Genomic DNA, 57,671 nt, shown 5'->3' on the forward strand with positions numbered 1-57,671 from the left:
GGCCAAGGGGAGGGCTGGGGAGGGGTTGGCTGTTGAGGCTTTACCGGGAAGGCCTCTGCCGAGCATGGCTCGGCACTACGCTTGGCTCCCTCCCTTTGGCCGCAGGCCAAGGGGAGGGCTGGGGAGGGGTTGGCTGTTGGGGCTTTACCGGGAAGGCCTCTGCCGAGCATGGCTCGGCACTACGCTTGGCTCCCTCCCTTTGGCCGCAGGCCAAGGGGAGGGCTGGGGAGGGGGGGGCTGTTGGGGCTTTACCGGGAAGGCCTCTGCCGAGCATGGCTCGGCACTACAAGCCCCTCTCCCGTTTACGGGAGAGGGGTTGGGGTGAGGGCGGCTTTCGGGCTTTGCCGGGAAAGCCCCTGCCGAGCATGGCTCGGCACTACAGGTGGGGATTTTCGCTCCGATGTTGCGCCGCAGAATGCGCTGGGCGAAATGCTCATGCTTTACTTGGATCGATCTAAATTTTCGGCAATGTGATGCGGGGGAAGCAGAAGGGGCTGCGCAGGGCGCGCCTTTGTCTGCCGCAACTCACTGAAAACATTGCTGCAAGCACGCTTTGCATGGCCCGTTGTTCGGTACTCGCACCCACCAGCCGCTGTCGTGACGGCTGTCGGGGCAGGTGCCGGGGCCGCCCGTTTTTGCTGATGCCTGGCATCTCTCCCCATCCCGTTCCCGGATGGGCTGGACATCAGCGGCCCGGCTGGTCCGGGCCACCCTTTGCCGCAATGCCATCCACGCCACACCGACCGACCCAAGGATCCAACGCATGAGCCGATCGCCGACCTTCGCACCTCCCCGCCGCCTGCTGGCAACGGCAGCCTGCCTGCTGGCGCTGGGCGTCGCACCGCTGCTGCAGGCCGCACCCTCGGCTGCGCTGGAACGCGAGGTCAATACCTTCATCGGCAGCAAGGACGACGGCAACACCTTCCCGGGCGCATCGGCGCCGTTCGGCCTGATCCAGGTCAGCCCGATCGGCAGCCACTACTCCGGCTGGCGCTATGACGACGAGAAGATCCGCGGCTTCGGTCATTCCTTCATCTCCGGCGCAGGTTGCTGGGAGCAGGGCGGGCAGGTCTCGGTGTTGCCGGTCACCGGCAGCATCGGTCCCGGTGGTGATTTCGATACCAAGGACCCCAAGCGCTTCGACCACAAGAACTACGCCTCGGCGTACAGCCACGATGGCGAAGTCGGCCAGGCTGGCTACTACAAGGTTCGCCTGACCGATTACCGCGGCATCGACGTGGAAACCACCGCGCTGACCCGCGCCGCCGCCGAGCGCTATACCTTCAGCGCGGGCGTCAGCGAAGGCCAGGTGCTGGTCAATGTGGCCCAGGCCAACGAACGCCATTCGGTGATCGGCAGCGTCATCGATGTGGTCGGCGACCGCGCGGTGGAAGGCAAGCTGGTCACCAAGAGTTTCTGTGGCGGCCACCAGTACACCACCTGGTTCCGCATCGAGTTCGATCGGCCGTTCAAGGCCCATGGCACCTGGGGTGAGGAAGGCGGCCTGCCCGGCGCACGCCACAGCATGGAAGGCGAAGCCAAGCCCAATGGCGCGTGGTTGAGCTTTGATCTGGCCGGCGGCCGCAGCGTCACCGCTACCAGTGCGATCTCGCATGTGGATGCCGAAGGCGCACGCAACAACCTGCGCAGCGATGGCATGCAGGGCGGCAAGCTGCTGAGCTTCGATCGCATGCGCGCGCTGTCGCAAGCGCAGTGGCGCGAACAACTGGGCAGCGTCAAGGTAGAAGGCGCAAGCGCCGATGATCGCACCGTGCTGTACACCGCGCTCTACCATGCGCTGCTGCAGCCGATGACCGGCAGTGATGCTGACGGCCGTTATCGCGGCTATGACGATGTCATCCATCGCGCCGATGGTTGGACCTATTACGAGTACTTCTCGCTGTGGGATACCTACCGCACGCAGAACCAGTGGCTGGCACTGACCCGCCCGGAAGTCGCGCGCGATATCGGCCGCAGCCTGCTGGCCATCAACGAACAGGGTGGCTGGTTGCCGCGCTGGGGCTATGCCAACTTCGAAACCAATGTGATGACCGGAGACCCGGTGACGCCATTCATGGTCGACCTGTGGCGCTTTGGCGCGCTGAAGGGGCGCGAGGCGGAAGCCTGGGGCGCGCTGCGCCGCAATGCCTTCGAGATGCCGCCGATCAATTCGCGTATGGCCGGCCGTTCCGGCAATGCCAGCTATCTCGCCAATGGTTATGTGGCCTATGACCGTGCCTTCCCGTCCAAGGGCATGGACGTGGACCCGCACCACGGCGGCTCGGCAACGCTGGAATACGCCCTGGCCGATTGCGCGCTGGCGCAGATGGCCGATGGCCTCGGCCACGCCGACGATGCAGCGACGCTGCGCGCACGCGGTGGCAACTGGCACAAGGTATGGGATGCGGATGTACGCGATGCCGAAACCGGCTTCACCGGCTTCCCGCGTCCGCGTGACGAGAACGGCAAGTGGTATACGCCGGCCAACGGCCAGTACAGCCCGCGCTCGCAGCATGGCTTCCACGAAGGCACGGGTTGGCAATACCAGTGGCTGGTGCAGCAGGACGTGCCCGGCATGTTGCAGGCGATGCATGGCCGCGAGCAGGCCGGCAAGCGTCTGGATGCGTTCTTCGCCTATGACGCGCTGCTGCAGTCACCGCTGACCGCTGCCCGCAAGGAATGGGTGGTTGGCCCGTACAGCTATTACAACCAGTACCGCTACAACCCGAACAACGAGCCTGACCTGCATTCACCGTGGATGTATACGCTGATCGGCCAGCCGTGGAAGACCGCCACCGTGGTTCGCGCCGCGCAGCAGCTGTTCACCAATGCGCCTAACGGCGTCACCGGCAATGATGATCTGGGCACGATGTCGGCCTGGTACCTGTTCAGTGCGCTGGGCCTGTACCCGGCAGTGCCGGGCAGTGGCCAGTTCCTGCTGCATGCGCCGCGCTACAGCAAGGCCGAGATCACCCTGGGCAATGGCCGCACGCTGCGCCTGCAGGCACCGGGCGCCGATCCGCGCAGCCTGCAGTACATCCAGAGCGTGCAGGTTGATGGCAAGCCGCAGCCGGCGGTGTGGCTGGATTGGCAGCGCCTGCAGCAGGGCGGCGATGTGCGCTTCACCCTGGGTGCGCAGGCACCGGAGCAGGGTTGGGGCACCGCACAGGCCGACCTGCCGGTGTCGTACTGCGCCACCCCGGGCAGCGCCCAGCCGTGAGCACGGGCAGCGCCAAGACCGGGAAGAAGGGCACGGGCAGCGCAAGCGCTGGCCGTGATCCTTTAGGCTTGGCGCATCCCGGAACCGCAGCGGAAATGATGAAAGACACTTCTACCGGCGCCAAGGGCGCACGCAAGGCCGGCCAACGCGCGGTCACCGTCACCGACATCGCACAGGCGGTGGGCGTGTCGCGGGCGACTGTGTCGCTGGTGCTGCGCGGCAGCCCCCTGGTCAATGTCGACACCCGCGCCAAGGTCGAGGCGGAACTGCGCAAGCAGCGTTATGTGTATAACCGCACCGCTGCAAACCTGCGCCGGCGTACCTCGTCGTCGATCGCGCTGGTGATCAACGATCTGTCCAACCCGTTCTTCGCCGAGTTCGCCTCCGGCGTGGACGAGGCCTTGGGTGGCAAGGGCTTCGTGACCCTGCTCGGCAGCACCGGCGAATCGCCGCAGCGCCAGCAGGCGGTGTTGAGCACCTTGATGGAACACACGCCGACCGGTTTCATCCTGTCGCCGGCTGAAGGCAGCGATGCCGAAGAGTTGCGCCATGTATTGGGTGCGCATGCCAACGTGCTGTTGTTCAACCGTGAACTGGTCGGCGCTGACTGGGATTTCCTCACCCTGGACAACCAGCACGGCGCGTACATGGCAACCCGTCACCTGATCGAACGCGGTCATCGTGATATCGCGTTCTTTGGCGGGCATGGGGCATCCAGTTCCTGCGCGCAGCGCCGCCTCGGCTACCAGCAGGCCTTGAGCGAGGCCGGCTTGCCCTTCCATGCGGACTGGTTGATCGAGTCCGCACCCAACCGTCTGGAAGCGGCTGCACGTACCGGCGAATTGTTCGAAGGCGCACAGCGCCCCAGCGCGGCGGTCTGCTACAACGACACGGTTGCACTGGGCCTGATGCTGGGCCTGACTTCGCGTGGCATACGCCCGGGCGGCGACTTTGCCGTTACCGGCTTCGACGATATCTCCGAGGCCGCGGTCGCGGTACCGCCGTTGACCACGCTGACCGCTGATCCGCGCGAACGTGGCCGGCAGGCTGCAGCCCTGTTGCTACAGCGCCTGGACAACCCGGATGCGGCACCGATGCGCACGGTCGCACCGGTGCACCTGCGGATCCGCGAGAGCAGTGCAGCAAGACCAAGCTGACTCCTCAACCCCATTTCCCGATTACCGTATCCAGGCAGCCCACATGCACATACCAACATCGCCGTCATCCACATCAAGCCAGTCGGCGCCCGTGGTCAATACACGTGTGGCCTTGGCGGTGGCGACCACCATCTTCTTCATGTGGGGCTTTCTTACCTGTCTCAATGACATCCTGATCCCGCACCTGAAATCGGTGTTCGAGCTGAACTACACCCAGGCGATGCTGGTGCAGTTCACCTTCTTTGGCGCCTACTTCCTGATGTCGCTGCCGGCCGGTCGTCTGGTGGCGAAACTGGGCTACAAGCAAGGCATTGTGGCGGGACTGGTGATCGCCGGCATCGGCGCACTCGGCTTCTGGCCGGCGGCGGAGCTGCGTGTTTACGGCGCCTTCCTTGCGGCTCTGTTCGTACTGGCGACCGGCATCACCGTGTTGCAGGTGGCCGCCAATCCCTATGTTGCGCTGCTTGGCCCGGAACGCACCAGCTCCAGCCGTCTGACGCTGGCGCAGGCCTTGAATTCACTGGGTACGGCGATCGCACCGATCTTCGGCGGCATGCTGATCCTCGGCAACACGGTCAAGAGCGCCGACGAGCTCAAGGCATTGCCGCTGGCCGAGCAGGTGGCCTACCGCGCGCAGGAAGCGCAGTCGGTACAGGGGCCGTATCTCGGCCTGGCAGTGGCCCTGTTCCTGCTGGCGCTTTTCGTGTTCCTGTTCCGTCTGCCGGCGCTGAGTGAGAACAGCGAGCAGGCCGACAGCGCACGCCACAGCTATGGCGATGCGCTGCGCCACAAGCACCTGCTGTTCGGCGTGCTGGGCATCTTCTTCTACGTGGGCGCCGAGGTCTCGATCGGCAGTTTCCTGGTCAACTACCTGTCGCTGCCCAATATCGGCGGCTTCAGTGAACAGCAGGCCACGCACTATGTGTCGCTGTACTGGACCATGGCGATGATCGGCCGCTTTGCCGGTTCGCTGCTGCTGGTACGCTTCTCGCCGCGCAAGTTGCTGGCGTTGTTTGCGCTGATCAACGTGGGCTTGCTGGCACTGACCATGGGCACCGAAGGTCACGTGGCCTTGTATTCGGTGGTGGCGATCGGCCTGTTCAACTCGATCATGTTCCCGACCATCTTCGCGCTCGGCATCGAGCGCCTGGGGCCGTTGACCAACAAGGCCTCCAGCCTGTTGATCATGGCCATTGTCGGCGGCGCGGTGGTGCCGTTCCTGCAGGGCGTGCTGGCCGACCGCATCGGTGTCCACCATTCATTCGTACTGCCGTTGCTGTGCTACGGCTACATCATTTTCTACGGGCTGGTCGGTTCGCGTACCAGCACCGGCGTTACCCAACAGGACTAAGGCCAGATGGGCAAGATTGTTTGTTTCGGCGAGATTTTGATCGATCTATTAGCGCAGCCACCGGCCTCGGCGGACACCCCGCGCGCCTTCCTGCAGTACGCAGGCGGTGCCCCCGCCAACGTCGCAGTGGCGGCCGCGCGGTTGGGTGCCAGCAGCCATTTCGCCGGCATGCTGGGCCGCGACATGTTTGGCGACTTCCTGTTGGAGAGCCTGCAGCAGGCCGGGGTCGAGACCGACTGCATCGTGCGCACCGACGCAGCCAAGACCGCGCTGGCCTTTGTCGCGCTGGACGCACATGGCGAGCGCAGCTTCAGCTTCTACCGGCCGCCGGCGGCGGACCTGCTGTTCCGCGCCGAGCACTATCTGCCGGCCTGCTTTGATGGCACGGCCTGCTTCCATGTCTGCTCCAACAGCCTGACCGAAGCGGATATTGCCGCGGCCACGTTCGAGGGCATGCAGCGTGCTCGCGCCGCTGGCGCCGTGGTCAGCCTGGATCTGAACCTGCGCCCTGCGCTGTGGCCGGCGGGTGTCGATCCCTCACCGCGGCTGTGGCAGGCGCTGGAACGCGCCGACCTGATCAAGCTCTCGCGCGAGGAACTGGATTACCTGGCCGCGCCACTGGGCACCGATGGCGAGGCTCAGGTGCTGCAGCGCCTGCTTGCCGCGCAGGCACGCTGGGTGATCATCACCGACGGTGCCGGCACGCTGCGCTGGTACACCCGCCATGGCCAGGGCGAAGTGCCAAGCTTCCGCGTGCAGGCGGTGGATACCACCGCTGCGGGTGATGCGTTTGTCGGCGGCGTACTGGTCGGGCTGGTCGAGCGCGGTGGTGCAGGCGCGGGTTTCGCCGCGTTCTGCCAGACCCCGAACGCAATCAATGGCACGCTGCGCTTCGCCGCAGCGGTGGGCGCATTGGCGGTGACCCGCAAGGGCGCCTTTGCGGCAATGCCAAGCTTGAACGAAGTGCAGCATCTGCTGCAGCAACAGGAAGCCCTCGCATGACCACCACGCCCGATTTCCGCTCCCCAGCCTTCCTGCGCGCGCATATCGCCGACACGATGGCCTTCTACCATCCGCATTGCATCGATGCCGATGGCGGCTTCTTCCATTACTACCGCGACGACGGCAGCATCTACGACCGCAGCCATCGCCACCTGGTCAGCAGCACCCGCTTCGTCTTCAACTATGCGATGGCCTACCGCGAGTACGGCAACGCCGAGTATCTGGATGCGGTGAGGCATGGCGTGCGTTACCTGCGCGAGGTGCATCGCAATCCGGCCACCGGCGGCTACGCCTGGACCTTGCGCGATGGCAAGGTCGAGGACGACATGAACCACTGCTACGGCGTGGCCTTCGTGCTGCTGGCCTATAGCTGCGCGCTGAAGGCCGGCATCGAGCAGGGCCGTGAATGGATGGACGAGACCTGGCAGCTGCTGGAGCGCCACTTCTGGGAGCCGCAGCACGGCCTGTACCGCGACGAAGCCGACGCCAACTGGAACTTCACCGGTTACCGCGGCCAGAACGCCAACATGCATATGTGCGAAGCCATGCTGGCCGCGTTCGAGGCCAGCGGCGAACAACGCTACCTGCAACGCGCACTGCAGCTTGCCGACAACATGACCCGCCGGCAGGCGGCCAAGGCCGGCGGCCTGGTCTGGGAGCACTACGACATCGATTGGAACATCGATTGGAACTACAACCTGGACAATCCCAAGCACCTGTTCCGTCCGTGGGGGTTCCAGCCCGGTCACCAGACCGAGTGGGCCAAGCTGTTGATGATCCTCGACCGTCATGTTGATGCCGATTGGCTGGTGCCGACTGCGCGGCATCTGTTCGATACGTCGATGGTGCGTTCGTGGGACGAAGCGCGCGGCGGCCTGTATTACGGCTTTGCACCGGAATCGCGCCGCCAGCCCAACATGGATGGCGCGGCGATTGGTGGCGACAGTTTCGTATGCGATGGCGACAAGTATTTCTGGGTGCAGGCTGAGTCGTTGGCGGCCGCCGCGCTGCTGGCCAAGCGCACCGGCGGTGCCGGCTACTGGGAGTGGTACGAGCGGCTGTGGGCGTATTCTTGGCAGTACTTCGTCGACCATCGCTACGGCGCATGGTTCCGCATCCTCGATGCCGACAACCGCAAGTACGACGACGAGAAGAGCCCGGCCGGCAAGACCGATTACCACACCATGGGCGCCTGCCACGAAGTGTTGAATGTGGTGCGCGAAAGCTGACCAACAGCATTCGCGTCGTTTCAGTCGTCATCCCCGCGCAGGCGGGGATCGCTCCTGCTCTTGGCTCCAGCAGCGGATTTCAAGGCAAGCGTAGTTTCGGATTTTTTTGGCGGCGGTTAACCGCCTGCGGTACTCGGTAAGGCAAACCGCAAGCAACACTAGGGAGGAGATGGCATGCAGCAAGCGCACACGAAGTTTGGATCGATACAAATTCTTGCTCAACGCGCATGCCGTGGTCTGTTGTTGTGCGCGTTGTCGCTGGCGTCCAGCGCAGCCGTGGCCGCACCATTGCAGGCGCAATGGAGCTTCCGTCTGCTGCCCGGTGATGCGCAGCTGCAGGCGCATCCGGGCATGGATGCATGGAAGCCGGCCACGGTGCCGGGCAGCGTGCATACCGACCTGATGGCGGCTGGCCTGATTGCAGATCCCTACGTGGGCGCTGCGGAAGCGGGGCTGCAATGGATTGGGCTGGGCGACTGGGAATACCGCGCCCGCTTCGACGTGGATGCCGCAAGCCTGGCGCGTCCGCATGCCGAGTTGAGTTTCGATGGCCTGGACACCTTCGCCGAGGTTCGCCTCAACGGCCAGCCGCTGCTGAAGGCCGACAATGCGCACCGCACCTGGCGTGCCCGCGTGGATGGCCGCCTGCGCGCACAGGGCAATGAACTGCAGATCGTGTTCCGCTCGCCGATCCGCACCTTGCTGCCGCAGGTGCAGGCGATGCCGCACAAGATCGCCGGCAACTATCCTTCGCCCTACGGCGATGAGCCCAGGGACGCGATGGTCGGCAACTTCGTGCGCAAGCCGGCCTATCACTTCGGCTGGGATTGGGGCCCGCGCTATGTCACTGCCGGTGTCTGGCGACAGGTGCACCTGGACAGCTGGGATCAGCAGCGCATCACCGATCTGGCAGTACGCACCGATGCGCTGGATGCGGACAAGGCACGCTTGAGCGTGCTGCTGCAGGTGGAGCAGGCCGATGCCGCCGCCACCCAGCAGGTCGTCATCGATGTGCGTGATCCGGAGGGCAAGCCGGTTGCGCAGGTCACGCGCGAGATCGCGCTGCAGCTTGGCGAGAACACGGTGTCGCTGCCGCTGCAGATCGACAAGCCGCGGCGCTGGTGGCCGGTGGGCTATGGCGCGCAGGATCGCTACACCGTGCAGGCGCGGCTGGGTGAGGGCAAGCAGGATGCGCTGACGTCCAGCATCCGCATCGGCCTGCGCAGCGTGCAACTGCAGCGCGAAGAGGACAAGGACGGCGGGCAGGGCTTCGGCTTCGTCATCAATGGCGTGCCGGTGTTCGCCAAGGGCGCAAACGTGATTCCGTTTGATGCCTTCCCGGCACGGGTCACGCGCGAGCGCCTGCGCCGCGACCTGCAGGCCGCACGCGATGCCAACATGAACATGCTGCGCAATTGGGGCGGCGGTTACTACGAAGACGATGACTTCTTCGACATCGCCGACGAACTCGGCCTGCTGGTCTGGCAGGACTTCATGTTCGGCGGCGGCATGCAGCCCGGCTATGACCCCGCGTTCCGCGCCAATGTGGTGGCCGAGGCACGAGACAACATCCGTCGCCTGCGCCACCACCCCAGCATCGTGCTGTGGTGTGGCAACAACGAGGAAGAAACCGCGTGGAAGGATTGGGGCCACGGCAAGACCTTGAAGGAGGCCGACCCGGTGTTTGCCGCGAAGGTCTGGCAGGGTTATGTGGACCTGTTCGGCACGGACCTGCGCAAGGTCGTTGCCGAGGAAAGCCTGGGCGTGCCGTACTGGTCCAGCTCGCCCAGCAATGACCTGGACAGCAAGGCCAACGACTCGCGCCGCGGTGACAAGCATTACTGGGAAGTCTGGGGCAACCCGGCGCTGCCGCCGACGGCTTACCTGAAGGAAACCCCGCGCTTCATGTCCGAGTATGGTCTGCAGGCCTGGCCGCAGCTGTCCACGGTCGACGCCTTTGCCACCGCGGACGAACAGCACATCGATGGGCCGGTGATCGAAGCTCACCAGAAATTCCTCGCCGGCAAGGGCAATGAGCGCCTGCTGCACTACATCGAGATGGAGTTCGGCACGCCGCGCAACTTCGCCGACTTCATCTACCTCAGCCAGATGATGCAGGCCGAGGGTATTGAGCTGGCGGCCCTGCACCACCGCGCCTCGCGACCCTACACGATGGGGTCGCTGTACTGGCAGCTCAACGACGTGTGGCCGGGCGCGTCCTGGTCCAGCGTGGACTACTACGGCAACTGGAAGGCGCTGAACTTCCATGCCCGCCGCTTCTTCGCCGAAGTGGCGGTGGCCGCGTTGCGCGATGAAGGCAGTACCCGTGTGAGCCTGCTCAACGATGGTGCTGACGCAGTGCAGGCGCAGTGGCGTGTACGTGTACTGGATTTTGATGGCCGTCCGTTGCAGCAGCAGCACAAGGCCATCCGCTTGCCGGCCGGCTCGGCCACCGAGGTGGCGCGCTTCAGCGATGCCGAGCTGCTGCAGGGCGCCGACCCGCACCGCACTGTGGCGGTGTTCGAGCTGCTGCGTGGCGACACACTGATCGCGCAGCGCCTGGTGTATTTCACCGCCGCCAAGCAGCAGGCGCTGCAGCCGGCGCAGTTGCACAGCGCGCTGCGTGCCGAAGGCGATCACTACCTGCTGGAGCTGCGCGCCGACAAGCTGGTGCGTGGCATCTGGATCGGCGTTGACAAGGCCAACGCCAGCGTCGAGGACAACGCCTTCGATCTGCTGCCCGGCCAGACCCGCACGCTGGTCGTTCGCAGCACCGCACCGCTTTCCACCCTGCGCACAGCCCTGCACCTGCAGACGCTGGGCGACACCCTGCAGTCCCGTCCCGTTGCATCGCAAGACAACGCTTCCGTCGAGAGGATCCACTGATGACCCGTTCCCTGCGTACCGCCCCCCTGGTCGCCGCGCTGATGCTGGCGCTTTCCGCCTGCAGCCAGCAGGCTGCCGCTCCCGCCACCACTCCGGCTGCACCGGCCACAGCTGCTGCACCGGCCGATGCCGCCCTGCCGGCTGTCGATGACGCCGAAGCCGCACGCATGGCCGAGCAGGTCCGTGAGGCCACCCGCCACGCCTGGCAGGGTTACATGCAGTACGCCAAGGGCCACGACGACCTCAAGCCGCTCAGCGGCCAGCCGCGCGACTGGTACCCCAAGCCGCTGCTGATGTCGCCGGTCGACGCCCTGGACACGCTGCTGCTGCTCGGCCTGGACAAGGAAGCCAACGAAGCGCGCGAGCTGATCGTCACCCAGCTGTCCTTCGACCAGGACATCGACGTGCAGAACTTCGAGGTCACCATCCGTCTGCTTGGTGGCCTGCTGTCGGCCTACCAGATGACCAACGACGAGCGCCTGCTCAAGCTCGCCGACGACCTGGGCACGCGCCTGTCGCCGGTGTTCGACAGCCCGACCGGCCTGCCGTACACCCACGTCAACCTGCACACCGGCAAGACCAGCGGCAAGATCAGCAACCCGGCTGAAACCGGCACGCTGCTGCTGGAGTTCGGCACCCTGGCCAAGCTCACCGGCAAGCAGGCCTACTACGACAAGGCCAAGCGTGCGTTGGTGGAAACCCACAAGCGCCGTTCCAAGATTGGCCTCGTTGGCCTGAACATCAACGTCGAGACCGGCGAGTGGACCAACAAGGACGCCTCGATCGCTGGCGGCATCGACTCGTACTACGAGTACCTGCTCAAGTGCTGGAAGCTGTTCGGCGACGAAGACTGCAAGAAGATGTGGGACGAGAGCATCGGCCCGATCAACCAGTACCTGGCCGATGAATCACGCGAAGGCGAGCTGTGGTACGGCCACGCCGACATGGACACCGGCGCCCGCACCTCCACCACCTACGGTGCGCTCGACGCGTTCATGCCGGGCCTGCTTGCCCTGGGCGGCGACCTGGACCGCGCCAAGCGCCTGCAGGAGTCCAACCTGAAGATGTGGCGCCTGCACGACATCGAGCCGGAGTCGCTGGACTACGCCAAGATGGAAGTGCGCTCGCCGGGTTACGCCCTGCGCCCGGAGATCGTCGAGTCCGCGTACTACCTGCACCATTACACCGGTGATGCACGCTACCGCGGCATGGGCAAGGAGTTCTTCGATGACTTCGTGCGCTACACCCGCACCGATCATGGCTTCGCCGCGCTGAAGGATGTCCGCAGCAAGGAGAAGGACGACTCGATGGAGAGCTTCCTGTTCGCCGAGACGTTCAAGTACTACTACCTGCTGTTCGCCCCGGCCAAGACCCTGGACTTCGACGGCATCGTCTTCAACACCGAAGCCCACCCGCTGCGTCGTACCTGGTAAAGCCAAGCAGTTGCAACGCTTGAGCCCCTCTCCCGCACGCGGGAGAGGGGTTGGGGTGAGGGCAGCTTGTGCCCTTGGACTTCCTCCCCTTGGTTGCCAATGTGGAAAGGCTGGGCGTTGCCAGACTGCCCTAACCAGCTTAAGCGCCTGCCCCCATCACAAGCCAACCGTAAGAGCACGCTAAACTCCGCCACAACGGAGACCATGGCGGGGGCCGATGGAGCTGTCTTCCATCCTGATCATCGACGACGACGCAGCTTCGCTGGCGAGGCTGGTCAGGCTCGTGTCCGAATTACTGACGGACCAACAGACACGCATTCACACCGCCGACAGCCTCGGCAGTGCCCTTGCACTCCTGCAAGCCCATCAGTTCGACCTCGCCCTGGTCGACATGCAACTACCCGACGGCACCGGCATCGAACTTGTCGGTTGGATGCAGCAGCATGTGCCGCAACTGCAAGCAGTGATCGTGTCCGCGTTTGCGGAGGAAGAGAGCATCTTCGCTGCATTGCGCGCCGGCGCCGCAGGCTACCTGCTCAAGGACCGGGAGGACATCGAGCTGACGGTTGCACTGCGCAGCCTGCAACGTGGCGGCGCGCCGATCGACCCGATGATCGCGCGGCGCATTCTGTCCTTGCTGCCCGTTGTGCAGGCACCGGTTGCTGCACCGGCAACGCCAAGCGTGCACCTGTCCGAGCGCGAACTCGGCATTCTCAACCATGTCGCGCAAGGCTATGGCAATCGCGAGATCGCCGAGTTGCTGGGGCTCTCCCGGCTGACCATCGAGGCGCACACCCGCAATATCTATCGCAAGCTTGCGGTAGGTTCGCGGACCGCAGCGGTATACGAAGCCCGTGCGATGGGATTGCTGCCTTGATCCGCTGGCTGCTGCTGGTGCTGTTGTCGGCGTGCGCGGCCCTCGCCCATGCACAGGCAACGGAGGTCATCCGCATTGCCCATGCAGAGGCGGTGCGCGCGGACTGGCAGTCGCCCGCAGCGCCCGTGCAAGGCTGGGTGCAGGTGCCATTGGCTGACCAGTGGCAGACCCGCTGGCCGGATCATGATGGCGTGGTCTGGTATCGACTGCGTTGGCAGCAAGGGGACGCGGATCAGCCCACTGGATTGCTGTTGGATTACACCTGCATGGCTGCCGCGGTCTACCTCAATGGCAGCCTGATTGATCGCGATCCCTCGCTGGTCGAACCGCTGTCACGCATCTGGCATGTGCCGCGCTATTTTCTGTTGCAGTCGCCGTTGCTGAAACAGGGCGAGAACGAACTGCTGGTGCGGGTTTCTGGCCTGGCGGCCTACCAGCCTTCGCTGGGGGTGGTGGATGTAGGCGACCCGCAGGCCTTGCAGGCACGCTTCCGCAAGGAGGTTTTCGTCCGCCATGACCTGCAGGTGCTGGATAGTGCGATTGGTTTCGTGCTGGCGGCAGTGATCGGCATGTTCTGGCTGCTGCGGCGCAAGGAGTCGATGTATGGCTGGTATGCGTTGAGCGCGGTGTTCGGACGCCTGTACGACAGTAATTTTTTTGCCAGCAGCCCGTGGCCGTTCCCTACCACCGATGGCTGGCAAGCCTTCATTGGTGCCTGCTACGTGGCCGGCGCTGCTGCCCATACTGTCTTCCTGCTGCGGTTCTGCGAGCGGCGCTGGCCGCGTTTGGAGCGCGTGTTGCTGGCCATTGCAGTGCTGGTGATGGCGGGTGCCTTGCTGTGGCCGCAATGGATGGGGCCGAACCGCAACCTCTACCTGGTGCCGACCATTGCCTTCCTGTACGCGGTGTCGTTTACCTTCATGGGCTATGCGTTGCGCAGTGGCCGGCGTGATTACCAGGTGCTGGCGTTGTGCATCATCCTGCCGATTGCGGTATCGCTGCATGACCTTGGCGTGTACATGGGTTGGTATGGTGGCGTCAGCTACTTGGGTTCGTTCACCTCACCGCTGATGCTGCTCGGCATGGGCTTCGTGCTGGCGTACCGCTTCGCCAACACCATGCAGCGGGTGGAAGGCTTCAATGCCGAGCTGCGCAATGAGGTGCAGCTGGCCACCACGCAGTTGGCGGACAACCTGCAACAGCAGCATGCCTTGGAATTGGCCCATAGCCGCGCCGGTGAGCGCCTGCAGCTGGTGCGTGACCTGCACGACGGTTTCGGGGGCACCTTGGTAGGCGCCATCGCCCGCCTGGAGCAGGCGCCGGAGGACATGCCGCGGCAGAAGGTCATCGGCGTGCTACGCGAAATGCGAGATGACCTGCGCCTGGTGATCGACAGCACCGCCCGCGAACAGGCGGATCTGACCGAGCTGCTGGCGCCGCTGCGCCACCGTACCAGTGGCTTGCTGGATGCGGTGGACATCCAGGCCCACTGGCACCTGCAGGACATCGATGGCATCGAGCTGGGTGCCAGCCGCAGCCTTGACCTGTTGCGGCTGCTGCAGGAAGGCCTGACCAATGTGTTCAAACACAGCCACGCGCAGCGCGTGGACGTCCATCTGCGCAGGCAAGGCGACCAGCTGCAATTGCACATCGACGACGACGGCGTTGGTCTGACGCAGGGCGCTGACGGCGTGGTTGCGGTGCGTACAGGGGCAGGGTTGGCCAGCATGCGGTTGCGCGCCCGTAGGCTCGGTGGTGAGCTGCAGGTATCACCTGCTGACAACGGCACGGGTACCCGGCTGGCACTGGTGCTGCCGCTGATGGCGTGACCGTCCTACGGTACGCCGACTACCTGATTTCGTGGATGCGCGATTGGCGGGCCCGGCATTAGCTTTCTCCCTTGCTGATTCGGGGGATTCCACAATGAACCGTCATGTCGTTACCAAGGCTGGGCCGCTGGCGGCGGCTGCCATGCTTGCTTTGCTGCCATTGTTGCCGGCGCAGGCCGCTGAAGTGGTTGGCGGCACGTCGCCGACGGCGCCCTGCACCCAGGACACCGCCACCGGTGCCATCGCCTGTCAGGACGGCAGCCGGGTGGGCAGCGACGGCCCTGCAGGCCCGAACATGCTGGGCTGGAGCACCTCCGCTGGCGGGCTGGGCAATGCCACTGGCAACACCGCTTTCGGGCAAGGCAGTTCCACCGGCTTGGGCGGCCAGGGCTCAAATGGCACCGCCGGGGGGACCGGCGGAATCGGTGGCAATGGAGGGACCTACAACCTGGCGTTCGGCACCAACAGCAGTGCGGGTAACGGTGGCAGGGCCGGTCAGGGCAGCGCCGGTGGCACGGGTGGCAATGGTGGCGCCGGCGGCAATTACAACATCGCGTTGGGCAATGGCAGCCAGGCCGGCAATGGTGGCAACGGCAACGATATGTGCTGTGGTTTCCCGGCCCCCACGGGTGCTGCGGGCACGGACAACAACGTCGCCATTGGCAGGAACGCGGTAGCTGCCGGTGGTGGCTCGGTTGCGCTGGGCGCCGGCAGCAGCGATGAAGGTGCCGCCAACGTGGTCTCGGTGGGTTCGGCAAGCCTGAAAAGGCGCATAAGCAACGTGGCTGCTGGCATCAACGGCAGCGATGCGGTCAATCTCACCCAACTGGGTGCGTTGGCAGCTGCGCTTGGTGGTAACGCGAGCTACGTTGGCGGCACCTTCACCGCTCCAGGCTACATCGTCCAGAACATCAGTTATCAACAAGTAGGGGCCGCACTGGGAGCGTTGGACAGCGCGCTGTCCACGCAGAACAGCAGCTTGGCTGCGATCGCTGCCAGCGGTGATGCGGCGACCCTGGTCTCTGCAATGCAGTACACCGACCAGCAATTGGCCGGCGGCCAGGCCGTCGCCCTGCAAGCAGCACAAGCCCATGCCGATGCAGGTGATACGGCAACCCTGGCGGCAGCCTCGGGCTATACCGACACCCGCGTGGCTGCGGTGCGCGCGGAAGTGAATGCCGGCGACAGTGCAACCCTGGCATCGGCCAACCAGTACACCGATACGGCGACAGCGCAGTCGCTTGGCAGCGCGCGGGCGTATACCGATGCAGCCGTTGCTGCGTTCAGCGATGACTTCACCCGTTTCAACGATGGGGTGAATCGACGCCTGCATGATCAGGACAGGCGCATCGATCGGATGGGGGCGATGACATCGGCGATGACCAACATGGCAATGAATGCAGCCGGTGGGCAAAGCGCGCGTGGTCGGGTTGCGGTGGGTGCGGGTTTCCAGGGCGGCGAACAGGCGTTGTCGGTTGGCTATGGCGTGCGCTTGGGGGCGCGTGGTTCATTCTCGTTGGGCGGCGCCTTCGGTGGCGGGGAAAAATCCGCAGGCCTTGGTTTTGGCCTCGATCTTTGATGCCGGCGCAGGCGGATGGACGGCTGCGCCTCATCGCTTGTGCGTGACGCACGAGGCGGGGAACCCAGCGACCGGTCTGGCATGTCCCGGCAGGCCGTGACACGGCCTGCGACGAGAGTATGCTGCAGCCGATGGATCTTCCACGACGCCTGCATCCGCAACCTGATTGAAGGGACCGCCGGCAGCGAGGCGTGGCGTGTGACCGTGCGCGAACAACTGGCCATGCAGTCGCTATTGCAGCGTTGAGTAGACCGGTTCCAGCACAACTGGGGGCGGGGCCGGCCGCCGATCTAAACCTTTTCAATGCTTCCTGCATCCAAACCGGAAGTGGGAGTGCACAGCGCCCCGCTGCGACAAACTCCTGCCGCCCACAACCGGAACCAGACAATGCAATTTGCCGCACCACGCGTCCTGCTGTGCCTGCTAGCCGTGCTTCTCTTCCATCCTCCATCCGCACTCGCTGCAACGCGCGAAGCTGCAGATGAGGCGGCGCGCCGCTTCATCGCGGTGACGATGAAGGAGCGCGGTATTCCCGGCATGCAGGTGGCGGTGGTCAAGGACGGCCGCGTGGTGTTCTCCGAAGCGCATGGCCTGGCCAACGTGGAGAACAAGGTGGTGGCGACATCGAGCACCCTGTTTCCGATCAACTCGGCGACAAAGGCGTTTACCGGGGTGGCGATCATGCAACTGGTCGAGGCGGGGAAGGTGGATCTCGATGCTCCGGTATCCACCTACCTGCAGCAGCTGCCGGCCGCATGGCAAGGCATCCGCGTACGCCAGTTGCTTGCGCACACCTCCGGCCTGCCGGACATCGTCGATGCGGATGGACTTGTAGGCGGTGGCTCCGAAGCACAGGCCTGGCAAGTGGTGGAGCAGCAGCCGATGCAGGCGGTGCCCGGCGCGCAGTTCGTCTACAACCAGACCAACTATGGCTTGCTGGCCAGGATCATCATCCAGCGCAGTGGCAAAGCCTACGAGGACCACCTGGCCGCTGGTCAGTTCGAGCCGTTGGGAATGCGCCACATCACGTTCGGCGACAGCTACGATCTGGTGCCGAATGCGGCAACGATCTACAGCTATTTCCCACGTAGTAGCGATGCGGCCGATGCGCCGCGAAGATTGTCACACTGGTTCTACGACATGCCCCATGGACTATGGGCAGGTGGCGGCATCCAGATCAGCGCTGGGGAGCTGGCGCAATGGTTGGTTGCCTTGCTGCAGTATCGCCTGTTGCGCGCGGACAGCCTTGCACGCATGTGGACACCTGAGCGTTTGAACGACGGCAGTGTCGGTGCCTGGTCAGCAGGTTGGCCGGTGTCCGAAGCGCAGGGGCGGCGCCAGATCAGCAGCTTCGGAGGCGCACGCGCGGCGTTGCTGGTTTACCCGGATGAAGGCTTGGCGGTCGTGGTGTTGACCAACCTGGTCGGTGCCAACCCACAGCAGTTCACCGCACAGATCGCCGATTTTTACAGATAGCAGCGTAGTGCCGAGCCATGCTCGGCAGGGGCCTTCCAAGCAAAACCAACGTAGTGCCGAGCCATGCTCGGCAGGGGCCTTCCAAGCAAAACCAGCGTAGTGCCGAGCCATGCTCGGCAAGAGGCTTCACCGGTAATGCCTCAGCCGAAAATGGCTCGGCTCTGCAGGCTCCGACAGCCCTCAGTACAGATCCATCGGGTCGACATCCAGCGACCAGCGCACACGCCGCGCCTGCGGCAAGCCATAGGCCTGCAACATCAGTCCGTCCAGCGCTGCATGCAGCGGTCGCCGCTGATCGGCCGACAGCAGCAACTGCGTGCGTTGGAAACCGGCGCGTCGCGGCATTGGTGCCGGCATGGGTCCAAAGCGTTCGACATCGTTTTGCTTGGGAAGCAGGTGCTTGAGCGCGGTAAGGAATTCATTGGCCTGCTCCACCTGTTTGGCTTCGGCCCGCAGCAGGGCCATGTGCGCGAACGGCGGAAATCCGGCCGCTTCGCGTTGCAGCAATTCGGCATCGGCAAAGGCGTGGTAGCCGCCGTTGACCAAGGTGTGCAGCAAAGCATTGTCCGGGTGATGGGTCTGCAGCCAGACCTCGCCGGGGCGTTCGGCGCGACCAGCGCGTCCGGCAACCTGGATCAACTGTTGTGCCAGCTTTTCGCTGGCGCGGAAGTCGGCAGAAAAAAGGCCTTCATCAATGCCAACCACAACCACCAGGGTCAGCTTCGGCAGGTCGTGGCCCTTGGCCAGGATCTGTGTGCCAACCAGGATGCCGGGTTGGTCGCCCAGCGTTGCCAGCGTCTGTTCCAGTGCATCGCGGCGGCTGGTGGTGCTGCGGTCGATGCGCAGCACCGGGTAGTCCGGGAACAACTGCAGCAGCCGTTCTTCCAGGCGCTCGGTGCCAATACCCTGCGGTTGCAGCGCCAGGCTGGCGCAGTCGGGGCAGGCCAATGGTACCGGTTGGCGGGCGCCGCAGTGGTGGCACTGCAGGCGGCGACCGCCCCCATGCACGGTCATCGGTGTCTTGTGCAGCGGCGTGCTGCAGCGTTTGCATGGCGCGGTCCAGCCGCAGTCATGGCAGAGCAGCACCGGCGCATAACCGCGACGGTTCTTGAACACCAACACCTGGCTGCCGGCCTTCAGGTGCTGCTCGATGCCGACCAGCACTTCCGGTGACAGACCATCCTGCAGCGGCCGCTTGCGCACATCGAATACGCGCACGCCCGGCGGCTTGGCATCACCGGCGCGTTGTTGCAGGCGCAGGTGCGTATAACGACCGCTGCGTGCGTTGTGCAGGGATTCCAATGATGGCGTTGCACTGCCCAGCACCACCGGCACGTTCAAGGCCTTGCCACGCACCATGGCGAAATCGCGTGCGTGGTAACGGATGCCATCCTGCTGTTTGTAGCTGCCGTCGTGCTCCTCGTCGATGACGATCAGGCCGGCCTGCGGCAGTGGTGTGAAAATCGCCGAGCGGGTGCCGACGATCACCCGTGCTTCGCCGCGTGAGGCAGCTGCCCAGACGCGTGCACGTTCGTTGTCGTTCAAACCCGAATGCAATGCATGCACCGGAATGCCCAGGCGGCTGCGGAAACGCTGCAGGGTCTGCGGGGTCAGGCCGATCTCAGGCACCAGCACCAGCGCCTGCTTGCCTTGCTGCAGGCAGTGGCAGATCGCCTGCAGGTAGACCTCGGTCTTGCCACTGCCGGTGACGCCATCGAGCAGGAAGGGCTGGAAGCCATCGGCCGCCTGCAAGGCGTCGATGGCCAGCTGCTGTTGCGGGTTGGGTTGCGGGCCGGGTTGGATCCGGGCCTGCGGGATTACCGCCGCGACTTCGATGCGCTGCGCATGTTCGCGCTTGAGCAGCGCGCGCGCGGCGCTGCGCCAGTCTTCCAGCTGTGCGTCGAGCAGGTCTTCATTGACCGCACCGCCGAGCAGCAGCGTGGCCAACCGGTGCGGACGGGTGCCGCTGCGCAGGCGCCCGTAGCCGGCGTGACCAGCTTCGGTCAGCTGCCAGGCCCAGCCATGGGTGTCGGGCAGTGGTTCGCCGCGGCGCAATGGGGCCGGCAGTGCGGTGGCGATCACCTCGCCCACCGGCGCGTGGGTGTAGCGGGCCAGCCAGCGCATCGACGTGCTGAGCTCGCCCTGCAGCACGGGGGCCTCATCCAGCCATTGCAGGGCCGGCCTCAGCGCAGCCGGGTCATCGACCTGGCCAATGGCCTCGACCACCCCTATCAGTTCGCGCGGGCCGAACGGCACCCGCAACCGACGTCCCACATCGCTGGCCTGGGGCACAGCGCTGCCAACGGGCGGCAGGTAGTCGAACAGCTGCGGCAGGGGGACCGGCAGGGCGAGGCGCAGGGTGGGGCAGGCAGGCATGGGCCAAGTTTAGCGGTAGCGGCGGGTTTGGCTGCCGCCATTCACCTGCATCCAGACCCTGTGAAGTCCTGCATAAATGCGGCGTAAACGCTGGCTGCGCATGAAGATTTATTGTTATCCACATTTCCTGTGGATAACTCTGTGGGTGAGCAATGTGCTCCACGCGTGCACGGCGATGGATCAAGCCTTTGGGTCAACTTGGTCAAAAAATAGCCACATCAATTAGCTGTTTGAAATCAACAAGTTATCCGTGAAACAAAAAAGAAATACAGTCTCACGGCGGCTTGCATGCTGGCCTTGTCATGGCGTATTGACGCTGTGCACAAGTTGTTGCAGAGGCTTGCAAAATCGGTCCGGTAGTGCCTCGGGGCGTCGGCAGCCGGGTGTGCGCTGGGTATCATCACGGCATGACGGAGTTCACATGATGGCTGCACCAGCCCCTCTCTCGCCGGCCGCAGCCAATGCTCTGTCCGCCTTTTTACGCGGCGTGGAACGTCGTGCTCTGGTCGTTGCTGAATTGCAGGCCGGTGATGTCACCGTCGGTGAACGCGCGGTGGCAGTGGCCATGCGGGCCTTTGTCGGGCCTGCCTCGCAACTGTTGATGGTGGAATGGCCGGCCCGTTTCTGGGGCCTGCTGTGCAGCACCCCGCAATTGTTGAAGCCTGCCGGCCCAGGTAACTGGGCGCCGGAGGTGGCGCACCTGGCCACGCTGGCAGCGGGTGAGCGCCTGGCCTTGCTGCTGCGGATTGGTGCCGGTCTGGATGAAGCGGCGGCCTCGGCCGTGCTGGGTGTGGATGCGGAGGCTTACCGGCAAGCCTTGGCGGGAGCCTGCCCGCTGGATGCTGGTGGCCGTCCGGATGCCGCCAGTTGGCGCGCCTTGGCCGAGCAGGTGCAGGCACGGATCCGCGACCTGTCACCACCGCGCCTGCAGCAGCTGGAGCAGCTGCGCGAGTCGGTCATTACCGGTGCAATGCCGTCGCCGTCGGTACCTGCCGCTGCGGCTGCCAGCACTGCGCGCAAGGAGGACGGGCGCCGTCGCAAACCCGCAGGGCGACGCAAGCAGGCCCGTCCGTGGACGCTGCGCACCTGGCTGCTGCTTTGCCTGCCGCTGCTGTTGCTGGCGATGGTGGCATTGTGGTGGTGGCGTTCGCATACGGTGGTGGGCGCTGATCCGGGCAGTGGCGGTGGTCTTGTCGACAACGGCCCGGTGCAGGTGGAACCGCTGCCCGACGACAGCACCCCGGCGGGGCCGGGCGAGGATCCGCATGCCGCTGCCGATGCGGCGATGCTGGCCGATCCCGCCCTGGCGCTGGCCCGCGACGCGGATTTCTATGCCTGGTATGCCGCTGGTGGTCCGATGCCGGTGGATGAATCGCAGCCGCAGCCGAGCCGGCCGGAACCGGCCGGCGCAGCGTTGGAGACGAGCGATGCCGATGAATAAGTGGGGCTGGGCCGGTCTGCTCCTGGCCGTCGTATTGCCGCTGCATGCCGCCGCGCCGACCGCATTGCCGGGCCTGCCGGCGGGCACCAGTGCAGCCACGCCGCACAACAGCTGGGCAGCGATGAGCGTGGCGCAGAAGCGTGAGCTTCGTAGCCGCTACGCCGCCTGGCAGACGCTGCCGGCCGCCGAACAACAGCGCATCCGCCAGGCCGCGGCCGCGCTCGCTGCACAGCCGGATGCACAGCGGCAGGCGCTGCGTGCGCGCTACATGAGCATTGACCAGATGCATCGCGATGGCTGGTTGCTGGGACCGCAGCTGGGGGTGTTGTACCCACGCCTGCAGCCCTTGTTCGGTTACCTGCCCGCGGCCGAACGCGAGCCGGTGATCGCGCTGCTGCGAGAGCTTGATGCCTCACAGCTGGAGCAGTTGAGCCTGATCTCACAGCGCACCCCGCCGCAGCAGCGCAACGAACTGCGGACCCAACTGCTGGCATTGGCACCGGCGCAGCGCGATGCCTGGCTGCGCGAGAAGGTAGGCCGCTGACGCCCCCGCCGTGGCGCCTCGCATCCGCTGTTCATCCGCGGTGCGGGGCTGCAACACCGTTGCCACGCTAGAATGGGCGGCCCGCGACCCGGCATCTGTGCGCTTCCTGCGCCGGCCGCAGTCCGCGTCTGTTGCTCTTATGTCCATGTCTCCCGCTACGCCGCGCTTCCTGCAGGAAGTGCGGACGACCGGTCTGCTCGCCCTGCCGCTGGTGCTGGGCCACGTTTCCACCGGTCTGATCGCCTTTGTCGACAACACCATCGCCGGCCACCACGGCACCGATACCTTTGCTGCGGTCAGTATTGGTACGGCGCTGCTATGGCTGCCGATGCTGGTGCCGATCGGCACCTTGATCTCGCTCACCGCCTCGGTGTCGCAGCTGCACGGCGCTGGCCGTGACCGTGAGATCGGCCCCTTGTTCCGCCAGGCGCTGTGGTTGGGTGTAGGCCTGAGCGCGCTGATGTTCCTGTTCCTCAGCGTGGTGCCGGCCTTCCTGCCGGCATTCGGTATCGCCCCCGAGATCGTGCCGGGTGCCACCGACTTCCTGCATGCCATCCGCTGGGGCGTACCGGCGCTGACCCTGTACTTCTGCATGCGCTACCTCAGTGAAGGCATGCATTGGACCCTGCCGACCATGCTGATCGGCTTCGGTGGCCTGCTGGTGCTCGGGCCGCTGGGCTATGCGCTGTGCAACGGCAAGTTCGGCTTCCCCGAGCTGGGAGCCGCCGGCCTGGGTATCGCCTCCTCGGTGACCATGTGGGTGCAGGCGCTGGCCTTCGCCACCTACCTGTGGACCACCAAGCGCTTCGCCCACCTGCAGCTGTTCAGTCATTTCGAACTGCCGCGCCCGCGCGCGATCTGGGACCTGCTGCGTACCGGCCTGCCGATCGGCATCACCGTGCTGATGGAAGGCGGTCTGTTCATCATCACCGCGTTGTTGATTGGCCGTATCGGTGCCACCGAGGCCAGCGCCCACCAGATCGCGATCAACGTGGCACAGCTGTGCTTCATGATCCCGATGGGCGTGGCCGAGGCCACCACCGTGCGCGTCGGCCATGCGGTCGGCAGCAACGATCCGCTCGGCGTGCGCCGCGCCACCTGGGCCGGCTACGCCATCGTGCTGGTGACCCAGCTGGTGTCGATCACCGCCTTGTTGCTGGGCCATGACGCGGTGGTGGGGCTGTATACCGATGACCTTGCGGTGGCCGCTTTGGCCTCCACCTTGTTGTTGTATGCGGCCACCTTCCAGATCCCCGATGGCATCCAGGTGCTGTCAGCGGGTGCCCTGCGCGGACTCAAGGACACCCGCGTGCCGATGTTCATCGCCATGTTCGCCTACTGGGGCGTGGGCATGCCGCTGGGCGCCGGACTGGGCCTTGGCCTGGGCTGGGGCCCGCAGGGCATGTGGATCGGCCTGATCATGGGCTTGACCGTGGCGGCGGTGCTGTTGGGCTGGCGGCTGCGGGTCAGCAGCGGCCGGCTGATCCGTCAGGGCGCCCCCTGACTTAAAGGCCATGCCGGCTGCGTCCGGTTATGCGTATCCTGACTTGCAACCAGCCCCAATCGGAGCGTCCATGAATCCCCCTCCTGTGCCACGCCGCAATCCCGTTGCCAGCTTCTTCATCGGCATCTGGGACGTGATGAACTTCACCCGTCGGTTGATCCTCAACCTGCTGTTCTTCGGCTTGCTGTTCCTGATCCTGATCGGCTTGATGGTTGCCGTGGGCAAGGGTGCTTCGTCGACGACGGTGCTGCAGGAAGGCACCACCCTGGTGATCGCGCCGGAAGGCCGTCTGGTCGAGCAGTACAGCACCGACCCGCTCAGCCGCGCGCTGGGCAAGGCACTGGGTGAAACCAATGCCGAAGAGCTGCAGCTGCGCGATCTGATCCGCGCCATCGAAGCGGCCAAGGACGACAAGAAGATCAACCGCGTGGTGCTGCAGCTGGACAAGCTGCAGCCCAGTGGTTTCGCTTCGATGCGTGAAGTGACCGCCGCGTTGCAGGATCTGCGTGCGGCCAACAAGCAGGTCGTGGCCTTCAGCGAAAACATGGGCCAGTCGCAGTACCTGCTGGCCGCGCAGGCCGATGAGGTCTACCTCGACCCGATGGGCGGCCTGTTGCTGGAAGGCCTGGGCCGTTATCGCCAGTACTTCCGCAGTGGCCTGCAGGACAAGCTGGGCGTGGACGTGCACCTGTTCAAGGTGGGCGAGTTCAAGTCCGCGGCTGAGCCCTATGTGCTCGACGCCGCCTCGCCGCAGGCCAAGGAAGCCGACCTGTTCTGGATGAACGACGTGTGGCAGCGCTACCTGGGCGACATCGCCAAGGCACGCAAGCTCGACGCCGCGCAGCTGGCCGCCGGCATCGACACCCTGCCCGAAGGCATTGCCGCCGCCGAAGGTGACCTGGCCCGCTTCGCCCTGCAGCAGAAGCTGGTGGACGGTCTGAAGACCCGCGAGGAAGTGGACGCACTGCTCACCGAGCGCGGCGTGGCCGATGGCGATGCTGACGGTGGCTACCGCCAGATTGGCCTGGGCGACTACCTGACCCAACTCGACGCACGCCGCTCGCCGATGGACTCGCGTCCGCAGGTAGCCGTGGTGGTGGCCGAAGGTGAGATCTCCGGTGGTGACCTGCCGGCTGGCCGTATCGGCGGCGTCTCGACCTCGGCGCTGCTGCGCGAGGCACGCGACGACGACGACGTGAAGGCCGTGGTGCTGCGCGTGGACTCGCCGGGTGGCGAAGTGTTCGCCTCCGAGCAGATCCGCCGTGAAGTGGAAGCGCTCAAGGCCGCCGGCAAGCCGGTGGTGGTGTCGATGGGTGACATGGCTGCATCCGGTGGTTACTGGATCAGCATGAACGCCGACCGCATCTATGCCGACGAATCCACCATCACCGGCTCGATCGGCATCTTCGGCATGATCCCGAACTTCGCCCGCAGCCTGGACAAGATCGGCGTGCACACCGACGGTGTCGGCACCACCCGTTTTGCGGGTGCGTTCGACGTGACCCGGCCGATGGACCCGGCCGTTGGCCAGGTGATCCAGTCGGTGATCAACAAGGGCTATGCCGATTTCACCGGCAAGGTGGCAGCGGCACGCAACAAGCCGGTTGAAGCGGTGGATGAAGTCGCACGCGGCCGCGTGTGGAGCGGTGCGCAGGCCAAGGAGCGCGGCCTGGTGGATGCCTTCGGTGGTTTGAAGGCGGCCGTTGCCTTTGCGGCAGAGCGCGCCAAGCTTGGTGAAGGCGACAAGTTCCGCGTGCGCTACATCGAGAAGGCTGCGACCCCGTTCGCGCAGTTCATGACCGGCTTTGCCGGCAGCCGCGCAGGCGCCTGGATGTTGGCCGACTCGGGCATTGCGCGCATGCTGATTGCCAAGCAGATGCCGGAGCTGGACACCCAGCTGCGCTTCGTCGAGGACGCAGTGAAGGACCGCAATGGCGCACCGGTGAAGTCGCTGGCGTATTGCTTCTGCGGCTTGTAAGCGCGCCTGCGTGATGTGCAACAACAACGCCGCCGTTGGGCGGCGTTGTTGTTTCTGCTCTGTAGTGCCGAGCCATGCTCGGCGGAGGCTTTCCAAGCAGTGCGCTGTAGTGCCGAGCCATGCTCGGCAGAGGCTTTCCCGGGAAGCCCCAATGCCGAGCATGGCTCGGCACTACAGGGATCTTTGCGGTAAAGCCCCTGCCGAGCATGGCTCGGCACTACAGGTGACGCGCTCTACTTGGCGGTCTCGGTGCCGCCAATTGCCGCATCCAACTCGGCCTGCTGCGCCTTGCTGGCCTGCTCGGCCGCTGCTGCGGTGGCCTTGGCCTGATCCAGGTCCTTCTTCATCGCATCACGCAGAGCGGTGGCCTGCGGGTCAGGACGGCGCTCGGTATCCGGCGCTTGTGGCTTGCACGCTGCCAGGGCAAGCAGCAATGGCAGGATCAACAGGGAAAAGCGCTTCATTGGCATGCTCCGCTGGGCTCAGGCAGCTATCCTAGCCCCATCTTCCCGCAGCGTCCTTTCATGGGCGCCGCCCCCCGCATCGATGAGGAAACACAATGAACCCGCAGCGTTGGCGCCTGGATGGGCAAACCGCCTTGGTCACCGGTGCCAGTGCCGGCATCGGCCTGGCTATCGCAGGTGAACTGCTGGGTTTCGGTGCCGATGTGCTGATCGTCGGGCGCGACAGCGATGCGCTGGAAACCGCACGCGATGAACTGGCTGATGCGTTTCCCGAACGTGCCATCCACGCCCTGTCAGCCGACGTCAGCGATGACCAGGATCGGCAGGAGATCCTTGATTGGGTCGAAGACCACAGTGATGGCCTGAACATCCTGGTCAATAATGCCGGCGGCAACATCACCAAGCCGGCAATCGAATACTCCGAGGATGAGTGGCGCGGAATCTTCGAGACCAACCTGTTCTCGGCCTTCGAGCTGTGCCGCTATGCGCACCCGCTGCTGACCCGGCATGCCTCCTCGGCCATCGTCAATGTCGGCAGCGTCTCCGGCATCACCCACGTGCGCAGTGGCGTGGTCTACGGCATGACCAAGGCGGCGATGCAGCAGATGACCCGCAACCTGGCCTGCGAGTGGGCCGAGGATGGCATCCGCGTCAACGCGGTGGCGCCGTGGTACATCCGCACCCGGCGTACTTCCGGGCCGTTGTCCGATGCCGACTACTACGATGAAGTGATCGCGCGCACGCCGATGCGGCGCATCGGTGAACCGGAAGAGGTGGCCGCTGCGGTGGGCTTCCTGTGCCTGCCGGCATCGAGCTATGTCACCGGCGAATGCATCGCGGTGGACGGTGGTTTCCTGCGCTACGGCTTCTGAATGCTGCAGTCGCTGCCTTCAAACAGTGACTGCAGGCGTTGATGGTGCTTTTGCAGCTGCTCGGCCTGGCTGGCGGCTGCAAAGCGCCATGCCGACTCCGCCTCGTTGACCCATTGTTGCCAGGTGGCGCAGCGCTGCGCCGGGTCGATCGCCGTGCAGGTGTCGCGCATGACCTCGCAGGCCTCACCGGCACCGGTGTTCGGGTTGCCATCCAGACCGGTGACCTGCATCGCCACACAGCGTGAGGGTGGCTCACTGCTTTCGCTGAAATAGGTCTGGCCTTCGCGGGTGCGACATTGGAACAGGTCGGGCAGCGGTACCGGTGGCGGGGCCACCACCACTGGCTTCGCCGGTTCCGGCGGCGCGACAACGGGCGCTGCCATCAATTGCGGCAGCGCTGGAGGGAGCGGGACTGCAAGCGGTGGCGGTGGAGGCGGGGTTTCCACGGCCTGCATGACTTTTCGGCTCTGTGTTTGCATGCCCTTCGGGCACGGCATGTTCTGCACGGTGAGTGCCCCGCTGGCATCGGTGCAGCGGTAGAACACGATCTCGCCGGCCTGCGCCGAGGCACTGGCAAGCATCAACAATGCGACCAGGCAGCGCATCAGGTTCCCCCGCAATCCTGTTCAAGCCGCGCGTCGATGCCGCGTTGTTCGCGCATCAATTGCTGGCGCTCGCTCTGCAACGCGCTGTTGTAACGGCGGATCAGTTCCCAGCGCCGGTCGCGCAGCCGCGCGCAGACTTCCTGCGGTGGCAGCGCATGGCAGCTGTCGCGCACCAGCACCGAACCCATCGGAACCGCGACGCCGGCTTGCCACGGGATGCCGCCGCCAGCGGGTGGTCGCGGCGGGTGTGGACCGCCGTGGCCGGGACCGTGGTGGCTCGGGTAGGCGTAGCCCCAGGTCGGTACCCAGCGCGGATTGCCGTCGTTGTTGTCGCTGGTATAGCGCTCGCCTTCGCTGGTGACGCATTCGTACATCGGCTGCGGCGGCTGCACCGTGACTACCCGCACTTCGCGCTGGATCACTGCTGCGGTTGTAGGTGTCGGTGCTGTGGTGGCCTGCCGCGGTGGTGGATCTTTCGGTCGCGTCATATCCAGCACCTGCTGCTGGGCGGCCTTGGTGCAGGGCGCATCCTGCAGCGACACCGCGCCGTTGCTGCCGACACAGCGGTAGATGCGGACATTGTCTGCCGGGCTGGCGGGAGGCGGGTCAACCGCCATGGCCGCACCGGGCAACCAGATCAGGCAACCGAGCAGGGGCAGGCGAGCGCGCATGCCGGCAGTGTGCCATGACGGCAGCGATAGTGTGGTTGTGGGAGCGGCGTCAGCCGCCAAGCTGACAATGCGGGGTCTCGCTCCTGTAGCGCCGAGCGATGCTCGGCTGAGGCTTTGCCGGTGAAGCCCCTGCCGAGCATGGCTCGGCACTACGTTTTTGCTCCCTCCCTTTGGCGTAGCCAAGGGGAGGGTTGGGGAGGGGTAGGCTTTTCAGGTATTGCCGGTATTGCCGGTATTGCCGGTATTGCCGGTATTGCCGGTATTGCCCTGTAGCGCCGAGCCATGCTCGGCTGTGGCTTTGCCGGTGAAGCTCCTGCCGAGCATGGTTCGGCACTACGGGTGACGCGCTTGGCGCTCAGTCGCGCAGGACTTCGCCAGTGGCGGCCACGCGGATGCGGGTCGGTTGGGCAAGGCCGCCGGTGGCCCCGTCCAGCAGGCCATCCAGCAGGACCAGCAGGGCAGGGTCCAGCTGCTCACGGGAGCGCGCCGGGGGCTCGCCGGCGAGGTTGGCACTGGTTGATACCAGCGGGCCGCCCCAGGCCTTGCACAGGGCCTGTACCAGCGGATGCGCGCTGACCCGTACCGCGATGCCGGTGTGCTCGCCAGTAATCCAGTGTGGCGCACGTGGGCCGGCCGGGACGATCCATGTGTTGGCGCCGGGCCAGCTTTCCAGCACCACTTGCCGGCGATCGTCTGCCAAGGCATCCAGCTGCACCCAACCCTCCAACTGCGCCGGACTGGCGGCGATCAGGATCATGCCTTTCTCGACCGGGCGCTGTTTCAGCGCCAGCAGCTTCATCGCCGCGGTTTCGTTGGAAGGATCACAGCCCAGGCCCCAGACCGCTTCGGTCGGGTAGGCGATCACGCCGCCGGCTTGAAGGGCCGGGACGACGCTGTGCAGGTCGAGTTCGAGCATGGTCAGCACCGTTGGAGGGCCAGCGCGTTCGATGGCGCTGGTCCGCGAAAGGACGCAAAGCAAAGGCCGCCCGGTGGGCGGCCTGCTGCGGGTACTGCTGATTATCCGCTTGTTGGCGGGGGAGGGGAGATGAAAGCAGTAGCAGTGCTGGTTCCCACCCTCGGGAGCAAAGCCTACCCTCATCCGTCCTTCGGACACCTTCTCCCGGAGGGAGAAGGAAGTGCAGGTTCAGAACGGCGGTGCGTCGTCGGCGGCCGACTTCTTCACTGCCTTCTTGGCGACGGTCTTCTTGGTGGCCTTCTTCGCCGCGGTCTTTTTGGTCGCGGCTTTCTTGGTGGCCGTCTTCTTGGCCGTAGCCTTCTTCGCGGCGGCCTTCTTCGGTGCGGCTTCCTTCTTGACCGTGGTCTTCTTGGCGGCCTTCTTGCCGAAGCCCTTGCGCACCGGCTTGCCGGTTTCGGCCATCAGCTGCTCGACTTCGGCCAGGGTCAGCGAGGCGGGTTCGCGGTCCTTGGGAATCTTGCCGTTCATCTTGCCGTCGCTGATGTAGGGGCCGAAGCGACCGTTCAACACCTGGATGTCCGAACCCTCGAACTCCTTGATGATGCGGTTGCGGGCGATTTCTTCCTTCTCTTCGATCAGGAACACGGCGCGGGCCAGGTCGATCTTGTAGGGATCGTCTTCCTTGGTCAGCGAGGCATAGGTACTGCCGCGCTTGGCGAACGGGCCGAAGCGGCCGATGCCGACGGTGACTTCCTCGCCATTGGCGTCGGCGCCAAGCTTGCGCGGCATGTCGAACAGCTTGAGTGCTTCTTCCAGGCTGATCGAGTAGATGCTCTGGCCCGGCTGCAGCGAGGCGAACTTGGGCTTTTCCTCATCATCGACGGTGCCGATCTGCACCATCGGGCCGAAGCGGCCGATACGAGCGGTGACGTCCTTGCCGCTGACCGGGTCCGGGCCGAGCACGCGCGCGCTGCCGGCATCGGTGCGGTCCAGTGATTCGCTCTTGTCGGTGACCAGTTCCTTGAACGGGCCCCAGAAGCGTTCCATCAGCGGCACCCACTCTTCCTCGCCGCGCGACACCGCATCCAGCTCGTCCTCGAGCTTGGCGGTGAAGTCGTAGTCGACGTACTGGGTGAAGTGGCTGGACAGGAACTTGCTGACCGCGCGGCCGACGTCGGTTGGCTTGAAGCTGCGGCCTTCCATCTCGGTGTATTTGCGGAACAGCAGGGTCTGGATGATCGAGGCGTAGGTGGACGGACGGCCGATGCCGTATTCCTCAAGCGCCTTGACCAGTGCCGCTTCGGTGTAGCGCGGCGGCGGCTGGGTGAAATGCTGGTCGGCGACGATACGGTCCAGCGGCACGCGGTCGCCGGGCTTCATCAGCGGCAGCTTGCGGCCTTCGTCCTCGTCCTCGGCGCTCTTGCTGTCCTTGCCTTCCTCGTACACGGCAAGGAAGCCGGGCACCACCACGGTGGTGCCGCTGGCGCGGAACACGTGCTCGCTGCCGGCCGACAGGTCGACGCTGACGGTGTTCAAGGTAGCCGGGATCATCTGGCAGGCGACGGCGCGCTTCCAGATCAGCTCGTACAGCTTGCGCTCGTCATCGGTGAGGTACTTGCCCACCTGCGCTGGGGTACGCAACGCGGAGGTCGGGCGCACGGCTTCGTGGGCTTCCTGCGCGTTCTTGGATTTGGTGGTGTAGGTGTTGGGCTTGTCCGGCAGCGAGCTGATGCCGTAGTCGCGGGCAATCACGTCGCGGATCTCGGCCAGCGCGTCCTGCGACAGGCTCACCGAGTCGGTACGCATGTACGTGATCAGGCCAACGGTGCCTTCGTCGCCGATCGCCACGCCTTCGTACAGTTTCTGCGCCACCTGCATGGTCTTGCGGGTGGTGAAGCCGAGCTTGCGCGAGGCTTCCTGCTGCAGCGTGGAGGTGGTGAAGGGCGCGGCCGGGCGGCGCTTGCGCTCCTTGCTGGCCACATCGGTGACATGCAGCGCGCCCTGCGCCGCCTGCTGGATGCGCAGGCGCGCGGCCTCGGCGGTGTCGCCATCGGTAATGGTGAACTGCTCGAACTTCTGTCCGTCCAGCTTGATCAGGCGGGCATTGAAGTGCTGCGAAGGATGCGCACAGGCGGCCTCGATACTCCAGTACTCGCGCGAGATGAAGGCTTCGATCTCTTCCTCGCGCTCGACGATCATGCGCAGCGCCGGGCTCTGCACGCGGCCGGCGGACAGGCCACGCTGCACCTTGCGCCACAGCACCGGCGACAGGTTGAAGCCGACCAGGTAGTCCAGCGCGCGCCGTGCCTGCTGGGCATCGACCAGGTCCGAGGCGATCTCGCGCGGCTGGGCAATGGCTTCCTTGATCGCACGCGGGGTGATTTCGGTGAAGACCACGCGCTGCATCGGCTTGCCATCGGACAGGCCGCGCTGCTTCAGGATCTCGGCGATATGCCAGCTGATGGCTTCACCCTCGCGATCCGGGTCGGTCGCCAGCAGGATGTCATCGGCGCCCTTTGCGGCTTTGGCGATGGCTTCGACGTGCTTCTCGTTCTTCTCGATCAGGTCATAACGCATGGCGAACCCGTTCTCGGGGTCAACCGCGCCTTCCTTGGGGACCAGGTCGCGCACATGCCCATACGAGGCCAGGACCGTGTAGTCCTTGCCGAGGTATTTATTGATCGTCTTGGCCTTGGCCGGTGATTCGACGATGAGCAGGTGCTTGGGCATGTCAGTACATTCTTGGGGCGGAACGCCCGTGTGGGGGCGCTAGGGTGGCTTAAACCGGGACGATAGTGAAGCCGATGTTTGGGTTGTGCATAAGCCGACGCCCGGGTTGCGGCCCGGGCGTTCAGCTTGGTTCCTTATTAGAGGAATCATGCCGGAGGGGCTTGTGTCAAGCCGCCCCCGGCAATTTGTCAGTTGAAGCCAGCTGCGGCAATGCCAATGATCACCACAAGCCCGATCAGGCAAAGCATGCCCAGGCCAACCAGCGACAGGATCACGATGGTGACCGTGCCCAGGCCCTGTTGCTGCCACTCCGGATGTTCGGTGAAGGCGAACTTGTCCACCACCAGGGTGTCGCAGATGATGTCATGCAGGGCCTGCTTGCGCTCGGTGAAGGCGGCCATCACAAAGCCGATGCACAGGGTGATGCTGCTCAGGAGGTAGGCGAAGAAGCGGCCCACCGCGCGACCCAGGGTCAGGCGCTCACCGTTGCTGCGCACTACCTTGATGCCCACGGCCATCTTGCCCAGCGTGGCTTGGTACTTGGACGAATGCATCCATGCCGGATACATCAGGTTGCCGGCGAAGATCAGCAGGTAACCGACGCCCATGGTCACGATCATGCCAATGGAGCCGGCGGCGGAGTCCGAGCTGCCGGCCACACCGCCGACAATCGCGCCGAGGATGCTCAGCGGGATCAGCACGATGTAGGTGAACATCGTCATGATCACATAGTCGATGAAATAGGCGGCGACACGCTTCCAGAAGCCTGCTTGCACCACTAACCCGCCCTGTACCGCCGCCGGGTCCACATCCTGAGGACGGCTGGCGGGCGCGGCATAGGGGGAATGCGCATCGGTGTCGGTCGACACCGGGGCTTCGGCCGCAGTGACCGGGGCTACCAGCGCCTCGCCGCTTTCGATGGCGGCATAGTCGTTGCGCAGGTCGATGCCGGTGTTGGCCTGCGCCAACAGCTGCAGTTCGTCGGTCACCGTTGAGAGTGACTGCCACTGCGGCATGCCTTCGCGCCATACCAGGGTGTCCAGGTCGATCTCGCCCGCGCGGAATTTATCGCGGAGGGCGTCCGCTTCAATCGGACCATGCCGCTCGCGCTGGGCATCAGCGTAGTACCACTGACTCATCATTTTCCCCATGAAAGTTGTAGCCGTTGCCAATCAACCGCGACAGTTGCTTGGCAGGTATCGGTCTTCGACATCGGAGCTGCATTGCCACGTGCCGGTCTGCGTATCGTAGTCGAGCCAGATGCTTCTGCCGTCAAGCTGGGCCTGCTTGGGCGCGTGCAGGCGTGCTTCCAGCCCGCAATGCGCCTCTTCGAGACGGCCGATACGGACCTGGGCGATGTCGCCGTCGGCATAGCTTTCCGGGCTGCCGAAGCCTTCGTCGTCGTTGATCGGGCAGCGCTCGTTGGCGGCCACGAACGCGACCACCTGTTGTTTCAGGTCGAGCAGCTGGCCCTGCACCATGGTGGTCTTGGAGCGCAGCAGATACTCCTGGTAAGCCGGCACGGCAATGGCCGCGAGAATGCCGGCAACGGCCAGCAGGATGACCCCGACCACCGCCGCGATGATGCCGGCAATCGCGCAACCGGACATTCCCGGCCGCGGCGCCGCCGAGGTGGCGCTGTGGATTGCGTGCGGGCCCTGCGGCAATGCTGGCGGAACCGGCTGCGGGCTTGCCGGGGCCGTCCGTTCCAGTGTGAGCCCAAGCTCGCTGGCGAAATCGCGCAGCGGCTGCCAGTCGCCGGCGCCCTCGCGCCAGACCAGGGTGTCCTCGTCGATGCGACGGGAATGGAACAGCGCGACGATATCCTCGTCGCTGATCGGGCCGCGGCGTTCGCGGTTGCCCTCGGCGTAGAACCACTGGCTCACGTAGGTGTTGTCCTTATGCATCCCTGCACGCCGTTGCCGGGCTTAGTGCAGGGGTTCGGGTTCGTCGACGAACATCTGGGTTTCCATCCATGCATAGGCGGCTTCCGCGCCGGGCTGGTTGAACAGCACCATCAGCACCACCCACTTCAGGTCGTCCAGATCCAGTTCGTCCTGGTCCAGGGCCATGGCGCGATCCAGCACCAGTTCGCGCTGGTCGGCGTCAAGGATGCGCTGCTGTTCAAGAAACAGCAGGAAGCCGCGGCTTTCCACATCAAGCTTGTCCAGCTCCGGGCCATGGAATACGCGCACCGGCCCGTCAACGCGTGGCTGTGCCACCGCTGGGCGTTGTTCTGCCAAGGCATCGAGCCAGTCGAAGGCCTTGTTGATCTCGGCGGGACTGAAACCGGCCTGGATCAGGCCGTTCTGTAGCGAGTCGCGGTCTCGGATGAGATCAGCATCTTCGCTGAAATAGTGTTCAAACAGGTACAGCAGGACGTCCAGGATGCTCTCTTTCATTGCCCCTCGGCCTGCGCCATCGGCGCTGTGGAGGTGAAGAAACCTTCAGGTGCGGGTGTAACGGCCGTGCGCGGACGACACCCTCCCTTCCAATTCCATGAGCAGCAGCATGGAGGACAGGCTGGCGGCCGTCAATCCAGTGCGCTCGATCAGTAAATCCATACCGGTTGGGTCATAACCCAAGGCATCCCACAATCGCTGGTAGTCTGGGTCCGGTGGCGTGACGGCCGGGTGCTGGCCGGACGGTACAGGGGAGATGGGGGTCTGAAGCCGGGTTTGCAAGGCGCAGGCCAGTTCGCCGGCCAGATTGGCCACGCCTTCAAGAATGTCGTCGATGTGTGTCACCAAGGTTGCACCTTCGCGTATCAGCCGATGGCAGCCGCGCGCCATCGGGTTATGGATGGAACCGGGCACGGCAAAGATCTCGCGCCCGGCTTCGCTGGCCAGGCGGGCGGTGATCAGCGCGCCGGAGCGTTCAGCGGCCTCGATCACCACGGTGCCCAGTGCCAGTGCTGCCAACAGCCGGTTGCGCGCAGGGAACTGGCCGCTGCGCGGCGGTGTGCCGGGCGGGTATTCGCTGATGACGGCACCTGCGGCGGCGATCTGCGCCTGCAATTGGCGGTGATGGCGGGGGTAAGCCAGGTCAGGGCCGGTGCCGATCACCGCATAGGTACTGCCGTTGCAGGCAAGTGCTGCCCGGTGCGCGGCGGCGTCGATGCCGGCGGCCAGGCCGCTGGCAATGGTGAGGCCGTGCCCCGCCAGGGCGGAGGCGAAGTCGCGGGCGATGTCGCGACCGCCGGCGCTGGGCATGCGGCTGCCGACGATGGCGATCGCCGGTTGCCAGAGACTCGTGGGGTTGCCGGCCAGGAACAATGCCAGTGGCGGATTGGGGCTGTCGCGCAGCAGGGATGGGTAATCCGGGTCACCCCAGCCGATCAGGTGGTGTGCATCGTCGGCCAGCCACGCGTTGGCGCGCGCCCAGTCGTCGGCAGCAGGCTTTGCCAGGGCCTGGCACTGGGCCGGTGTGCAGCCCGCCGCCTGCCAGCCTTCCTTGCCGGCGGCCATCGCGGCGCTGCTGTTGCCGTGCTGGTCGAGCAGTCTGCGCAACGCGGACAGGGGGCCGCCGGCAAGGGCCAGGGCCAGCAGGTCGGGGCAACAGGGCAGGGTGGGGGGAGCAGCGATGATTGTTCGAGGCATGCCCCAGCCTGCCGCTGCAAACAACAACGGCGCCCTCGGGCGCCGTTGTCTTGAAGCGTAAGGCTAGCGCTTACTGCGCGTCCGGGTGCTTCAGCTCGTAGCCAAGGCGCGCCGGCTTGGTGCCTTCCATGATGAGTGCGTAGCTGACCTTGTCGAAGGTGCGGAACACCATCGCATGGGCCGCATACTCGTCCGGCAGGGCAACCCGGCCTGCGCCACCCTTCAGTGCGTCGTCGGCACGCGAAGAGCCCGGGTACTGCATGCGGTGGGCAACGTGGCTGCCGCTGCGCCAGATCGAGAACACCGTGCCGTTGTTGATGCCCTCGCGTGCGCCGCCGGAGATGGCGATGACATCGCGCGGGCCGCCGCTGGTGAAGGTGTCGGTCACGGCAAGCACGCGCAGCTGGCCCGGTGCCGGGGCGGTGGCCGGGGCATGCGGGATGAACTGCAGGTCATACGGGTTGATCTGTACCGGCATCAGGCGGTCGCCCCGGCGCACTTCGCTGCCGCTGGCTTCCAACTGCAGGGTGGAGGCCTGCACATCGCCGCTGGCGACCTGGGTCAGGGTGCCGACATTGACCTGGGCCAGCTCGTAGCCGAGCACCTCGTTGCGGTCATTGGTGGCAATGAAGCTGCCCCAGAGGTTGCCGCTGCCCGGGGTGACCTTGCCGCGGTTGTCCAGGTCCTCGGTCGGCTTGGGTTGGGCAAAGCGCACGGTCGGACGCACCACCATGTAGCGCTGGCCGGCCTGTGCACCGTCCAGGCCCATGACATAGGCCTTCTGCCCGGCGCTGGCGCGCAGGCGGTTGTCTTCCAGGCCGACCACATAGGGCAGGTCTTCGAAGCTGTCGACGACGTTCAGGTTCTTAAGGAAAGGCTCAACGTCCGACAGCGGTACGCCGGTGATCGGGGCTTCCTGGCGCGGGCCGGGCTGGGCCGTCACGCGGTCCAGATAGGCCAGGCTCAGAACGTCGCCCGGATAGATCAGGTGCGGATTCTTGACCTGCGGGTTGGCCTGCCAGATTTCCGGCCAAAGCCACGGCTTCTTCAGGAAACGTGCCGATATGTCCCACAAAGTATCGCCCTTGCGCACCACGTAGGTGTCAGGGTGAGTGCCGTTCATTTCGACGGCCACGGCATAGGTCGTGACGGTCAGCATCGCCACGGCGGCGACCGTACGTAATTGTTTCAACATGGTTGCGATCTGCCTGATTCCCCAACAGGTTGTCGCACTATATTGCAGAAACGGGCGCGCCGGGCAAGCGCAAGCGGTAGAATTGGGACATCTTGCCGAAATAAGCGGCATCCCAGATTGGTATCGCCATGGCCCTCCTGCCCATTCTTGAGTTCCCAGACCCGCGCCTGCGCACCAAGGCGGCCCTTGTCGAGGCTGCCGAAGTGACCACGCCGGCCTTCCAGCAGTTGATCGACGACATGCTGCAGACCATGTACGACGCTCCCGGCATCGGCCTGGCCGCCAGCCAGGTGGACGTCCATAAGCGCTTCATGGTCATCGACGTCAGCGAAGAGCACAACGAGCCGCAGGTATTCATCAATCCGCAAATCGTCAGCGCCAGCGAAGGCGGCCGCGTCTATCAGGAAGGCTGCCTGTCGGTACCGGGCATCTATGCCGATGTCACCCGTGCCGATTCCATCGTGGTGCGCTTCCTCGACCGTGAGGGCAAGCCGCAGGAGCTGGCCGCCGATGAGCTGTTGGCCACCTGCATCCAGCACGAGATGGATCACCTGGACGGCAAGCTGTTCATCGACTACCTGTCGCCGCTCAAGCGCGAAATGGTGCGCAAGAAGCTGGCCAAGTCGCGCAAGCACGTAGCCTGATTCAAGGGTGGGATCGGGGCGTCGGGATTGGGGATTGGCAAGAGCAGGTTGTGCCGCGCCTCCCGGATGTCCTGGCGCTCTGTTCTATCTCCTTGACCTGCACGCTCCTTTTTTGATTCGCGATTGTTGGCAGCTGCCGCTGCGTTGTTCTTGCCAATCCCGGATCCCGAATAGCGAATCCCCGCCCAATGAAAATCATCTTCGCCGGTACGCCGGAATTCGCCGTTGCCTCGTTGGCTGCCGCTGCGCGCCAGCATGAAGTGGTAGCGGTCTACACCCAACCGGATCGCCCGGCTGGGCGTGGTCGCGGGCTGATGCCCTCGCCGGTGAAGCTGGACGCCATCGCGCGCGGCATCCCCGTGTTCCAGCCGGAGAGCCTGAAGACCGCCGAAGCCCAGCAGCAGCTGCGTGACCTGCAGCCGGACCTGATGATTGTGGTGGCCTACGGCCTGATCCTGCCCAAGGCGGTGCTGGCCATTCCGACCCATGGTTGCTGGAACGTACATGCCTCGCTGTTGCCGCGTTGGCGCGGTGCGGCGCCCATCCAGCGCGCGATCGAGGCCGGCGACGCCGAGACTGGCGTTTGCCTGATGCAGATGGAAGCAGGGCTGGATACCGGCCCGGTGTTGTTGCGCCAGCACACCCCGATCAGCGACACCGATACCGGTGGCCAGTTGCATGACCGCCTGGCACAGTTGGGCGCGCAGGTGCTGTCCGACGGTCTTGGGCTGTTGCGCGCTGGCCTCAAGCCGGTGCCGCAGCGCCAGCCGGAAGCGGGCGTCACCTATGCACACAAGCTGGACAAGGCTGAAGCCAGGCTCGATTGGGCGGAGCCGGCAGCTGCGCTGGCGCGCCGCGTGCGCGCCTTCAATCCGTGGCCGGTGGCCGAGGCCATGCTGGCCGGCGAGCGGGTACGCATCCACGGCGCGGTCGCCATTGACGACAATCATGGCCAGGCCCCGGGCACGGTGATCGGCGCCACGCGCGAGGGTATCGACATCGCCTGCGGGCAGGGCGCGTTGCGCCTGCGTGTGGTGCAGCGCGAAGGCGGCAAGGCGATCACCGCGGCGGACTACCTCAACGCGCGCCGCGATCTGCGGGTCGAGGGCTGAGGCGATGACGGTGGTGAGTTCTTCGCCGTGGGGAAAATCCGCGGCGGCACAGCCCGGCGTGCAGACCCGCGCGCTGGCGGCCAAGGTGCTGGCGGCCGTCATCGGCAAAGGCCGCTCGTTGAAAGCCGAACTCGGTGCGGCCCTGCCCAGGCTCGACGATGGTCGTGACCGGGCACTGCTGGAAGCCATCTGTTTTGCCGTGTTGCGTCGGCGCGCGGTCTACGATCAGGCGCTGCGGCAGTGGTTGCAGAAGCCGCTGGGCGCACGCGACAGCGATCTGCGCGCATTGCTGATGGCGGGCTTCGCACAGTTGGATGTTCTGCAGCTGCCCGCCCACGCCGCGCTGTCGGCGACGGTGGACGCGGCGCGCGCGCTGGGCCGTGAGCGGCAGGCCGGCATGGTCAACGCGCTGCTGCGCCGCGCGCAGCGCGAAGGCTTTGCCGAGGCACGCGCCGAGGATGCGTGGCCGGCATGGTTGTTGGCACAGGTGCGTCGTGACTGGCCGCAGCAGGCGTCTGAAATCATCACGCAAAGCCTGCAGCCGGCACCGATGTGGCTGCGGGTGAATCGGCAGCAATATGCGCGCGATGCCTATCTGGTGCTGTTGGCCGAGGCCGGCATCGACGCCGTGGCCGAGCCCTTGTCCGCCGACGCGGTGCGCCTGCCGGTTGCCGTGCCGGTGGCAAGTCTGCCGGGTTTCGCACAGGGGGCGGTATCGGTGCAGGATCTGTCCGCGCAACAGGTGGCCGATGCCTTGCAGGCGCCGTCCGCGGCGCGTGTGCTCGATGCCTGCGCCGCGCCGGGCGGCAAGTCCGCGCATCTGCTTGAACGCGATCCCTCGTTGCGGTTGCTGGCGCTGGATGTGGATGCACGACGCCTGCAGCGCATCCGCGAAACCTTCGCCCGTACCGGCGTCGGTGCGCAGGCGCAGGTACTGGCGGTGGATGCCGTCGATACCGCCGCCTGGTGGGATGGCGTGGCATTCGATGCGGTATTGCTGGATGCGCCCTGTTCGGCCACTGGCATCATCCGTCGCCAACCCGATGTGCTGCTGCATCGTCGCGCCGAGGACATCAGTGCGCTGGCTGCATTGCAGGCGCGGCTGCTGGACGCACTCTGGACGGTGCTGCGCCCGGGTGGCGTGCTGCTCTATTCGACCTGCTCGATCCTGCGCCAGGAGAACGGCCAGCAGGTGGCCGAGTTCCTCGCCCGTACCCCTGATGCACGGGTGCAGGCCTTGCCTGATGCCTTCGGGCACGACGTTGCCGGCAGCCGTCAGCGGCTGCCGGGCGAGCAGGGTGGTGACGGCTTCTTCTATGCGCGTTTGTTGAAAGCGGACTAGACGGCAGAACCTGGATTTCGTCGAAATCCGGTCAAGCCGGCGGCGCTGCTGCCGATGAAAGGAAGGCCCCGTCGCAATGCGCTGGCGGGCAGGTATGAACGAGGGATGGACGCTTGCTGATCAGGTACTATCATGGCTCGCAGCTGTGCTCAGGATGGCTCCTGAAGCGTCGGGAGCCTGTGTTGATTCTTCTCCAGGATCGCTTCGCGCAATGACCCGGCCGTCCGCTGATATCCCCTTGTATGTCATCAACCTGCCGGCATCGGTCGATCGTCGTGCCTCGATCCTGCAGCAGGCGGCGGCGCTGGGCCTCGAGGTGACGGTACGGGATGCCGTCAATGGCAGTGAGCCGCACCCGCTGTTTGCGAAAGTGGACGAGAAGCGTCGGCTGGCCTGCAAGGGTCGCCCGTTCCGTCCCGGCGAGATCGGCTGCTGGGCCAGCCACTATCTGTTGTGGCAAAAGTGCGTGGACAGCGGCCGGCCGATGATCGTGCTGGAAGACGATATCGTCATTGATCCGCGTTTCGTCGACGTCCTGCGTGACCTGCCGTCACTCCCGGACTCGGTAGGTTATTTCCGCCTGCATGCGGCGGCCCGGCCCAGTTCGCCCTGGGTGCAGTTCGGTGACTTCGTATTGCATCGTTACTGGCGCAGTCCCTTGTGCACCTTCGGTTACTACCTGGCACCGTCGGCGGCGGAAAAGCTGCTTCGTCATGCCGATCGCTGGGTGTTGCCGGTCGACGACTACATGGACCTGGCCTGGCTGCACGGCGTGGAATGCCTGGGGCTCAAGCCCGGCGTGGTGCGTAGCGGTGACCTGTTTGCATCCGTGATCCAGGTCGGGCGCAAGGCCAAGCCGGGTGTCAGTTTCTCCGGATGGTTGAGCCGCGAAGCCTACCGCGCCGGCCTGAGCGTGCGCTGGTTTGCCTATAACCTCGCATCGCGGCTGCGTTGGCGTGCACGTGCGAGCAATGGTTGATCGACCGGGCGCGGCTTTGGGCGCCGCTCAGCGGCGGCGGGCGGCACGCCCGAGCAGGATGCTGATCGCCCGTTCGTAGCGCTTCCACCACGGTGCATCCCCGCGCAGTGCGATGTTGGCGTAGCGTTGCCGTTCCTTGCGGCTTGGTTGTGGTTTGGTGCGGTACTCGCGTTTGGCCAGGCTGCAGCACCCTGGGTCCAATCCGCTGCGCGCCGCGTATACGCGGACGATGCCGAAGTTGCGCAAGCCGTCGCGGTACAGGCTGATGGGTTCGCGGCGGCTGGCCCACCAGCCGTTGTTGCCATGGGTGCGGTACTCCACGCAGGCGGTGGGCAGGTAGTACTTGCGCGCCCCCAGGATGCTGGCGCCGTGCACGACACAGGCATCGGCGCACAGTTTCCATTGGCGACGGAAGCTGTGCGGCAGGTCCAGTACGTTCTCGGCCCAGCCGCGGCGCAGCGATAGTGCCGAGGTCGGTGCGCCATACCAGGGCACCAGGAAGTAGGTGCTTATCGCGGTATAGCCCAGATCGATGGGCGTGGTGCTGTGCTCATAGCGGATGTCCAGCGTATCGACACCGAAGGTCTGCAGGTCGCTGAAGACGAAGTCGATGTCGCGACGGGCATCGTAGAGCGCACCGATCTTCTCCAGGTAGCCAGGCTTCCAGCGATCATCGGCATCGAGGAAACAGATCACGTCGGCCGTGGCGGCGGCCACGCCGCGCTGGAATGCGGCCAGCTGTCCTTCGTTCTCGCCGAACAGCAAGGTGACCCGCGCATCGTCGCCATAGCGCTGGCGCAGCAACGCCGGCGAGCCATCGCGGGAACCATCATCCACCACCAGGATCTGTGTTGCAGCACGGCTCTGTGCCAAGGCGCTGTCTATCGCCTCGCAGACGAAGGCGGCGTAGTTGTAGTTGGTGATGACGACGGCGAAGGTGGTCATGCGTTGTCTCCGGCCAGCAGTTTGCGGAAGTAGGCGATGGTTTCCTTCAGGCCGTCTTCCAGTGCGACCCTGGGTTGCCAATCCAGCTTTTCACGGGCCAGCGCGATGTCGGGCTGGCGCTGGCGCGGATCATCCGAGGGCAGTGGCCGATACACCAGGCGCGAACGGCTGCCGACCAGGCGCACGACCGTCTCGGCCAGTTCCAGCATGCTGAACTCGCCGGGATTGCCGATGTTGATTGGACCGGTGAAGCCGCGCTCGGTATCCATCATCCGCAGCATCGCCTCGATCAGGTCATCCACATAGCAGAAGCTGCGGGTCTGGGTGCCGTCGCCGAACAGGGTGATGTCCTCGCCGCGCAGTGCCTGCACGATGAAGTTGCTCACCACGCGGCCATCGTTGGGGTGCATGCGTGGGCCGTAGGTGTTGAAGATGCGCACGACCTTGATGTCCAGTGCGTGCTGGCGGTGGTAGTCGAAGAACAGCGTTTCGGCACAGCGCTTGCCCTCGTCATAGCAGCTGCGCACGCCGATCGGATTGACCCGACCCCAATAGGCTTCCTGCTGCGGATGCACTTCCGGGTCGCCGTAGACCTCGCTGGTGGAGGCCTGCAGGATGCGCGCATCCAGGCGTTTGGCCAGGCCCAGCATGTTGATCGCACCATGCACCGAGGTCTTGGTGGTCTGCACCGGATCATGCTGGTAGTGCACCGGCGACGCCGGGCAGGCCAGGTTGAAGATGCGCTGCACCTCGACATACAGCGGGAAGGTGACGTCGTGGCGCAGCAGCTCGAAGTCGGGATTGCCCAGCAGATGGGCGACGTTGCGCTTGCTGCCGGTGAAGTAATTGTCCACGCACAGGACGTCATGGCCTTGCTGGATCAGCCTGTCGCATAAATGAGAGCCAAGAAATCCCGCACCACCTGTGACCAGGACGCGTTCCATGAAAGGCTCTCTGCATGTGGAGGGATGCCGGTGCTGTGTTCAGCCCCTCGCCGGCAAGGGCATTCTGCCATGGACTGTATCCAGCGGCGGAGAAGAACGCATGAAAGCGATTGTCAGGTGCCGCTGGCCGGGCTGACAGGGCTGCCGCGCCCCGGCATCAGGTCCAGGCCCAGCGCCGCGGAAAATGCCGCCGAGCCCCAGGCCGCCCATTTGACCGCGTCACGGCGGCGCAGCAACAGGCTGTAGACCACCACGGCCGGGACTGCTGCGACCATCAGCTTGGCCAGGTGCATGCGGCCGGCGGCGTCGCCGACATAGCGGCGGATCGCGATCTGGCGCGAGCGTGCATAGTGGAAGCGTTTGATGAAATCGGTGCGCAGGCTGGGGGTGGAAGACGCACCGCCCTTGTGGAAAGCGCGTGCGGCAGGCTGCAGCAGGCATTGGTAGCCGGCCTGGGCCAGGCGCAGGCAGAGGTCATCGTCCTCGTAGTACAGGAAAAATACCTCATCAAATCCGCCGATGTCGCGGAATGCGCGGGTTCGCAACAGCTGGCAACAGCCGTGGATCCAGTCGGCGCTGATGACCTTGTCCGGCACGGTACATGTGCTGTCGACATCAGGCTTGAAGAACGCCTCGCGATGCGAGATCTGCGGGACCGTCTCGCTGCGCCAGTTCTGCGGACCGACCACGCCAGCCTGCGGGTGCGCCTGCATGCAGTCCAGCAGGCACTGCAGGTCCTGCGGGGCGATGACGCAATCAGGATTCAGCAACAATGCAAAAGGGGTCTGCACCGTTGCCATCGCCTGGTTGTTGGCGCTGCCATAGCCGGCGTTGGCGCTACGACTGATCAGGCGTGCGTGCGGGATATGCCGGGTGATGCGCGCCACGGTATCGTCGCTGCTGGCGTTGTCGATGATGACGACATGCGGGAACGCGGCCAGGGTTGCGCCCATTGCCTCCGCAAGAGTCGAACTGTTGTAGGTGACGCAGACGATGGTCACCTCATCAAACGACGGGCTGGGCTTCATGAGGTGGGTTCGCGATCTCTGCCGATACCTTGCCAGGGGAAGCTGCCCAGCGGGACGCATGCCATCAGCAGGACGAAGACGTGGCGATGGGTGAAGTTGCTCCACAACCCATTGGCCAAGCCTGCCGCGACATAGATGATGAGGATGCTGGCGAAGATACCCTTTTGTGGGTCGCGCAGCTTGTTCACGTGGCCGGCAAAACAGCACAACAGCACGGCGAAGATCAGCAGGCCTGCGGCGCCCTCCTCGGCGAGGATGAGCAGTGCCTCCTGGTGCGGGTGGCCGGTGATGAACGGTGCCGAGCCGGGGATGTCGCGCATCTGCTCCAGATAGAGCGGCTCCCATTGGTTCAGGCCGTGCCCGAGCACCGGTGCGTCGGCGATGATCGGCAGCGTCTGCTGCCACAACCACAGGCGGATGCCGCTGGAGGTGGCCTCACGGGCGATGAGGTAACCATCCACCTCTTCGGTGACCGAACTCAGCATGCGTTCGCGGATGCTGGGAGTCGACCATAGCGTGCCGATGATGAGGATGACCAGGCCGCCGCTGATCAACAGCGTGCGCCAACCATTGAAACGGTGTGCGACTAGGCGGTAGATCCAATATCCCAGCAAGGGCAGCAGCACGATGTAGGTGGTGCGGCTTTGGATCAGCACGACCACATTGAACAGCACCAGGGCGGCACCGGCCAGGGCGGCAATCCGCCAACGCCGGTCAGTGCTGTTCAGGCCCACGGCGACCAGCATCGACATCAGGATCAGGCTGGCCAGCCCCTGCTGGGTGTACTCCTTGAATACCGTGTTGCGCATCGAGGAATGGACCTCGGCAATCGCTCGCTGCGGCACCAGCCCGAACTGCATCAGGTAGGAGATGACCACCACCAGGCCGGCGGCAACGGCGAAGGCAGCCAGTGCGCGCCAGCGCCAGCGCGAATCGCGCAGCAAGCTGGCGATCAGCGCCGGGTAGATGCAGCCCCACATGGCAGCGTCGCGAAAGGCCGGGTCGCCACGGCTGATCCATGCATGCAGCGCGCTGGCGAACAGCACCCCGAACCAGACCAGGAAGCCGATCACCACCGGTTCGCGCAGGGCGGCGCGCCAGCGCGGCAGCAGTTCGGCACCGGCCAGCGAACACAGCAGGCTCAGGCCCAGCAGGATGTTGGTGGCCGGCTTGTTGATGGGCGCGGCAAACACGCTGAGCACCGCGCACCACTGCCCGACCGTCAGCAGCCGTGTACGGAACGCCTGTAGCAGGGAAGGGGGTCGGGCCGCAGACAAATGATTCACGTAGGGGATCACACCGGTTGGGCGTGGGGACGCCGCGGGGGAAAGTGGCAGTGACAGCGGGACGGCCACCGGGCAACCAGTCTGATTCTCAGTCGGCAGAACTTACAATTCTAGCGATGGGCACCTGCATCTTCAACGAACCGAAAACCATGTTCAGGAGGTATGCGGGCCGGGGTTCAGCAAGTGCCCGAAGGCCCCACAGCCACGCTATTCTTGGGTGCCGCCATCGGCCGGTGGGGTCACCAGCGGCTGCCCGTTCTGCAACAACCACAGCATGATGGTCTTCTGTCTTACGTAGTTGGCGCTGACGAAGGCCTCGATCAGCCCCGGCCAGCCATCCAGGAAGCCGCGCTTCACCACATAGCTGCGGATGAAGCGCCAGCTCGGGGCGATGATCAGCTTGCCCAGGCTGGCGCGCTTGCCCTTGCCAAACTCATGTTCGGCCATCATCCGTGCGTACTTCTGCTTCTTGTCCAGCAGTTGCAGGAAGCTGCGGTAGGGGTGGTGCAGCAGGTCGCCCTTGAGCAGCGCGGCCGGGCCATCCAGGGTGACCGCTTCGTGGATCTCGCGATCGCCGCGCCAGCCACCACGGCGGCGGTCGAACAGGCGCAGCACCCGGTCCGGATAGGCGGTGCCATGGCGCAGGAAGCGGCCGAAGTACTCCGAGCAGCGTGCGAAGCGGTAGCCGACGGCGCGGTTGAAGCCGGCATCACGTTCGGCCTCGATGGCGGCGCGCAGTTCCGGGTTGACCCGCTCATCGGCGTCCAGGCACAGCACCCAGTCGTGGCTGGCCTGCTCCACGCAGAATGCCTTCTGGCTGCGGAAGCCGGTGAACGCACGCTGCACCACGCGCGCACCTGCAGCTTCGGCCACGGCGACGGTGGCGTCGCTGGAGAAGGAGTCCACCACCACGATCTCGTCGCAGAACGCCAGCGAGGCCAGGCAGTCGCCAATGCGGTCGGCTTCGTTGAAGGCGATGATGCAGGCCGACAGACGCGGGCGCTGGGCGGGCAGGACGGTGCTTGGGCTGGGCATGCGGGGTCTGGCACGGGGGAACGGGCCAAAGCCTAGCAGCGACGGCTTCCACTGGCGATGCGATAATCGCCGCATCCCGCGATATCCAGGAGCCCTCCTCCGTGCCACGTCACTATCTGCTGTACGGCTCCGAGCGCTACGCGCTGGCCATCCTCCGCCCGCTGCAGGCGGCGATCCGCGCGCGTGGTGATGAGGCGGCATGGTTTTTCGATGGCCCCGGCGCCAGTGACCTGACCGCCGACGAGACCTTGCTGACGGTAGAGCAGGTGCGTGCGTGGAACCCCTGCGCGGTGATCACCTCGTCCAACGCGGTGCCGCACTTCTTCCCCGGGGTGAAGGTCGAGACCTTCCACGGTTTTGACGCAGGCAAGCCGCGCCATATCTATATCCGCGGCTTCTTCGACCTGTACTGCACCACCGGCCCGCGCGATACCGCTGCGTTCTCGGAGCTGGCACAAAAGGCCGGACATTTTTCGGTGGTGGAAACCGGCTTCCCGAAGATCGACCCGTTCATGAGCCAACTCAAGGACGAGCCCGATCCCGTGCGCGAGCCGCCGGTGATCCTGTACCACTCGACGTTCTCGCCGTCCTGGAGCGCGGCCGGCATCCTGTACGACGAGATCAAGCGGCTGTCGCAGACGGGTGAATGGCGCTGGATCGTTACTTTCCATCCGAAGATGGACCCGGAAATCACCGCCAAGTACCGCGCGCTGGAAGGCCCCTACCTGCGTTTTGCCGATGACGACAACATCCTGGACCTGTTCCCGCAGGTGGACATGATGTGCTCGGACACATCCTCGGCACTCAACGAATTCCTGCTGACCTACAAGCCAGTGGTCACGTTCAAGAACCGTCGCCCGGGCCCGCAGTTGCTGGACATTGATGACCCGGCACAATTTGAACCTGCGATTCGCACCGCCTTGTCGCGGCCGCCGGAGTTGATGGCGGCGGTGCGCCAGTTTGCCGATCAGCTGCACCCTTACCGCGATGGCCAGTCCAGCGAGCGCATCCTGCAGGCCATCGACGACTTCATCGCCAGGGGCGGGCGCAACCGCAAGCCCAAGCCGCGCAACTGGTGGCGCAAGATCAAGCTGCGCAGGCGTATTGGTTACTGGGGCCCTGCGCGGGTTTGAGAACCAGCAACTTCGCTTTGCCACGATGCCGAGGGCGAAGTCGGGGTGTGGCGACACGGTTGTAGCCCGGGTAAGCGCAGCGCACCCGGGAAGAGCGCTCAATTCGGTAACTCGGCTTGACGCCTGATGCGGGTTCTGGAGAAGCAGGTTTTCCGTTGAGAGACTTTGGCGTGCCTCCCGGGTGCGCTGCGCTTACCCGGGCTACGGAACTTTCCCCTCTCCCGCCCCTTCGGGGCACCCTCTCCCGCAAGGGGAGAGGGGATACGGCTGCAATTGCAGGCATTGCCTCAACTCGCAGTGGCCTCTCCCTCTCCCCTTGCGGGAGAGGGTGCCCCGAAGGGGCGGGAGAGGGGGAGCCTCACCAGCGCAGCTTGCGTCGCACCATCTCCCGTTCCAGCTGCGCCATCAACGTGCGTGCCTGCGCTTCCTCCAGGAAACGCAGCTGCAACGCCGGGGCTCCGCCCGCGCCAGCGGTATCCAGCGTCAGCGTCGCGGTACCAAAACGCCGGTCCAACGGGGAACGGTCCAGCCGCAATGCCTGCAGCTTGTCCAGCTCGGCCACCCGCCACCAGCGATTCCACCAGCCGCCGCGGATGGCCACACGCTGCGCGTCGATGTTGTAGCCGATGCGGCTTACCTGGCGATGGGCCTTCAGTGCGGACCATGGCAGCCAGAGCAGCGGCAGCAGGCCCCATGCACTACTGGTTTCGTATACCAGCAGTGCAGACAACAGGCCCATCAACACCAGTGCTGGCAGGCACAGTCGCCACCAGCCGCGTGTACTGACCGGCAGCCATTGCGCAGGCGGCCATTGCAGCTGCGGCAGCAGATGCTGCAGCAGGCCATCGCAAGTGTCTGGCGTTGCCAACGGAGCCAGCTCTTTCAGCGCGCGACCGTCCTGCTCCTGTTGCTGGCCGCCACTGGCGATATCCACCCGTAGCTGGCGGCGTTTGAACAAGCGATGCAGCGCACCTTCGCGCAGGGTCCAGGCCTGGATGCGACGGCGCGCCACGCTGCTGCGCACGCGGGTGAACAGGCCGCGTTCGACGGTGAGGCGACGGTCGGCCTCACTCAGGCGGAAACCGTAGTACTGCACGATCGCCAGACCGACCGACAGCAGCCGCATCAGCACCAGTGCGAAGGCCAGCAGCAGAATGCCGGTAGCGACCATGGTCAGCGTGCCCAGCTGCAGCTGGCTGGCATAGCCGAAGGCGTGGCGGCCCTGTTCTTCGATGAAATCGGAGGTGGCCCGGCGCGGGAACAGCTGGTAAGCCGCGCCGATTGCCGCCGCCACAACGACCATCGCGCGATTGGAAATAAGACCCTGCCGCACGAGTTCGGACAATGGCAGGCTCAGCAGTACACCATCGGTGGGGGCGTTGGCCTGCTGCTCGACTGTCGTTGCCTCGTTGCCGCCCTGACGGATCAACCGTTCCAGCTCCAGTGCCTGTGCCAGCTTGAGCACGCGCATTTCCGCTTCGGGCTTGTCGCCGCCAGCCGATTCCAGTCGCAGCTCGGCAACGCCGAACATGCGGTGCAACAGGTTTTGATGCACCACCACATTGTGGATGCGCGCGAACGGAATCTCGCGACGGGTGCGCTCGAAGATGCCGCTGCGAATGCTCAACGCATCGTTGCCGATACGGTAGCGATAGCTCAGGTATTGCAGCACCGCGCTGGCGACCAGCGCCACCACGATCGCGGCACTGATCCAGTGGTGGTAGGGCAGGTCGTCATCGCGGCGGCTGCCGAACACCAGCAAGGCAACCAAGGGCAGCAGGAACTGCTGCACCTGCTGCTGCAGGGCGAACAGCCACGACCACGGATGCAGTCGCTGCTCGTCGCTGGGGATGGGGGGCGGCAGTTCGCTCACAGTGCGTCGTCGTGATCGAGCTGGCGCGCCAAACGATCACGCAGGCGTTCGGCATCGGCATGTGCCAGCCCGGCCACGGCCACGGTGTTCATGCGGGTGCCGGCGGTATGCACGATCAAGGTCGCCAAGCCGGCCATGCGCTCCAGCGGGCCACGGCGCAGGTCCAGGTGCTGTACGCGTGATACCGGCACGTGGCTTTCGCTCTGCCACATATGCCCGCGGCGCACGCCCAGCGATTGCGCGTCCAACCGCCAGAAGGTCAGCCGATGCCGACGCCATCCGAACCAGGCGCCCACCAGGGCACCAACCACGGCGGCGGCCGGTGGGCCCAGCAGCCAGTTGGATTGATCGGCGGCCAACATCAGCACCACGCAGGCGGCGCCGAATAGCAGGGCCATGCTCAGCGCCGCGCCGGTGGCGGCGAAGACCGCGCCGCGAGGCGGCAGTGGCTGCCACTGGATGTCGTCCGGCAGCGGCGTATCGAAGGCAGGAGGTTCAGTCATGCGCAGACGATATAACGGCGGGGCCATGCAACGGTAGGTGGGGCTGCAATCGCAGTTGTAGGAGCGGCGTAAGCTGCGAAGCTGGCGAGGCTGCAGACCGCCGAAAGGCCTGCATTCGCAGTTTCAAGGTGGGGCGCCATTGTGGGCGCCGGGTGTATCTGTGGCTTCGCGGCTGACGCCGCTCCTACAAAAAATCAAAACGTCTACTGCGCCGCCATGATCAGCGCATCCACATCCAGGTGGTGGCCGGCACGTGCGGCCTTGGTGCGCAGGTACTGCTCGTTCTCGTGGGTGATCTCGCCGGTCACCGGCACGCAGCCAACGACTTCGATGCCGGCCTTGCGCAGGTGCTGCACCTTGGTCGGGTTATTGGTCAGCAGCTGGATGCGCTGCACGCCCAGCGCGCGCAGCATCGCCACGGCGCTGCCGTAGCGGCGTTCGTCGGCGCCAAAGCCGAGTTGCGCATCGGCATCGATGGTGTCGAGGCCTTCGTGCTGGTAGCCATAGGCACGCATCTTGGCGGCGATGCCGGTGCCACGGCCTTCCTGGTCCAGGTACAACAGGATGCCGCCGCCCAGCTCCTTGAGCGTGCGCAGGCCGCGCCGCAGCTGGTCGCCACAATCGCATTTGAGCGAGCCGAACAGGTCGCCGGTGAGGCAGGACGAATGCACGCGCACCGGCACGATGCCGCCCATGTCCGGATTGCCGACGATCACCGCCACCTGGTCACGCTGTGCCACGCCGCCACGGAACACGGCGAACTCGCTCATGCCGACGTCACGCAGCGGCACGGGCGAGCGCGTTACCAGTTCGTAGTCCTGGCCTGCCTGGCCAGCACCTTCGTACAGCGCGGTGGTGTCCAGCTGCAGGCAGTCATCAAACGGACTGCCTGCCGCATCCAGTTCCACCGAGATCATGGCCGGCAACAGCAAGCCCAACCGCGCCACTTCCACCGTCGCTGCATCCAGCGCATTGCCATTGGCTTGCGCATCGGCCGGCGCGACTGCATCGCGCAGATAGGCCAGCGCTGGCAGCTCGGCAAACGCGCGATCAGCCAGTGGCAGGTGGATGCCGTTGGCGGCGTTGATGCCCAGGGTCTGCGCGCGCGCCGCGCTCAGGAACAGGTAATGGCGCCCTTGCGCGGCCTCGGCGAAGGCGGCGTAGCCTTCCGGCGAGCTGCTGTCCAGGGCAATGCTGGCCAGCCGTTGCCGACCATCGCTGATCACCACCGGGCGGCCTGCACGGAGTTCGGCGGCGGCGCGTTCGCAGCGGATGGCGGCGGTCTGGCCGAAGTAGGACGGGCTGGCGGAAACGGGGCTGTTCATTTGAAACCTTATGGGGGCCGTTGGCTGTCGAATCAATCGAGCGGCACGGGTGACGCAGTGTTGCAGCAGCAGGTTCAGTGCGGATGACGGGCAGTGGCGTAGGGGTCGTGTTCACCGCTGCCCAGTGGCCGTAGCGTGTAACGCTTGTAGGTCCACTGGTACTGGGTGGGATCGCGACGCGCGATGCGTTCGATGCCCGCGCTTAGCGTGGCGACCGCGCGTGGCAGGTCAGGATCGGCGATCCCGGCTTCGGCCGGCTCGATGTGCAGGGCGAAGTCAAGATTCGGCCCGGTGCGTTCGCACCAGCCATACAGCAGCGTGGCGCCGGTGCGCTCGGCTAGGCGGTTGACCAGGGTCATGGTCAATGCCTGGATGCCGAAGAACGGGACGAACACACCGTCGCCGTTCTTGGGCTGCTGGTCGGGCAGGATGCCGGTGGCGCCGCCTTCCTTGAGTACCTTGAACAACTGCCGCACAGCGGGGCCTTCGGCGCGTACCTGACGCACGTTGTCGCCGCCCCGGCACAGCTGCAGGAACTCATCACCGACCGGGTTCTCCGGCGGTGCATAGACGATGGCGATCGGGCCACGGGAGGCCAGCCACTGGTTCAGCAGCTCCCAGTTGCCGTAATGCGGGGCAATGACGATCACGCCCTTGCCCGACGCCAGCGCGGCGTCGTAAAGCGCCTCGCCGTGGCGTTCGCGCAGGTGCCGGGACAGGTTGCGGGCCGGGTCATGAGTCCACAGGTACAGGGTTTCCAATGCCTGGCGGGCGGTGGTGCGCAATACCTCGCGGTGCAGGCGCGCGCGCTGGGCGGCGTCCAGTTCCGGGTAGACCAGCTCCAGGTTGCGCCGGGTTACCCGGCTTTCGCGGGCATTGATGCTGCGCCACAGCCAGGCCACGGTGTCGGCCAGGGTCCGCTGCCAGGACCAGGGCAGGTGAGTCAGGGCGCAGGCGAGGCGGTAATAGAGCTTGGCGGTGGATTGCGGTTTCATTCCCCTAAGTTTAGCCGCTGGCGCGCGGTGCTATGGTGCGCGGCCCCCTGCAGGAGTTGCCGATGCTTTGCCTGATCCAGCGTGTTACCCAGGCCTCGGTCACCGTCGATGATGCGGTGGTCGGGCAGATTGGTCCGGGCCTGCTGGCGCTGGTCGGGGTGGAGCCGGGCGACGATGAGGCGATGCTGTCGCGGATGGCGGACAGGCTGCTCGGTTACCGGGTTTTCGCCGACGATGCCGGCAAGATGAACCGTTCCTTGCGCGATACCGGGGGGGGCTTGCTGCTGGTCAGTCAGTTCACCCTGGCCGCTGATACCCGTTCAGGCATGCGCCCGAGCTTCACCAGCGCCGCGCCGCCGGCCGAGGCTGAACGGCTTTTCAACCGATTGGTGGCTATCTGCCGTGAAAAACACAGCCCAGGGGTGGAAATTGGCCGCTTTGGTGCCCATATGGTTGTCAGCCTGATCAACGATGGGCCCGTAACCTTTCTGCTCAGACCGTAGCGCGCCGCGAACCCACCGCCCCGGCAAGCGCTATGCTGCGCTGGTATAATGCTAGGTTCCCATCTTCACAATCGCCGGTGGCGCGAGCATTACATGGCCAACGAACGTCCTGCCCAGCAAAACGACATCAAGCTTCTGATCAGCAAGGGCCTGGAACAGGGCTACCTGACCTACGCCGAAGTTAACGATCATCTGCCCGACGACATGGTCGATCCGGAGCAGATCGAAGACATCATCGGCCTGATCACCGGCATGGGCATCGATGTCCACGAAGTTGCCCCCGACGCCGACACGCTGATGCTCAGCGACGGCAACACCGGCAACCGTGAAGTCGATGATACCGCCGCTGAAGAAGCTGCTGCTGCACTGACTGCACTCGACACCGAAGGTGGCCGCACCACCGACCCGGTGCGCATGTACATGCGCGAAATGGGTACGGTCGAGCTGCTGACCCGCGAAGGCGAAATCGCCATCGCCAAGCGCATCGAAGAAGGCCTGGGCCAGGTGCAGGCTGCCCTGGGTACCTTCCCGCTGGCCGTTGAATCGGTGCTGGCCGATTACGAAGCACACAAGGAAGGCAAGAAGCGCCTGGCCGAAGTGATCGTCGGCTTCAACGACCTGGTCGAGGAAGCGCCGGCACCGGCTGTTGCCGAAGACACCAGCGAAGACGCCGATGCCGACGGCGATGAAGACGACGACGGCGACGACGTCGAGGAAGAAGCGGGCCCGACCGGTCCGGATCCGGTGGAAGTGGCTGCCCGCATGGAGCAGCTGGCCGCCGACATGGCCAAGTTCAAGAAGGCCCATGCCAAGGGCGACGTAAAGGCCCAGGCCAAGCTGCGCGAGGAGATCTCGGCCACCTTCGTGACCCTGAAGCTGCCGCTGCCGCTGACCGACGTGCTGGTGCGCCTGCTGCGCGACACCATGGCCCAGGTCAAGTCGCAGGAGCGCCGCGTGCTGCACCTGGCCACCATCACCGCCCGCATGCCGCGTAAGGATTTCATCCGTTCGTGGGAAGGCAACCAGACGAACCTGGAGTGGGTGGAAGACGCCATCAAGCGTAAGCAGAAGTGGTCGTCGGCGCTGCGTGACGTCAAGGACCAGATCGTTGCCGAACAGCAGGCCACCATCGACCTTGAGAAGGACACCCAGCTGAGCCTGGACGAGCTGAAGGAAATCAGCCGCGTCATGGCCTACGGCGAAGCCAAGGCGCGCAAGGCCAAGAAGGAAATGGTCGAGGCCAACCTGCGTCTGGTCATCTCCATTGCCAAGAAGTACACCAACCGCGGCCTGCAGTTCCTGGACCTGATCCAGGAGGGCAACATCGGCCTGATGAAGGCCGTCGACAAGTTCGAATACCGTCGCGGTTACAAGTTCTCGACCTATGCCACCTGGTGGATCCGCCAGGCGATCACCCGTTCGATCGCCGACCAGGCCCGCACCATCCGTATTCCGGTGCACATGATCGAGACGATCAACAAGTTGAACCGCATTTCCCGCCAGATGCTCCAGCAGTACGGCCGCGAGGCCACGCCGGAGGAGCTGGCCAAGGAAATGGACATGCCGGAAGACAAGATCCGCAAGGTGATGAAGATCGCCAAGGAGCCGATCTCGATGGAAACCCCGATCGGCGACGACGAGGATTCGCATCTGGGCGACTTCATCGAGGACACCAACGTGGAGTCCCCGATCGAGAACACCACCAACATCAACTTGTCGGAAACCGTGCGTGACGTGCTGGCTGGCCTCACCCCGAGGGAAGCCAAGGTGCTGCGCATGCGCTTCGGTATCGACATGAACACCGATCACACGCTGGAAGAAGTGGGCAAGCAGTTCGACGTGACCCGCGAGCGCATCCGCCAGATCGAGGCCAAGGCGCTGCGCAAGCTGCGTCATCCGAGCCGTTCGGAACAGCTGCGCAGCTTCCTCGACATCGAGTAATCGATATCGCTGGATGGCAACGAAAAACCCCGCTTCGGCGGGGTTTTTTGTTGTGCCGCATGCGCCCCGGATACGGGATACGGCATACGGAAGCGGTGGCTCCGGTGATGCAGGTGTCATCGCACCCGCGTCCGGGCGGCGCAGCGCGTTGCACGCCGGTGCGCAGCGGCCGGCGGGGGTGGCCCGTGGCCGCCCGAACCGGCAGGCGGGCCATGCAGAAAACAGGAGAGCGGCCATTTGGCCGCTCTCCTGTCGAGACAGCGTCCCGAACAGCGCCGGCACCGTAATGCCGACGCTGACCGGAACGGGTTGCGGATCAGAACGAGTAGCGCGCACCCACGTAGAAGCGGCGCGGCTCGTTCCAGGCGGAGGCCTCACCGAAGCCATAGGTACCGCCGGAGACCAAGCCGGAGGCCGCCGTTGCCGACTGCTTGTCGAGGATGTTGAAGATGTCCAGGAAGAACTCCAGCTTTCCGAACGGCAACGCCCAGTTGTACTTGGCGCGTACGTCCAGGGTGTAGTTCGAGGGACCTTCATTGGCGCCGACCGAGCCCGGCAGCACCCAGGTGTCATAGACGCCGCGATCGATGTATTCCTCGCCCATGACCGGCAGGTAGCGCGAGCTCACCAACTGTGCGGTGGTATAGAGCTCGCCACTGTTCCAGTTGAACACGCCGCTGACTTCCAGGCCGTTGTCCCAGGCGTAGGAAGCCCATGCCTTGAACTGGTGCTTGATGTTGCCGGCCTGCGGACCCCACATGTTCGGGGCACGCGGATCCAGCGCGATCCAGTCGCCCTGGTAGTCGGCGTTGCTGTCGGAGTTGGTGTTGCCCTTGGCATCGTTGTAGGTATACGACACCGAGCCCTGCCAGTTGTCCTTCCTGAACTTCTGCAGGGTGATTTCGTAGCCCATGTACTCGCGCTTGCCGCCGGCCAGCGTGCCGATCACGTAGTTCGAATTCGGCGCACTGTCATAGCCGAAATAGGAAAGCGGCAGGTAGTAGAACGAGCCGGGTGCGGCCAGACCGTAGTTGCCGATCGGATCGGAGGGGTCGAGCGAGGCGTCGGAGTACAACGCCAGATCGTAGTCCTCGAGGATGTCGCGGGTGACGCGCTTGGTGGCGGTGACGGTCAGGCTCAAGTCGTCGCGGAACGTGGTCGAGAAGCCCAGCATCATTTCGTCGGTATACGGCGTCTTGGTGGAAGGCGAGAACAGTGCATCGGGTTCCTTTTCGCCGCCACGGGTGCGGAAGGTCAGCCACTGGTCGCCCAGGAAGATCTGCTCGGCGTAGCTGGGGCCGGTCAGGTTGCCGGCGAAATCGGACATGTTGTTACGGATCGGATCGTAGTAACGGCCATAGAAGCCCCAGACCTTGCTGCGTCCATCGCCAAACAGGTCGTACACCACGCTCAGGCGCGGCGCGAACTCCCAATCGAACTTGGCCGATTCGCCGCCCTTGGAGTCGTAGTGCTTCCACTGCTCGGCACGCACGCCGGCATTGACGGTCCATTGGTTCAGCGTCCACGTGTCCTGCAGGTAAAACGTCTTGCCCTTGGATTTGACCGTGTAAGGGGCGGTCTGGGTTTCGGCGATGCGGTAGTTGTTGAGGAAGCCACCGGGATTGCCCGCGGTGCTGGTGAGCTTGTACGCGCCCAGTTCCGCCGTGGACACCGCGCCGTCGCCATTGGTATCCAGCAACCCGAGGAAATACGCCTTGTTGCTGCTGTCATTGATGCCGTTGATGATGCGGCCATAGTCCGTTGCCGCGATGGGGCGCGTGGTCCAGGCATTGCCGGTGGCATTGTTGACCGCCTGGTCCAGCGTCAGCCCGCTGTACTGGTTGTCGATGGAGGTATAGCGCGCCTTGTCACCGGTATAGACGGTGTCTTCGAAGTATTCGTTCTCGGTGCTGGTAAGGCCCAGCTTGAAGCTGTGCGAGCCATAGGCGGTGTCCAGCCAATATTCGACGCTGGCACCGAACTCATCGCGGTTGCGCTCGGTGATGACATCGAAGCCGAGGCCACCCAGGTTGCGCTGTGCCAACGACGCCTGCGCCGAGGAGCGGAAAGCGATGGTGTTGGTTGCCGAGGGATCGGCCGCCGAGTCCGACAGTTCGCCTTCATGGCGGAAGCCATAGGCGGTCAGTCGGAGGTTGTCCCAGTCATGGCTGTACTCGAGCTTGTAGTTGTCGCCGCCCTGCTTGCGCGAGTAGTCGCGGTTGTTCAGGGTGCTGGAGGCGGTGGTACCGGTGATGTCGGTCGGATCGTTGAAGAAGGTGCCGGTCAGGCGATCGTTCTCGGTGATCTGCCAGGTGGCCTTGAAGAAGCCGTATTCCGCGTCGCTCTTCACCGTGCGCATGTAGTCGCCGGTCTGCGCGTTGACCACATCGGTCTCGCGGTACTTCTTCTGGTAGGAGGTGAAGAACCAGAGTTTGTCCTGCAGGATCGGGCCGCCCAGGGTGAAGGCGGTGTCATAGGTCGAGAAGCCCGACGCGGTGTTGTGCTTGTTGTCGGCGACGAGGCTGTCGTTCTGGAAGTAGTAGTTCAACGAGCCGTGCCAGTCGTTGGAACCCGACTTGGTGACGACCCTGGCCACCAGGCCGGAACCGCCGGCATATTCGGCCGGAACGCCGCCGGTGATGACCTGCTGTTCTTGGATGATTTCGGAATTGAAGTTGGCGCCGAAAGTGCCGGTCGACGGGTCGGTGACGTCCACGCCGTCGAGCATGTAGACGTTGTCGGTGGAGCTGCCGGTAGCACCGCCGATGTCCGAGTAGTTGACGCCGGACTTGGAAGAGGGGTTGCCGGTGGCACTGGGCTTCACGCCCGGGACCAACTGCAGGTAGCTCTGGTAGCTGCGACCGGTCGGCAGTGATTCCACCTGCTCCAGCGTCAGCACGCTGCTGACGGTTGCGGAGGTGGTGTCGATGGCCGCCAGGGCCGCGCCGGTGACCGTCACGGTGTTCAGTGTGGTGGCGTCGCCGGAGGAGGCGGTCGCTGCATTGTTCAACTTGTAACCCAGGTTCAGCTCCTTGCCACTTACGACGGCGACATTGGCCGCGGTGAAGTCGCTATAGCCCGGTGCTTCGATCTGGATCGTGTAATTGGTTGCCGGGTCCAGGCCGCTGAGGCGGACGCGACCAGCGGCA

General features: G+C 65.0%; 45 protein-coding genes (1 of these 45 running past the window's edge). 24 read left to right on the top strand and 21 right to left on the bottom strand.

Annotated elements, in window-relative coordinates:
* The first annotated feature begins 763 nt into the window (after positions 1-763).
* The 12 genes from ACVOLQ_RS09045 (at position 764) to ACVOLQ_RS09100 (ending at position 18,039) form a co-directional block, all read left to right on the top strand.
* The gene (locus tag ACVOLQ_RS09045; RefSeq protein ID WP_481527746.1) at positions 764-3,220 is read left to right on the top strand and encodes a GH92 family glycosyl hydrolase; all 2,457 of its coding nucleotides are present in this window, start codon (positions 764-766) and stop codon (positions 3,218-3,220) included.
* Between the two features lie 98 nt (positions 3,221-3,318).
* Positions 3,319-4,377: a LacI family DNA-binding transcriptional regulator gene (locus ACVOLQ_RS09050; protein WP_481527747.1), complete on the top strand. Its 1,059-nt coding sequence runs from the start codon at positions 3,319-3,321 to the stop codon at positions 4,375-4,377.
* 43 nt (positions 4,378-4,420) lie between these two features.
* Positions 4,421-5,728: an L-fucose:H+ symporter permease gene (fucP, locus tag ACVOLQ_RS09055; RefSeq protein ID WP_313173632.1), complete on the top strand. Its 1,308-nt coding sequence runs from the start codon at positions 4,421-4,423 to the stop codon at positions 5,726-5,728.
* Positions 5,729-5,734: 6 nt separating this feature from the next.
* Entirely contained in the window at positions 5,735-6,730 is a 996-nt protein-coding gene (locus tag ACVOLQ_RS09060) for a carbohydrate kinase family protein (protein ID WP_481527748.1), read from the top strand.
* On the top strand, positions 6,727-7,959 hold the full coding sequence (locus ACVOLQ_RS09065) for an AGE family epimerase/isomerase (RefSeq protein WP_481527749.1): 1,233 nt from the start codon (positions 6,727-6,729) through the stop codon (positions 7,957-7,959). The genes ACVOLQ_RS09060 and ACVOLQ_RS09065 overlap by 4 nt, the downstream gene beginning before the upstream one ends.
* A gap of 174 nt (positions 7,960-8,133) precedes the next feature.
* Positions 8,134-10,845 carry a beta-mannosidase gene (locus ACVOLQ_RS09070; protein WP_481527750.1) on the top strand — a complete coding sequence of 904 codons (2,712 nt, stop codon included), beginning with the start codon at positions 8,134-8,136 and terminating at the stop codon, positions 10,843-10,845.
* Positions 10,845-12,278: a glycoside hydrolase family 47 protein gene (locus tag ACVOLQ_RS09075; protein WP_481527751.1), complete on the top strand. Its 1,434-nt coding sequence runs from the start codon at positions 10,845-10,847 to the stop codon at positions 12,276-12,278. Before ACVOLQ_RS09070 ends, ACVOLQ_RS09075 begins: the two co-directional genes overlap by 1 nt.
* A 217-nt stretch (positions 12,279-12,495) precedes the next feature.
* Positions 12,496-13,155: a response regulator transcription factor gene (locus ACVOLQ_RS09080; protein ID WP_481527752.1), complete on the top strand. Its 660-nt coding sequence runs from the start codon at positions 12,496-12,498 to the stop codon at positions 13,153-13,155.
* Entirely contained in the window at positions 13,152-14,984 is a 1,833-nt protein-coding gene (locus ACVOLQ_RS09085; protein WP_481527753.1) for a sensor histidine kinase, read from the top strand. Before ACVOLQ_RS09080 ends, ACVOLQ_RS09085 begins: the two co-directional genes overlap by 4 nt.
* A gap of 94 nt (positions 14,985-15,078) precedes the next feature.
* Positions 15,079-16,563 (top strand): YadA-like family protein, encoded by a 1,485-nt coding sequence (locus tag ACVOLQ_RS09090; protein ID WP_481527754.1) that lies wholly within the window; start codon positions 15,079-15,081, stop codon positions 16,561-16,563.
* 81 nt (positions 16,564-16,644) lie between these two features.
* Positions 16,645-16,809, top strand: coding sequence for a hypothetical protein (locus ACVOLQ_RS09095; protein WP_481527755.1), 165 nt, complete (start codon positions 16,645-16,647; stop codon positions 16,807-16,809).
* A 141-nt stretch (positions 16,810-16,950) separates the two neighbouring features.
* Positions 16,951-18,039, top strand: a complete 1,089-nt coding sequence (locus ACVOLQ_RS09100) for a serine hydrolase domain-containing protein (protein WP_481527756.1) — start codon at positions 16,951-16,953, stop codon at positions 18,037-18,039.
* Between the two features lie 180 nt (positions 18,040-18,219).
* Here ACVOLQ_RS09100 and ACVOLQ_RS09105 read toward each other — a convergent pair whose 3' ends face one another.
* On the bottom strand, positions 18,220-20,415 hold the full coding sequence (locus tag ACVOLQ_RS09105; RefSeq protein ID WP_481527757.1) for a primosomal protein N': 2,196 nt from the start codon (positions 20,413-20,415) through the stop codon (positions 18,220-18,222).
* Between the two features lie 421 nt (positions 20,416-20,836).
* Here ACVOLQ_RS09105 and ACVOLQ_RS09110 point away from each other — a divergent pair, with 421 nt between their 5' ends.
* From ACVOLQ_RS09110 to sppA, 4 genes are all read left to right on the top strand, one after another.
* Entirely contained in the window at positions 20,837-21,856 is a 1,020-nt protein-coding gene (locus ACVOLQ_RS09110) for a hypothetical protein (RefSeq protein WP_481527758.1), read from the top strand.
* Entirely contained in the window at positions 21,843-22,400 is a 558-nt protein-coding gene (locus ACVOLQ_RS09115) for a DUF3106 domain-containing protein (protein WP_481527759.1), read from the top strand. The genes ACVOLQ_RS09110 and ACVOLQ_RS09115 overlap by 14 nt, the downstream gene beginning before the upstream one ends.
* Positions 22,401-22,539: 139 nt before the next feature.
* Positions 22,540-23,904: an MATE family efflux transporter gene (locus ACVOLQ_RS09120; protein ID WP_481527760.1), complete on the top strand. Its 1,365-nt coding sequence runs from the start codon at positions 22,540-22,542 to the stop codon at positions 23,902-23,904.
* A 70-nt stretch (positions 23,905-23,974) separates the two neighbouring features.
* Positions 23,975-25,882, top strand: coding sequence for a signal peptide peptidase SppA (gene sppA, locus ACVOLQ_RS09125; RefSeq protein WP_481527761.1), 1,908 nt, complete (start codon positions 23,975-23,977; stop codon positions 25,880-25,882).
* A 233-nt stretch (positions 25,883-26,115) separates the two neighbouring features.
* On the opposite strand, the gene ACVOLQ_RS09130 is transcribed toward sppA, so the two are convergent.
* Complete coding sequence (locus tag ACVOLQ_RS09130; RefSeq protein WP_313173646.1) at positions 26,116-26,346, bottom strand: hypothetical protein; 231 nt, start codon at positions 26,344-26,346, stop codon at positions 26,116-26,118.
* Positions 26,347-26,441: 95 nt separating this feature from the next.
* On the opposite strand from ACVOLQ_RS09130, the gene ACVOLQ_RS09135 reads away from it, so the two are divergent.
* Positions 26,442-27,218: an SDR family oxidoreductase gene (locus ACVOLQ_RS09135; RefSeq protein WP_313173647.1), complete on the top strand. Its 777-nt coding sequence runs from the start codon at positions 26,442-26,444 to the stop codon at positions 27,216-27,218.
* On the opposite strand, the gene ACVOLQ_RS09140 is transcribed toward ACVOLQ_RS09135, so the two are convergent.
* The 9 genes from ACVOLQ_RS09140 to ACVOLQ_RS09180 form a co-directional block, all read right to left on the bottom strand.
* Positions 27,206-27,823 carry a DUF4124 domain-containing protein gene (locus ACVOLQ_RS09140; protein WP_481527762.1) on the bottom strand — a complete coding sequence of 206 codons (618 nt, stop codon included), beginning with the start codon at positions 27,821-27,823 and terminating at the stop codon, positions 27,206-27,208. The two genes, ACVOLQ_RS09135 and ACVOLQ_RS09140, sit on opposite strands and share 13 nt — an antisense overlap.
* Entirely contained in the window at positions 27,823-28,494 is a 672-nt protein-coding gene (locus ACVOLQ_RS09145; RefSeq protein WP_481527763.1) for a DUF4124 domain-containing protein, read from the bottom strand. Before ACVOLQ_RS09145 ends, ACVOLQ_RS09140 begins: the two co-directional genes overlap by 1 nt.
* 355 nt (positions 28,495-28,849) lie before the next feature.
* The gene (gene tsaC / locus ACVOLQ_RS09150) at positions 28,850-29,410 is read right to left on the bottom strand and encodes an L-threonylcarbamoyladenylate synthase type 1 TsaC (RefSeq protein WP_481527764.1); all 561 of its coding nucleotides are present in this window, start codon (positions 29,408-29,410) and stop codon (positions 28,850-28,852) included.
* A 228-nt stretch (positions 29,411-29,638) separates the two neighbouring features.
* Positions 29,639-32,140, bottom strand: a complete 2,502-nt coding sequence (locus ACVOLQ_RS09155) for a DNA topoisomerase I (RefSeq protein WP_481527765.1) — start codon at positions 32,138-32,140, stop codon at positions 29,639-29,641.
* 188 nt (positions 32,141-32,328) lie between these two features.
* Positions 32,329-33,279, bottom strand: a complete 951-nt coding sequence (locus ACVOLQ_RS09160) for an RDD family protein (protein ID WP_313173651.1) — start codon at positions 33,277-33,279, stop codon at positions 32,329-32,331.
* A 33-nt stretch (positions 33,280-33,312) separates the two neighbouring features.
* On the bottom strand, positions 33,313-34,047 hold the full coding sequence (locus ACVOLQ_RS09165; RefSeq protein WP_481527766.1) for a GYF domain-containing protein: 735 nt from the start codon (positions 34,045-34,047) through the stop codon (positions 33,313-33,315).
* A gap of 21 nt (positions 34,048-34,068) precedes the next feature.
* Positions 34,069-34,542: a DUF494 family protein gene (locus ACVOLQ_RS09170; protein WP_313173653.1), complete on the bottom strand. Its 474-nt coding sequence runs from the start codon at positions 34,540-34,542 to the stop codon at positions 34,069-34,071.
* A gap of 45 nt (positions 34,543-34,587) precedes the next feature.
* Positions 34,588-35,739 (bottom strand): DNA-processing protein DprA, encoded by a 1,152-nt coding sequence (dprA, locus tag ACVOLQ_RS09175; RefSeq protein ID WP_481527767.1) that lies wholly within the window; start codon positions 35,737-35,739, stop codon positions 34,588-34,590.
* Positions 35,740-35,809: 70 nt separating this feature from the next.
* Positions 35,810-36,934: a LysM peptidoglycan-binding domain-containing protein gene (locus tag ACVOLQ_RS09180; protein WP_313173655.1), complete on the bottom strand. Its 1,125-nt coding sequence runs from the start codon at positions 36,932-36,934 to the stop codon at positions 35,810-35,812.
* Between the two features lie 128 nt (positions 36,935-37,062).
* On the opposite strand from ACVOLQ_RS09180, the gene def reads away from it, so the two are divergent.
* From def to ACVOLQ_RS09200, 4 genes are all read left to right on the top strand, one after another.
* Complete coding sequence (def, locus tag ACVOLQ_RS09185; RefSeq protein ID WP_313495225.1) at positions 37,063-37,578, top strand: peptide deformylase; 516 nt, start codon at positions 37,063-37,065, stop codon at positions 37,576-37,578.
* Positions 37,579-37,766: 188 nt separating this feature from the next.
* A complete protein-coding gene (gene fmt / locus ACVOLQ_RS09190; protein WP_313173657.1) occupies positions 37,767-38,690 on the top strand; it encodes a methionyl-tRNA formyltransferase in 924 nt (307 codons plus the stop codon).
* Between the two features lie 4 nt (positions 38,691-38,694).
* The gene (gene rsmB / locus ACVOLQ_RS09195) at positions 38,695-40,032 is read left to right on the top strand and encodes a 16S rRNA (cytosine(967)-C(5))-methyltransferase RsmB (protein WP_313173658.1); all 1,338 of its coding nucleotides are present in this window, start codon (positions 38,695-38,697) and stop codon (positions 40,030-40,032) included.
* Between the two features lie 211 nt (positions 40,033-40,243).
* Positions 40,244-41,011, top strand: a complete 768-nt coding sequence (locus ACVOLQ_RS09200) for a glycosyltransferase family 25 protein (protein WP_481527768.1) — start codon at positions 40,244-40,246, stop codon at positions 41,009-41,011.
* A gap of 27 nt (positions 41,012-41,038) precedes the next feature.
* Here ACVOLQ_RS09200 and ACVOLQ_RS09205 read toward each other — a convergent pair whose 3' ends face one another.
* The 5 genes from ACVOLQ_RS09205 to ACVOLQ_RS09225 all read right to left on the bottom strand — a co-directional run bounded on the left by ACVOLQ_RS09205 (position 41,039) and on the right by ACVOLQ_RS09225 (position 46,249).
* Positions 41,039-41,956, bottom strand: coding sequence for a glycosyltransferase family 2 protein (locus ACVOLQ_RS09205; protein WP_481527769.1), 918 nt, complete (start codon positions 41,954-41,956; stop codon positions 41,039-41,041).
* On the bottom strand, positions 41,953-42,900 hold the full coding sequence (locus ACVOLQ_RS09210) for a UDP-glucuronic acid decarboxylase family protein (protein ID WP_313173661.1): 948 nt from the start codon (positions 42,898-42,900) through the stop codon (positions 41,953-41,955). The genes ACVOLQ_RS09205 and ACVOLQ_RS09210 overlap by 4 nt, the downstream gene beginning before the upstream one ends.
* A gap of 113 nt (positions 42,901-43,013) precedes the next feature.
* Complete coding sequence (locus ACVOLQ_RS09215) at positions 43,014-43,928, bottom strand: glycosyltransferase family 2 protein (protein ID WP_481527770.1); 915 nt, start codon at positions 43,926-43,928, stop codon at positions 43,014-43,016.
* A complete protein-coding gene (locus tag ACVOLQ_RS09220) occupies positions 43,925-45,214 on the bottom strand; it encodes an O-antigen ligase family protein (RefSeq protein ID WP_481527771.1) in 1,290 nt (429 codons plus the stop codon). Before ACVOLQ_RS09220 ends, ACVOLQ_RS09215 begins: the two co-directional genes overlap by 4 nt.
* A gap of 207 nt (positions 45,215-45,421) precedes the next feature.
* Positions 45,422-46,249 (bottom strand): glycosyltransferase family 2 protein, encoded by an 828-nt coding sequence (locus tag ACVOLQ_RS09225; RefSeq protein ID WP_481527772.1) that lies wholly within the window; start codon positions 46,247-46,249, stop codon positions 45,422-45,424.
* Positions 46,250-46,350: 101 nt separating this feature from the next.
* Between ACVOLQ_RS09225 and ACVOLQ_RS09230 the strand changes: the two genes are divergently transcribed.
* Positions 46,351-47,382 (top strand): CDP-glycerol glycerophosphotransferase family protein, encoded by a 1,032-nt coding sequence (locus ACVOLQ_RS09230; protein ID WP_481527773.1) that lies wholly within the window; start codon positions 46,351-46,353, stop codon positions 47,380-47,382.
* Positions 47,383-47,740: 358 nt separating this feature from the next.
* Here the strand turns inward: ACVOLQ_RS09230 and ACVOLQ_RS09235 are convergent, their stop codons facing one another.
* The 4 genes from ACVOLQ_RS09235 to ACVOLQ_RS09250 all read right to left on the bottom strand — a co-directional run bounded on the left by ACVOLQ_RS09235 (position 47,741) and on the right by ACVOLQ_RS09250 (position 52,078).
* The gene (locus tag ACVOLQ_RS09235) at positions 47,741-49,246 is read right to left on the bottom strand and encodes a PH domain-containing protein (RefSeq protein ID WP_481527800.1); all 1,506 of its coding nucleotides are present in this window, start codon (positions 49,244-49,246) and stop codon (positions 47,741-47,743) included.
* Positions 49,247-49,251: 5 nt separating this feature from the next.
* On the bottom strand, positions 49,252-49,758 hold the full coding sequence (locus ACVOLQ_RS09240) for a PH domain-containing protein (protein ID WP_481527774.1): 507 nt from the start codon (positions 49,756-49,758) through the stop codon (positions 49,252-49,254).
* A 203-nt stretch (positions 49,759-49,961) separates the two neighbouring features.
* Positions 49,962-51,083: a GTP cyclohydrolase II RibA gene (gene ribA, locus ACVOLQ_RS09245; protein WP_313495815.1), complete on the bottom strand. Its 1,122-nt coding sequence runs from the start codon at positions 51,081-51,083 to the stop codon at positions 49,962-49,964.
* A gap of 74 nt (positions 51,084-51,157) precedes the next feature.
* Positions 51,158-52,078 (bottom strand): lauroyl acyltransferase, encoded by a 921-nt coding sequence (locus ACVOLQ_RS09250; RefSeq protein ID WP_481527775.1) that lies wholly within the window; start codon positions 52,076-52,078, stop codon positions 51,158-51,160.
* Positions 52,079-52,140: 62 nt separating this feature from the next.
* Between ACVOLQ_RS09250 and dtd the strand changes: the two genes are divergently transcribed.
* On the top strand, positions 52,141-52,581 hold the full coding sequence (gene dtd, locus ACVOLQ_RS09255; RefSeq protein WP_282268068.1) for a D-aminoacyl-tRNA deacylase: 441 nt from the start codon (positions 52,141-52,143) through the stop codon (positions 52,579-52,581).
* 93 nt (positions 52,582-52,674) lie between these two features.
* Positions 52,675-54,522, top strand: a complete 1,848-nt coding sequence (gene rpoD / locus ACVOLQ_RS09260; protein WP_313173669.1) for an RNA polymerase sigma factor RpoD — start codon at positions 52,675-52,677, stop codon at positions 54,520-54,522.
* A 316-nt stretch (positions 54,523-54,838) separates the two neighbouring features.
* Here rpoD and ACVOLQ_RS09265 read toward each other — a convergent pair whose 3' ends face one another.
* A protein-coding gene (locus ACVOLQ_RS09265) for a TonB-dependent receptor (protein WP_313494547.1) crosses the window boundary here: on the bottom strand, positions 54,839-57,671 show its 3' portion. Its footprint extends 197 nt past the window's final position; the window shows 2,833 of its 3,030 coding nt (coding positions 198-3,030); its start codon lies off the right edge, out of view; its stop codon occupies positions 54,839-54,841.

This window comes from Stenotrophomonas sp. STEN031 (genome assembly GCF_056759975.1).

What these genes read in the sequence shown, in the direction of transcription:
- ACVOLQ_RS09135 (WP_313173647.1), top strand. Translation starts at nt 26,442, where the DNA reads ATGAACCCGCAGCGTTGGCGCCTGGATGGGCAAACCGCCTTGGTCACC.
- dprA (WP_481527767.1), bottom strand. Translation starts at nt 35,739, where the DNA reads ATGCCTCGAACAATCATCGCTGCTCCCCCCACCCTGCCCTGTTGCCCC.
- ACVOLQ_RS09080 (WP_481527752.1), top strand. Translation starts at nt 12,496, where the DNA reads ATGGAGCTGTCTTCCATCCTGATCATCGACGACGACGCAGCTTCGCTG.
- ACVOLQ_RS09045 (WP_481527746.1), top strand. Translation starts at nt 764, where the DNA reads ATGAGCCGATCGCCGACCTTCGCACCTCCCCGCCGCCTGCTGGCAACG.
- ACVOLQ_RS09095 (WP_481527755.1), top strand. Translation starts at nt 16,645, where the DNA reads ATGTCCCGGCAGGCCGTGACACGGCCTGCGACGAGAGTATGCTGCAGC.
- sppA (WP_481527761.1), top strand. Translation starts at nt 23,975, where the DNA reads ATGAATCCCCCTCCTGTGCCACGCCGCAATCCCGTTGCCAGCTTCTTC.
- ACVOLQ_RS09060 (WP_481527748.1), top strand. Translation starts at nt 5,735, where the DNA reads ATGGGCAAGATTGTTTGTTTCGGCGAGATTTTGATCGATCTATTAGCG.
- ACVOLQ_RS09070 (WP_481527750.1), top strand. Translation starts at nt 8,134, where the DNA reads ATGCAGCAAGCGCACACGAAGTTTGGATCGATACAAATTCTTGCTCAA.
- ACVOLQ_RS09155 (WP_481527765.1), bottom strand. Translation starts at nt 32,140, where the DNA reads ATGCCCAAGCACCTGCTCATCGTCGAATCACCGGCCAAGGCCAAGACG.
- ACVOLQ_RS09140 (WP_481527762.1), bottom strand. Translation starts at nt 27,823, where the DNA reads ATGCGCTGCCTGGTCGCATTGTTGATGCTTGCCAGTGCCTCGGCGCAG.
- tsaC (WP_481527764.1), bottom strand. Translation starts at nt 29,410, where the DNA reads ATGCTCGAACTCGACCTGCACAGCGTCGTCCCGGCCCTTCAAGCCGGC.
- ACVOLQ_RS09225 (WP_481527772.1), bottom strand. Translation starts at nt 46,249, where the DNA reads ATGCCCAGCCCAAGCACCGTCCTGCCCGCCCAGCGCCCGCGTCTGTCG.
- ACVOLQ_RS09250 (WP_481527775.1), bottom strand. Translation starts at nt 52,078, where the DNA reads ATGAAACCGCAATCCACCGCCAAGCTCTATTACCGCCTCGCCTGCGCC.
- ACVOLQ_RS09105 (WP_481527757.1), bottom strand. Translation starts at nt 20,415, where the DNA reads ATGCCTGCCTGCCCCACCCTGCGCCTCGCCCTGCCGGTCCCCCTGCCG.
- ribA (WP_313495815.1), bottom strand. Translation starts at nt 51,083, where the DNA reads ATGAACAGCCCCGTTTCCGCCAGCCCGTCCTACTTCGGCCAGACCGCC.
- rpoD (WP_313173669.1), top strand. Translation starts at nt 52,675, where the DNA reads ATGGCCAACGAACGTCCTGCCCAGCAAAACGACATCAAGCTTCTGATC.
- ACVOLQ_RS09145 (WP_481527763.1), bottom strand. Translation starts at nt 28,494, where the DNA reads ATGCGCGCTCGCCTGCCCCTGCTCGGTTGCCTGATCTGGTTGCCCGGT.
- rsmB (WP_313173658.1), top strand. Translation starts at nt 38,695, where the DNA reads ATGACGGTGGTGAGTTCTTCGCCGTGGGGAAAATCCGCGGCGGCACAG.
- ACVOLQ_RS09075 (WP_481527751.1), top strand. Translation starts at nt 10,845, where the DNA reads ATGACCCGTTCCCTGCGTACCGCCCCCCTGGTCGCCGCGCTGATGCTG.
- dtd (WP_282268068.1), top strand. Translation starts at nt 52,141, where the DNA reads ATGCTTTGCCTGATCCAGCGTGTTACCCAGGCCTCGGTCACCGTCGAT.
- fmt (WP_313173657.1), top strand. Translation starts at nt 37,767, where the DNA reads ATGAAAATCATCTTCGCCGGTACGCCGGAATTCGCCGTTGCCTCGTTG.
- ACVOLQ_RS09090 (WP_481527754.1), top strand. Translation starts at nt 15,079, where the DNA reads ATGAACCGTCATGTCGTTACCAAGGCTGGGCCGCTGGCGGCGGCTGCC.
- ACVOLQ_RS09215 (WP_481527770.1), bottom strand. Translation starts at nt 43,928, where the DNA reads ATGAAGCCCAGCCCGTCGTTTGATGAGGTGACCATCGTCTGCGTCACC.
- ACVOLQ_RS09160 (WP_313173651.1), bottom strand. Translation starts at nt 33,279, where the DNA reads ATGAGTCAGTGGTACTACGCTGATGCCCAGCGCGAGCGGCATGGTCCG.
- ACVOLQ_RS09050 (WP_481527747.1), top strand. Translation starts at nt 3,319, where the DNA reads ATGAAAGACACTTCTACCGGCGCCAAGGGCGCACGCAAGGCCGGCCAA.
- ACVOLQ_RS09170 (WP_313173653.1), bottom strand. Translation starts at nt 34,542, where the DNA reads ATGAAAGAGAGCATCCTGGACGTCCTGCTGTACCTGTTTGAACACTAT.
- def (WP_313495225.1), top strand. Translation starts at nt 37,063, where the DNA reads ATGGCCCTCCTGCCCATTCTTGAGTTCCCAGACCCGCGCCTGCGCACC.
- ACVOLQ_RS09205 (WP_481527769.1), bottom strand. Translation starts at nt 41,956, where the DNA reads ATGACCACCTTCGCCGTCGTCATCACCAACTACAACTACGCCGCCTTC.
- ACVOLQ_RS09180 (WP_313173655.1), bottom strand. Translation starts at nt 36,934, where the DNA reads ATGTTGAAACAATTACGTACGGTCGCCGCCGTGGCGATGCTGACCGTC.
- ACVOLQ_RS09200 (WP_481527768.1), top strand. Translation starts at nt 40,244, where the DNA reads ATGACCCGGCCGTCCGCTGATATCCCCTTGTATGTCATCAACCTGCCG.
- ACVOLQ_RS09240 (WP_481527774.1), bottom strand. Translation starts at nt 49,758, where the DNA reads ATGACTGAACCTCCTGCCTTCGATACGCCGCTGCCGGACGACATCCAG.
- ACVOLQ_RS09100 (WP_481527756.1), top strand. Translation starts at nt 16,951, where the DNA reads ATGCAATTTGCCGCACCACGCGTCCTGCTGTGCCTGCTAGCCGTGCTT.
- ACVOLQ_RS09210 (WP_313173661.1), bottom strand. Translation starts at nt 42,900, where the DNA reads ATGGAACGCGTCCTGGTCACAGGTGGTGCGGGATTTCTTGGCTCTCAT.
- ACVOLQ_RS09120 (WP_481527760.1), top strand. Translation starts at nt 22,540, where the DNA reads ATGTCCATGTCTCCCGCTACGCCGCGCTTCCTGCAGGAAGTGCGGACG.
- fucP (WP_313173632.1), top strand. Translation starts at nt 4,421, where the DNA reads ATGCACATACCAACATCGCCGTCATCCACATCAAGCCAGTCGGCGCCC.
- ACVOLQ_RS09110 (WP_481527758.1), top strand. Translation starts at nt 20,837, where the DNA reads ATGATGGCTGCACCAGCCCCTCTCTCGCCGGCCGCAGCCAATGCTCTG.
- ACVOLQ_RS09065 (WP_481527749.1), top strand. Translation starts at nt 6,727, where the DNA reads ATGACCACCACGCCCGATTTCCGCTCCCCAGCCTTCCTGCGCGCGCAT.
- ACVOLQ_RS09130 (WP_313173646.1), bottom strand. Translation starts at nt 26,346, where the DNA reads ATGAAGCGCTTTTCCCTGTTGATCCTGCCATTGCTGCTTGCCCTGGCA.
- ACVOLQ_RS09165 (WP_481527766.1), bottom strand. Translation starts at nt 34,047, where the DNA reads ATGCATAAGGACAACACCTACGTGAGCCAGTGGTTCTACGCCGAGGGC.
- ACVOLQ_RS09115 (WP_481527759.1), top strand. Translation starts at nt 21,843, where the DNA reads ATGCCGATGAATAAGTGGGGCTGGGCCGGTCTGCTCCTGGCCGTCGTA.